The sequence below is a fragment of the Micromonospora sp. HM134 genome, from assembly GCF_007833915.1.
In the GTDB taxonomy this organism is placed as follows: Bacteria; Actinomycetota; Actinomycetes; order Mycobacteriales; family Micromonosporaceae; genus Micromonospora; species Micromonospora wenchangensis.
On sequence record NZ_CP041061.1, the window covers coordinates 7270409 to 7328079 of the forward strand.

At 69.0% G+C, this 57671-nt stretch carries 53 protein-coding genes and 1 pseudogene (1 of these 54 cut by a window edge); 25 read left to right on the top strand and 29 right to left on the bottom strand.

All coding sequences use genetic code 11. From position 1 onward, the window contains the following. Together FJK98_RS31630 and FJK98_RS31635 are read right to left on the bottom strand one after the other, a co-directional pair. A protein-coding gene (locus FJK98_RS31630; RefSeq protein ID WP_205789305.1) for a hypothetical protein crosses the window boundary here: on the bottom strand, window positions 1-1031 show its 5' portion. Its footprint begins 814 nt before the window's first position; 1031 of the gene's 1845 nt are visible here — the first part of the coding sequence; it begins with the start codon at window positions 1029-1031; its stop codon lies off the left edge, out of view. A 160-nt stretch (window positions 1032-1191) separates the two neighbouring features. After that, window positions 1192-1617: a hypothetical protein gene (locus FJK98_RS31635; RefSeq protein WP_145922275.1), complete on the bottom strand. Its 426-nt coding sequence runs from the start codon at window positions 1615-1617 to the stop codon at window positions 1192-1194. A 679-nt stretch (window positions 1618-2296) separates the two neighbouring features. Between FJK98_RS31635 and FJK98_RS31640 the strand changes: the two are divergent. Together FJK98_RS31640 and FJK98_RS31645 are read left to right on the top strand one after the other, a co-directional pair. Beyond that, a pseudogene (locus FJK98_RS31640) lies at window positions 2297-3591 on the top strand (IS701 family transposase). 102 nt (window positions 3592-3693) lie between these two features. Further along, the gene (locus tag FJK98_RS31645) at window positions 3694-4530 is read left to right on the top strand and encodes an IS5 family transposase (protein WP_145922276.1); all 837 of its coding nucleotides are present in this window, start codon (window positions 3694-3696) and stop codon (window positions 4528-4530) included. Between the two features lie 20 nt (window positions 4531-4550). On the opposite strand, the gene FJK98_RS31650 is transcribed toward FJK98_RS31645, so the two are convergent. The 3 genes from FJK98_RS31650 to FJK98_RS31660 all read right to left on the bottom strand — a co-directional run bounded on the left by FJK98_RS31650 (window position 4551) and on the right by FJK98_RS31660 (window position 7689). Then, window positions 4551-5315 (bottom strand): Eco29kI family restriction endonuclease, encoded by a 765-nt coding sequence (locus FJK98_RS31650; RefSeq protein WP_145922277.1) that lies wholly within the window; start codon window positions 5313-5315, stop codon window positions 4551-4553. A gap of 245 nt (window positions 5316-5560) precedes the next feature. Further along, the gene (locus FJK98_RS31655) at window positions 5561-5998 is read right to left on the bottom strand and encodes a very short patch repair endonuclease (RefSeq protein ID WP_240762463.1); all 438 of its coding nucleotides are present in this window, start codon (window positions 5996-5998) and stop codon (window positions 5561-5563) included. Between the two features lie 386 nt (window positions 5999-6384). Next, complete coding sequence (locus FJK98_RS31660; protein ID WP_145922278.1) at window positions 6385-7689, bottom strand: DNA cytosine methyltransferase; 1305 nt, start codon at window positions 7687-7689, stop codon at window positions 6385-6387. A 187-nt stretch (window positions 7690-7876) separates the two neighbouring features. Between FJK98_RS31660 and FJK98_RS31665 the strand changes: the two genes are divergently transcribed. The 3 genes from FJK98_RS31665 (at window position 7877) to FJK98_RS31675 (ending at window position 10486) form a co-directional block, all read left to right on the top strand. After that, window positions 7877-8296 carry a DUF4259 domain-containing protein gene (locus tag FJK98_RS31665; RefSeq protein WP_145922279.1) on the top strand — a complete coding sequence of 140 codons (420 nt, stop codon included), beginning with the start codon at window positions 7877-7879 and terminating at the stop codon, window positions 8294-8296. 243 nt (window positions 8297-8539) lie between these two features. Beyond that, window positions 8540-9403, top strand: coding sequence for an Eco29kI family restriction endonuclease (locus tag FJK98_RS31670; RefSeq protein ID WP_145922280.1), 864 nt, complete (start codon window positions 8540-8542; stop codon window positions 9401-9403). Window positions 9404-9424: 21 nt separating this feature from the next. Continuing rightward, a complete protein-coding gene (locus tag FJK98_RS31675) occupies window positions 9425-10486 on the top strand; it encodes an HNH endonuclease (RefSeq protein ID WP_145922281.1) in 1062 nt (353 codons plus the stop codon). 121 nt (window positions 10487-10607) lie between these two features. Here the strand turns inward: FJK98_RS31675 and FJK98_RS31680 are convergent, their stop codons facing one another. The 12 genes from FJK98_RS31680 to FJK98_RS31730 all read right to left on the bottom strand — a co-directional run bounded on the left by FJK98_RS31680 (window position 10608) and on the right by FJK98_RS31730 (window position 22619). Continuing rightward, a complete protein-coding gene (locus FJK98_RS31680) occupies window positions 10608-13511 on the bottom strand; it encodes a Z1 domain-containing protein (protein ID WP_205789307.1) in 2904 nt (967 codons plus the stop codon). Further along, window positions 13508-14491, bottom strand: coding sequence for a PD-(D/E)XK motif protein (locus FJK98_RS31685; RefSeq protein WP_145922282.1), 984 nt, complete (start codon window positions 14489-14491; stop codon window positions 13508-13510). The genes FJK98_RS31680 and FJK98_RS31685 overlap by 4 nt, the downstream gene beginning before the upstream one ends. Further along, a complete protein-coding gene (locus FJK98_RS31690) occupies window positions 14488-15960 on the bottom strand; it encodes an ATP-binding protein (protein ID WP_240762465.1) in 1473 nt (490 codons plus the stop codon). The genes FJK98_RS31685 and FJK98_RS31690 overlap by 4 nt, the downstream gene beginning before the upstream one ends. 46 nt (window positions 15961-16006) lie before the next feature. After that, window positions 16007-17182 carry a hypothetical protein gene (locus FJK98_RS31695; protein WP_145922284.1) on the bottom strand — a complete coding sequence of 392 codons (1176 nt, stop codon included), beginning with the start codon at window positions 17180-17182 and terminating at the stop codon, window positions 16007-16009. Between the two features lie 43 nt (window positions 17183-17225). Beyond that, the gene (locus FJK98_RS34915; RefSeq protein ID WP_370516956.1) at window positions 17226-17534 is read right to left on the bottom strand and encodes an HAD family hydrolase; all 309 of its coding nucleotides are present in this window, start codon (window positions 17532-17534) and stop codon (window positions 17226-17228) included. Next, window positions 17441-18133 (bottom strand): HAD family hydrolase, encoded by a 693-nt coding sequence (locus FJK98_RS34460; RefSeq protein ID WP_240762467.1) that lies wholly within the window; start codon window positions 18131-18133, stop codon window positions 17441-17443. Before FJK98_RS34460 ends, FJK98_RS34915 begins: the two co-directional genes overlap by 94 nt. After that, window positions 18127-19392: an acyl-CoA dehydrogenase family protein gene (locus FJK98_RS31705; RefSeq protein ID WP_145922285.1), complete on the bottom strand. Its 1266-nt coding sequence runs from the start codon at window positions 19390-19392 to the stop codon at window positions 18127-18129. Before FJK98_RS31705 ends, FJK98_RS34460 begins: the two co-directional genes overlap by 7 nt. A gap of 172 nt (window positions 19393-19564) precedes the next feature. Next, the gene (locus FJK98_RS31710; protein WP_145922286.1) at window positions 19565-20122 is read right to left on the bottom strand and encodes a GAF domain-containing protein; all 558 of its coding nucleotides are present in this window, start codon (window positions 20120-20122) and stop codon (window positions 19565-19567) included. Further along, on the bottom strand, window positions 20119-20727 hold the full coding sequence (locus tag FJK98_RS31715) for an ATP/GTP-binding protein (protein WP_145922287.1): 609 nt from the start codon (window positions 20725-20727) through the stop codon (window positions 20119-20121). The genes FJK98_RS31710 and FJK98_RS31715 overlap by 4 nt, the downstream gene beginning before the upstream one ends. Further along, window positions 20702-21073 carry a DUF742 domain-containing protein gene (locus FJK98_RS31720; RefSeq protein WP_145922288.1) on the bottom strand — a complete coding sequence of 124 codons (372 nt, stop codon included), beginning with the start codon at window positions 21071-21073 and terminating at the stop codon, window positions 20702-20704. Before FJK98_RS31720 ends, FJK98_RS31715 begins: the two co-directional genes overlap by 26 nt. After that, window positions 21073-21498 (bottom strand): roadblock/LC7 domain-containing protein, encoded by a 426-nt coding sequence (locus tag FJK98_RS31725; RefSeq protein ID WP_205789308.1) that lies wholly within the window; start codon window positions 21496-21498, stop codon window positions 21073-21075. Before FJK98_RS31725 ends, FJK98_RS31720 begins: the two co-directional genes overlap by 1 nt. Before the next feature lie 14 nt (window positions 21499-21512). Further along, window positions 21513-22619, bottom strand: coding sequence for an ATP-binding protein (locus FJK98_RS31730; protein WP_370517101.1), 1107 nt, complete (start codon window positions 22617-22619; stop codon window positions 21513-21515). Window positions 22620-23313: 694 nt separating this feature from the next. Between FJK98_RS31730 and FJK98_RS34465 the strand changes: the two genes are divergently transcribed. The 4 genes from FJK98_RS34465 to FJK98_RS31750 all read left to right on the top strand — a co-directional run bounded on the left by FJK98_RS34465 (window position 23314) and on the right by FJK98_RS31750 (window position 26507). Continuing rightward, window positions 23314-24417, top strand: a complete 1104-nt coding sequence (locus FJK98_RS34465; protein ID WP_145922290.1) for a radical SAM protein — start codon at window positions 23314-23316, stop codon at window positions 24415-24417. Window positions 24418-24421: 4 nt separating this feature from the next. Further along, window positions 24422-25030, top strand: coding sequence for a dTMP kinase (gene tmk / locus FJK98_RS31740; protein ID WP_145922291.1), 609 nt, complete (start codon window positions 24422-24424; stop codon window positions 25028-25030). A gap of 12 nt (window positions 25031-25042) precedes the next feature. Then, window positions 25043-25846 carry an endonuclease/exonuclease/phosphatase family protein gene (locus tag FJK98_RS31745; RefSeq protein WP_145922292.1) on the top strand — a complete coding sequence of 268 codons (804 nt, stop codon included), beginning with the start codon at window positions 25043-25045 and terminating at the stop codon, window positions 25844-25846. A gap of 160 nt (window positions 25847-26006) precedes the next feature. After that, window positions 26007-26507, top strand: a complete 501-nt coding sequence (locus tag FJK98_RS31750; protein WP_240762471.1) for a hypothetical protein — start codon at window positions 26007-26009, stop codon at window positions 26505-26507. A 181-nt stretch (window positions 26508-26688) separates the two neighbouring features. Here FJK98_RS31750 and cyaB read toward each other — a convergent pair whose 3' ends face one another. The 3 genes from cyaB to FJK98_RS31765 form a co-directional block, all read right to left on the bottom strand. Then, the gene (cyaB, locus tag FJK98_RS31755; RefSeq protein WP_145922293.1) at window positions 26689-27246 is read right to left on the bottom strand and encodes a class IV adenylate cyclase; all 558 of its coding nucleotides are present in this window, start codon (window positions 27244-27246) and stop codon (window positions 26689-26691) included. 301 nt (window positions 27247-27547) lie between these two features. Continuing rightward, on the bottom strand, window positions 27548-29014 hold the full coding sequence (locus tag FJK98_RS31760; RefSeq protein ID WP_145922294.1) for a tyrosine-type recombinase/integrase: 1467 nt from the start codon (window positions 29012-29014) through the stop codon (window positions 27548-27550). A gap of 90 nt (window positions 29015-29104) precedes the next feature. Further along, window positions 29105-29377, bottom strand: a complete 273-nt coding sequence (locus FJK98_RS31765; RefSeq protein ID WP_145922295.1) for a helix-turn-helix domain-containing protein — start codon at window positions 29375-29377, stop codon at window positions 29105-29107. A 98-nt stretch (window positions 29378-29475) separates the two neighbouring features. Between FJK98_RS31765 and FJK98_RS31770 the strand changes: the two genes are divergently transcribed. Continuing rightward, window positions 29476-30624, top strand: a complete 1149-nt coding sequence (locus FJK98_RS31770) for an IS3 family transposase (RefSeq protein ID WP_145919019.1) — start codon at window positions 29476-29478, stop codon at window positions 30622-30624. Window positions 30625-30752: 128 nt separating this feature from the next. Next, window positions 30753-31163, top strand: a complete 411-nt coding sequence (locus FJK98_RS31775) for a hypothetical protein (protein ID WP_240762473.1) — start codon at window positions 30753-30755, stop codon at window positions 31161-31163. A 143-nt stretch (window positions 31164-31306) separates the two neighbouring features. On the opposite strand, the gene FJK98_RS31780 is transcribed toward FJK98_RS31775, so the two are convergent. Then, window positions 31307-35143: an AAA family ATPase gene (locus tag FJK98_RS31780; RefSeq protein WP_168222592.1), complete on the bottom strand. Its 3837-nt coding sequence runs from the start codon at window positions 35141-35143 to the stop codon at window positions 31307-31309. Between the two features lie 216 nt (window positions 35144-35359). Between FJK98_RS31780 and FJK98_RS33465 the strand changes: the two genes are divergently transcribed. Beyond that, window positions 35360-35674 (top strand): hypothetical protein, encoded by a 315-nt coding sequence (locus tag FJK98_RS33465; RefSeq protein WP_168222593.1) that lies wholly within the window; start codon window positions 35360-35362, stop codon window positions 35672-35674. 67 nt (window positions 35675-35741) lie between these two features. Continuing rightward, window positions 35742-36224: a DUF2690 domain-containing protein gene (locus FJK98_RS31785; protein WP_145922297.1), complete on the top strand. Its 483-nt coding sequence runs from the start codon at window positions 35742-35744 to the stop codon at window positions 36222-36224. A gap of 105 nt (window positions 36225-36329) precedes the next feature. On the opposite strand, the gene FJK98_RS31790 is transcribed toward FJK98_RS31785, so the two are convergent. Genes FJK98_RS31790 through FJK98_RS31810 form a run of 5 tightly spaced genes read right to left on the bottom strand, consistent with a single transcriptional unit; the run spans window position 36330 to window position 40397 of the window. Then, window positions 36330-37127, bottom strand: a complete 798-nt coding sequence (locus tag FJK98_RS31790; protein WP_145922298.1) for a hypothetical protein — start codon at window positions 37125-37127, stop codon at window positions 36330-36332. Next, the gene (locus FJK98_RS31795) at window positions 37096-37653 is read right to left on the bottom strand and encodes a DNA cytosine methyltransferase (RefSeq protein ID WP_145922299.1); all 558 of its coding nucleotides are present in this window, start codon (window positions 37651-37653) and stop codon (window positions 37096-37098) included. The genes FJK98_RS31790 and FJK98_RS31795 overlap by 32 nt, the downstream gene beginning before the upstream one ends. Continuing rightward, window positions 37650-38510 carry a hypothetical protein gene (locus FJK98_RS31800; RefSeq protein WP_145922300.1) on the bottom strand — a complete coding sequence of 287 codons (861 nt, stop codon included), beginning with the start codon at window positions 38508-38510 and terminating at the stop codon, window positions 37650-37652. Before FJK98_RS31800 ends, FJK98_RS31795 begins: the two co-directional genes overlap by 4 nt. Then, on the bottom strand, window positions 38507-39478 hold the full coding sequence (locus FJK98_RS31805; protein WP_370516957.1) for a TRM11 family methyltransferase: 972 nt from the start codon (window positions 39476-39478) through the stop codon (window positions 38507-38509). Before FJK98_RS31805 ends, FJK98_RS31800 begins: the two co-directional genes overlap by 4 nt. Further along, entirely contained in the window at window positions 39471-40397 is a 927-nt protein-coding gene (locus FJK98_RS31810; protein ID WP_145922302.1) for a hypothetical protein, read from the bottom strand. The genes FJK98_RS31805 and FJK98_RS31810 overlap by 8 nt, the downstream gene beginning before the upstream one ends. Window positions 40398-41217: 820 nt before the next feature. Here FJK98_RS31810 and FJK98_RS31815 point away from each other — a divergent pair. Continuing rightward, the gene (locus tag FJK98_RS31815; RefSeq protein WP_145922303.1) at window positions 41218-42096 is read left to right on the top strand and encodes an RNA polymerase sigma factor; all 879 of its coding nucleotides are present in this window, start codon (window positions 41218-41220) and stop codon (window positions 42094-42096) included. Between the two features lie 195 nt (window positions 42097-42291). Here the strand turns inward: FJK98_RS31815 and FJK98_RS31820 are convergent, their stop codons facing one another. Then, on the bottom strand, window positions 42292-43188 hold the full coding sequence (locus tag FJK98_RS31820) for a hypothetical protein (protein WP_145922304.1): 897 nt from the start codon (window positions 43186-43188) through the stop codon (window positions 42292-42294). Window positions 43189-43920: 732 nt separating this feature from the next. Between FJK98_RS31820 and FJK98_RS31825 the strand changes: the two genes are divergently transcribed. From FJK98_RS31825 to FJK98_RS31860, 8 genes are all read left to right on the top strand, one after another. Further along, window positions 43921-44301 carry a pilin gene (locus tag FJK98_RS31825; RefSeq protein WP_145922305.1) on the top strand — a complete coding sequence of 127 codons (381 nt, stop codon included), beginning with the start codon at window positions 43921-43923 and terminating at the stop codon, window positions 44299-44301. A gap of 6 nt (window positions 44302-44307) precedes the next feature. Then, window positions 44308-45222 carry a conjugal transfer protein TrbL family protein gene (locus FJK98_RS31830; protein WP_145922306.1) on the top strand — a complete coding sequence of 305 codons (915 nt, stop codon included), beginning with the start codon at window positions 44308-44310 and terminating at the stop codon, window positions 45220-45222. A 38-nt stretch (window positions 45223-45260) separates the two neighbouring features. Then, entirely contained in the window at window positions 45261-46187 is a 927-nt protein-coding gene (locus FJK98_RS31835; protein ID WP_145923104.1) for a PrgI family protein, read from the top strand. Continuing rightward, window positions 46184-47953 carry a VirB4 family type IV secretion system protein gene (locus tag FJK98_RS31840; protein ID WP_145922307.1) on the top strand — a complete coding sequence of 590 codons (1770 nt, stop codon included), beginning with the start codon at window positions 46184-46186 and terminating at the stop codon, window positions 47951-47953. Before FJK98_RS31835 ends, FJK98_RS31840 begins: the two co-directional genes overlap by 4 nt. Before the next feature lie 435 nt (window positions 47954-48388). After that, entirely contained in the window at window positions 48389-48658 is a 270-nt protein-coding gene (locus FJK98_RS31845; RefSeq protein WP_240762478.1) for a PadR family transcriptional regulator, read from the top strand. Between the two features lie 3 nt (window positions 48659-48661). Next, complete coding sequence (locus tag FJK98_RS31850) at window positions 48662-49207, top strand: PspC domain-containing protein (protein WP_145922309.1); 546 nt, start codon at window positions 48662-48664, stop codon at window positions 49205-49207. 215 nt (window positions 49208-49422) lie between these two features. Continuing rightward, the gene (locus FJK98_RS31855; RefSeq protein ID WP_370516958.1) at window positions 49423-49767 is read left to right on the top strand and encodes a PadR family transcriptional regulator; all 345 of its coding nucleotides are present in this window, start codon (window positions 49423-49425) and stop codon (window positions 49765-49767) included. Next, window positions 49760-50845 carry a hypothetical protein gene (locus FJK98_RS31860; RefSeq protein ID WP_145922310.1) on the top strand — a complete coding sequence of 362 codons (1086 nt, stop codon included), beginning with the start codon at window positions 49760-49762 and terminating at the stop codon, window positions 50843-50845. The genes FJK98_RS31855 and FJK98_RS31860 overlap by 8 nt, the downstream gene beginning before the upstream one ends. A gap of 211 nt (window positions 50846-51056) precedes the next feature. Here the strand turns inward: FJK98_RS31860 and FJK98_RS31865 are convergent, their stop codons facing one another. After that, entirely contained in the window at window positions 51057-51395 is a 339-nt protein-coding gene (locus FJK98_RS31865; RefSeq protein WP_145922311.1) for a hypothetical protein, read from the bottom strand. A gap of 198 nt (window positions 51396-51593) precedes the next feature. Then, window positions 51594-52577 carry a hypothetical protein gene (locus FJK98_RS31870; RefSeq protein ID WP_145922312.1) on the bottom strand — a complete coding sequence of 328 codons (984 nt, stop codon included), beginning with the start codon at window positions 52575-52577 and terminating at the stop codon, window positions 51594-51596. Window positions 52578-53001: 424 nt separating this feature from the next. Between FJK98_RS31870 and FJK98_RS31875 the strand changes: the two genes are divergently transcribed. The 3 genes from FJK98_RS31875 (at window position 53002) to FJK98_RS31885 (ending at window position 57669) form a co-directional block, all read left to right on the top strand. Continuing rightward, complete coding sequence (locus tag FJK98_RS31875) at window positions 53002-55404, top strand: type IV secretory system conjugative DNA transfer family protein (RefSeq protein WP_240763097.1); 2403 nt, start codon at window positions 53002-53004, stop codon at window positions 55402-55404. A gap of 212 nt (window positions 55405-55616) precedes the next feature. Next, a complete protein-coding gene (locus FJK98_RS31880; RefSeq protein WP_145922314.1) occupies window positions 55617-56492 on the top strand; it encodes a replication-relaxation family protein in 876 nt (291 codons plus the stop codon). 475 nt (window positions 56493-56967) lie between these two features. Next, complete coding sequence (locus FJK98_RS31885; RefSeq protein WP_145922315.1) at window positions 56968-57669, top strand: hypothetical protein; 702 nt, start codon at window positions 56968-56970, stop codon at window positions 57667-57669. Window positions 57670-57671: the final 2 nt, after the last annotated feature.

Here is a 57671-nt window from a genome sequence, read left to right on the forward strand (position 1 = left end):
AGGTGCTCGGCGTTGGCGGTATCGAGCTGGTCACCGAAGTCGTCCGCGAGGATGACCGCGCCAGGCGCGCTCGCCAACATGATCGCCTCCGCGACAGCGAGCATGGACGCTGCAGTACTGCCGTGGTTCGCCAAGGCGAGTGGGCCTGCAGCGTCCAGGTTCACCGTCGGTTGCAGTGACTTCAGCAGCGCCTCAGCCGAGCCGTCATCGGCGCGGAACCCAACCTGCGCCGTGCCAACCGGCGTGTCCGCAAGGCAGGCACCCACACCGCCGCTGGCCAGCGCCACGCCCACCGCTTCTGCTACCGCGTCGTGACCAGCGAGTTCCTCCGCTGCACCGGTGACACGGGCGCGCAGCACATCGAAGGCCCCTGCCGCAGCGGTTGGGTCGAGCTCGTCGATGATTCGCCGCAGCGGGGAGCCTGCACGAAGCTGCAAGGGCCGCCCGGCGTTCAGCATCACGACCGGTAGAGCGCGCCGGGTTGACGCCGGCACCCGCGTGTACTTACCCGCCGTAGGATTGGAAGTCAGCGGGTAGTAGACGAAGTGTTCCAACGCCTCAACATCGGAGTCGTACACCAGCCGGTAAGCCAGGCGGACGCACCAGGGAGCGCCAGGCAGAGCCTGATCCTCTGCCACCGCATAACCGTCCGGGCCGCAGCGTTCCAGGAAGCCTTCGAAAAGCTGCTCCAGCTCTGGGTCTAGGTCCGTCAGCGTGACCTCGATATTTGCGTAGGGTCGCGACTCGACCGACGAGAGGCGCTGCGCTGCGCCTAGCGGCTGGCCATCTCTGCTCTCCTCGTCTTCCCCCGGCTCGGCCCTGGTGGCGGCGGCGGTGACCGTGATTTGCCACAGGTCCGACATGGTCGGGCTGGCGCGCGACGACTCGGGGAGCAGTACGCGCGCGAGCGCTGAGACGACGTCCGAGCGGCCAGCACGGGGCACGCCGGAAAGCACAACGTGACCTGGGCACGGCAACTCGAAGGACCGAAAGCCGCGGAAAGAGTCGATCATCAGCTTGCTAACGCGCACGCTGTATGGTCCCCGATCGTCGAACCCGGGCGCATCCCTAAATCCGAGAATGAGCTGTTTGATCGATGTGAATGCGGCCGAGCAGCACCCTCACTGCGTCAGCGGGGTGCTCCAGCTCGCCGGTTGGTTTTAGGCAAACTTGGGGGGATTCGGCTGGCGTCTACGCCAGACTGCTGAGGTCGAGCCGAGCGATCACCGGTACGACGGTGGCATGGTCGACCGGGGCACCGGCCAGGATGAACAACGCACCACCGAGGCGCGCTGCTCCGCATACCCGGCCGGTGAGATTGACCGGTGTCGGCGGCGTGGCCTGCCCCGTGGCAGTGTCGAGGACCGCGACGAGGACGTGACGGTCGGCACCGACGATCAGGACCCGGCGCTCGTCGAGGCGAACCAGGCCTTGCGGCCGACCGACCGGCGTGATCACCCACCAGTACTCGCCAGAGTCGACATCGATGACCGCACTGGTCCCGTCACCGAGGACGAAGAACGTGCGCTCACGGAGCCAACATGCCCCCTCACGGGTGCCCGCCGGGAGCCCAGCCGGCCGCCGCTGCTCGTCGCCGAGTCCCTCCCCGATCTGCACCAAGCTGGCCTGCTCCTTGCCGGGCCAGCCGACGGTGTAGCGGTTGAGGAGTCAGGGAGTACCCTGCGGTCCAGATACGAGCACTGGCGGACGCGCAAAACCGCCCGCGACCACCGCCAACTCGTCCTCCCGGCCACACAGCACCCCACCGCTGCGCACCACGAAGAGATCACCAACGGCGGTGGCCAACGGGCTGCCGACACAGCCGATGAGTTCCAGACACCGGCGAAACTGCGACCGGCCACCCAACGCAAAGTCCACTACACCGTCATCCACCGTGACGAAGAGCCAGCTGCCATCGCTGGCGATGCCAGCGAGCGTGGGGCTGTACGCGATGATAGTTGGATCTACGGCGTAGGGTGCCGCGACGGCCGCCGGGGCGAAACCGTCGGACTGCCCCGCAGCAGCGGTTCTGGCATCAGGCGCCGTGGGCGCAGCAGCGCCGCCAACGGCAGATACGGGTGGCCGAACACCGACAGCGATCGGTTCACCGCCCCTATCAACTCGAGCCCCGACACCGCGCCGCTGATCAATGCCTTCAGGAGGGTGCGGTCGAGCAGTCCTGTCCGTCATCGCTGGCAACCTGCAGGCAGGGCGATACGTCCATCGGCGTCAAGCTGGCTTAGTACTGCAACGGCAGTAGGCGAATCGTCTTCGGGTCGGGTTCGTTGGTCAGCTCGTGACGGACGTTGATATCGATCGGTGGCATGCGGAACTGGACCGGCTCCATGCTCGGGTCGGGGTGCGGTTTCGTCGGTCGGAGCCGCGTCGGCGGGCGCGGCAGTACCTGTGTGGGCTGGTTTCGGGTCTGGGTCGTAAGAACGGCTGGACCTTGGCGGAGCAGGCCGGGGATGTGTCGCCGGACGGGATGCAGCGGTTGTTGCGGTGGGCGGACTGGGACGTCGACGCCGTGCGGGATGACGTGCGTGACTACGTGGTCGAGTATCTCGGTGACCCGGCGGGGGTGTTGATCGTCGATGACACCGGGTTCCTGAAGAAGGGCGTCCGGTCGGCGGGGGTGCAGCGTCAATACTCCGGCACGGCTGGTCGGACGGAGAACTGCCAGGTCGGGGTGTTCCTTGCCTACCGGTCAGCGAAGGGTCACGCCTTGATCGACCGGCAGCTCTACCTTCCGACCTCGTGGACCGATGACCGGGACCGGTGCCGGGCCGCCGGGATCCCCGACGAGGTGGAGTTCGCCACGAAGGTGCAGATGGCCCGCACCATGCTCGCCCGCGCCCTGGACGCGGGGGTGCCGGTGGGGTGGGTGACGATGGACGAGGCCTACGGGCAGTCGAAGTCCCTGCGGGTGTGGCTGGAACACCGGGATGTGGCTTATGTGGTCGCTACCCGCCGCAACGACGACATGATCACCACCACCATGGGAACTGCCCGCGCCGACCAACTCATCGCCGGTCTGCCCGCTCGGGCGTGGTGCCGGCTCTCGGCCGGCGCCGGCGCGCACGGCCCACGCGAGTACTGGTGGGCTCGGGTGCCGGTACGGATCTGCTGGCGGCCGGGCCGCGGACACTGGCTCCTGGCCCGGCGCAGCATCACTACCGGCGAGATCGCCTACTACGTCTGCTACGGACCACGTCGGACCCGCCTGGTCGACCTCGCCCGTGTCGCGGGCGCGAGGTGGGCGATCGAGGAGTGCTTCCAGCAGGCCAAGAACGAAGCAGGCCTCGACGAATACCAGGTCCGTGACTGGCGGGCCTGGTACGCCCACATCACCCTCGCGATGGCCGCCCACGCCTGGCTGTCCGCAGCCAGATCCCTTGCGGCAAAAGGGGAACCAGCGCCGACGACGGCATGATGATCGGCTACACGGTACCGGAGATCCGAAGACTCCTCACCGCACTCGCAGTGCGATCAACCCACCCACCAGAGCACGTCTGGGCCTGGTCCCGATGGCGCAGACGACGCCAACACCAAGCCCGAACCTGCCACTACCGACGACACGGCTACCCCTAACCAACTGCCGTAGCAGTATTAGAGAGTGTTTGGGATGTGTGCTGGTCGGGTGTGTCGCACAGTGAGTGCGATCGATGATCCGGGCTCGATCGGTAGACGGGCATGGATCGAGTGCGGCGGTACCCGTCTGATCTGACCGATGCCGAGTGGGACCTCGTTGAGCCGATGCTGCCCTCGCCGCAGTGGATGGGCAGGCCCGAGAAGCATCCGCGTCGGGCGGTCGTCGACGGCATCCTGTACGTGGTGCGTACCGGGTGCGCGTGGCGGTATCTGCCGGTGGACTTTCCGCCCTGGCAGACGGTGTACTCCCACTTCCAACGGTGGAACCGGCGGGGTGTGACCGACCGGATCCTCACCGAACTGCGGGAGCAGGTCCGCCTGGCCCACGACCGACAGCCCGAGCCGACCGCGGGGATCATCGACTCCCAGAGCGTGCGGGCCGCCGACACCGTGCACCGCGACACCCGCGGCTACGACAGCGGGAAGAAGGTCAACGGCCGAAAACGGTTCATCGTCACCGACACCCTCGGCCTACTGGTCACCGTCTGGGTCCTGGCGGCCTCGTGGCAGGACCGTGACGGCGCGAAGGGCGCCTTGCTCGCCACGTACATGGGGACCCCGATCCGGCACGTGTTCGCCGACTCCGGGTTCGCCGGCCGTCTGGTCGACTGGGCCCGCGACATGCTGCGCACCACCCTGGAGATCATCCGCAAGCCCGCCGACCAGCAAGGGTTCGTCGTGCACCGCCGCCGCTGGGTGGTGGAGCGAACCCTTGCTAGGCTCACCACCCACCGCCGCCTGGCCCGCGACTACGAAACCCAACCGGCCACCTCGGAAGCCATCATCCGCTGGGCCGCGATCGCTGGCATGCTCGCCCGCCTCACCCGAGGCGGACCCGCCACCCGCCAACAACGCCGCACTCTCAACACACCCGACTGACATACATGCGAAACGCTCACTTAGGGGCGAGCGCTAACCGTGGGTCGGTGGTACACCCTGCGGGCGTTTTTGTATGGGGTGGGGTAATTCTTGTACATGACGACGTAGCCAGGTAGCGCTACTATCTGCCAGCCTGCGGGAAGTGCGTGAGCGACGAGAGTGAACAGCTCATCGGCCGTCAGGGGAGACCCGGCGGGAATGTCTACGGTCGAAGAATTATAGTCGGGGTGTCGAGCATACTTATCTTCGAATCGAAATGTGTAGGGAAGTTCCCGCTTTGCGGCTAAGATGAGGTCTTTTACGGTGCTGATGCCGGGCCGGATTGCCTGTAGTACGATATTGAGATTGGCTGGGAACTCGACATCAAAATGCCCTTTCTTGTAATTAGTTGCGTCTCGATATTGTCCAGTGTCATTGCCGCCGAATCCGTTTGTGTTCCAAATCGGCTCAGCCTCGAGATGCTTGATGAGTATCTGTTCGGGGCCAATGGGTATCCAGGTGCCCTCAAGATACAGTCCGGTGTATGTCATCTCGGCAAGGCTGAGGTTTTCGCGTCCCGATAGCTTTTTATGGTGGTCGAAGAGCCGCTCTTTGAGGCTGGCATCGGCCTTGCCGACGTAGACCATCCTGCCGCTTCTGTACAACTGGTAGACGCCCGGCATGTCCTCAACGGTCGCGAGGTGGGCGGGCATCAGCGGCTCGGGTGTTAGGTTGGGGAGCCGGGCGAGTAGTTGCTGGGCCAAGGCTCCAGCCAGGTCGAACGTGAAATGCTGGGTTGCCGACAAACCGATCGTGCCTCCCCCTCGCGCCACTCTGGCTCAGTCAGTCGAACGGAGCGAGCATACTGCCCCGACGCCAGCCAGTAGAGCCTGTCCCAGGACGGCTCGCAGATACATGAAAGGCGGCGATCGTGCGGCAGCACCCTCTGTCCAAGGAGGAGCTACGACTATCGACCCTTGACGCGTGGTGAAAGGACACCGGTTGGTCCTGGCAGAGCTGTCTGGCCAATGATTTGGCCTGAGATGGAAGCCTAGCCGCAGGTCCCGCGAGCCGTAGAGATCACGGTGTCGACTGACTGCTGTGTGAATACGCTGCGGACGGCCTCCGTGATCCCCTTGGCGGCTTCGATGGGATCCTCGTGTTCCCAAACCCGGATAACCGTCCATCCGGCGTCGGCGAGTTGTTGGTCGGTCTCTCGATCGCGGGCGCGATTCCGGTCGATCTTCTCCAGCCAGAACTGGTTGTTAACTCGGGCAGGACGGTAGTGGTCGGGGCATCCGTGCCAGTAGCAGCCGTCGACGAACACCGCGATTCGAGCTTTTGGAAACACCACGTCAGCCGTGCGACGCAAGGCGGGTAGTGGGCGGACGTTGACCCGGTATCGCAGGCCCGCCTTGTGGAGGAGCGAGCGGAGTCGTCGTTCGGGGCCGGTGTCGCGGGCTTTGTTGGCGCGCATGACGGCCCTCACGGCTGAGTTCTTCGCCCAGGAGGTCGCCGAAGCGTCTGGTGACTCGGTGAGGAGGTTTCGTTCCCAGGCTAGGCGCCAGCCCTCGGCTAGGTTCTCGGCTCGGGTGGGGTGTTCGACCTCGCCCAGGTAGCGGGCGGGTGAGCGCCCGTTGTCAGACCAGCGCAGGTAGGCGCGGATGCGGCGGGTACGGGGAAGTAGTTTGAGGTCGACGGACGCGCGGGCTCGGCGTCCGTCGCCGAGGTCGACCCACCGCCGGTCCGGCCCGCCAGCGGCTCGATCCTGTTCCGCCGCGGCCGCTCGCCGGCTGCGGCCTTGGCGACCTTTCCAGGCTCTGGCGTGCGGTGGCTTGTCGGCCCAGCGGTGCTCGGAGGGAGCGGTCGGCGTAGTCACCGTCGGCTCTCCGCCTCGTCCAGAGCGGTGGCGATGGCTCCGGCGAAGATCTCGCCGAGCGCGACCGGTACAGCGTTGCCGAGTTGCCGCATCTTCTCCCCGCGGGGGCCGGCGAGCTTCCAGTCGTCAGGGAAGGTCATGACTCGCGCTGTCTCGCGTACCGTCATGTATCGGTGACGGTAGGGGTAGGCCGATCCCTCGGCTGTCTTGGCCCAGAGCTCATCAGTCAGTAGGACGGATTCCCCTCCGGGGACGCCGTGGACGCCGGCCTTGACGGTCTTCGCGGGTCGGTCGAGCTCGTTGGGAGTGTGGCCCGCGTAGATGCGGGCGTCCGGCCAGCCGATGTGATCGGTGAATCCGCCGAGGTGGTACTCGCGTCGGTCGAGCAGGTCCCAGGGCACGGGGGGCAGCGGCTGTTGCCCGTCGAGCCCCTGGATGGCGTCTCGTAGGGTGCGCCACGGGAGCTTGCCGTCGTCATCGGGCGGAGTGTCCGGCAGGCGCGACATGACCCACCGGCGTACGTGATCAGGGACGGTCGGGTGACGCTCCCAGTAGGTACCGTCGAGCATCGACCGGACCAGCGCCGTCTCCGAGTACCGCGGACGTACGGCTCGCTTGAAACGCTCGATGTCGACGTCGAGGTCTGACCGGAAGGCCACGATGATGATCCTGTTGCGGACCTGCGGGACGCCATAATCGGCGGCGTTGACGGTGGTCGTGACCACCTCGTATCGCTGTTTGGGGTCCGGTGGTTCCTCCGCCAAGCGGGCCCGTAGCACCTCGTCGTGGTCGCGCCAGGTGGCGTCCTCAGCGCGTTCCTCGAACGGAAGGCGCAGTTCCCGCTCGATGTACTCGAAGTAGGGCCTGAAGGAGGGGCGTAGGAGTCCCCGGACGTTCTCGCAGATGACGGCCTTGGGCTGGATCTGACGGATCGCGCGGAACATCTCCGGGAACATGTTGCGCTTGTCCTCGTCGCCCCTGGCGACACCGCCCAGACTGAACGGCTGGCATGGGGGACCGCCAGCGAGGAGGTCCACGCGGTCCCACAGGTAGTCGAACCCCACCTGGCGCACGTCGCCCTCGACCAGAGGCCATCGCTCGCCGGGAGCGGGGATCCGCTCACTGTCCCCCCTGAGGTCCGCCGCGTTGGCCTTGAGGGTCTCGCAGGCGTACTTGACGATCTCGTTGACCAGTAGAGGGCGGAAACCCGCTCGATGGACGGCCATCGCCAGACCACCCCCACCGGCGAACAGCTCGACGGAGGTTCGGTCCCTGTTCGGGTCCAGCCGCGGCTCAAACATCGCGGAATCATACCGCGGAGTTGTGGATCTTGCGCAAGTTGACGCGTCGGCAGCCGGGTCCCGGCCCCAGGGTCCGCAGGGAAGGGAAGGCGATCCCCGCTCGGGCCCGATCAGGCCAGGGCGGGTAGCGCGCCTCGTCAAGGCGCGCCGTCGATGTGGTTGGGTTGCCTGAACACGAGGAGGAGCGATGGCGACGTGGCAGCTCGGCCCGTTCGACAACGACGACGCGGTCGAGTGGTGCGCGGCCCTGGAGAGCGCCGACCCCGGTCAACGTCTCGAGCTGGTGCGTCACACCCTCGAGACCGCCATCATCGCGGGCCCCACCCTCACGGTGGAGGGGGCCGCTCAAGCGATCGCGGCGGCCGCGACCGTCCTGCAATCGCTCACCGGCGTGCCGCCCTCAGACTCCGCCTACGCCCCGCGCTTCCTCCTCGACCGTGACGACATCCCCGCCAGCCCATCCCTGCGCGCCCTCGCCGGACAGGCGCTCGACACGACACTCGCCGAAGGGTCGACATGGCGCCTCCGGTGGGCAGACGACATCGAGGAAGAAGACGCGTTGGCCGCCGTCGAGGACCTACGGACCAAACTCAGCCGTGACCCGTAGGGCGAACGCCACCTAATGACATCCCTGGCCGGTTTCTCCGTTGGACGGGTGAGCGGACCGAGCGGGCGTAGACGACCAGCGGCCCGCTCGTCATCCCGATGGTGGGCGACCCTGGTGTCCAGGCCCCACAGGCACGCCGGACCAGGCCATCACGGGAACGCGCGTCCTCTGTGGTTTGGCGCCCGACGACCGCTCTGACAGACTCTCGACGTTCACGTCGACGCGAGCGTGCGGAGGTGGCCGATGGTCGGCGAATGGGAGGCCGAGTTCCGACTCAGCATCACCCGAGCACTGGCCGATCAACTGGCGACCACCCTCGCCGCCCTCGTACCAGCGCCCCTACGGCAAGACAACGTCTCGAGGGTCCGGGCACGCCCCGGCGTGTACGAGCTGTTCGTCCGTGGCGAACGCGTCTATGTGGGCAAGGCCGCCAACTCACTGAACGCCCGGCTGGGCCAGCACCTGCGGAAGCTGTCGGGCCGTAGCGGCATCGACCTCGCTGACGTCCGATTCGTGTGCACCTACGTCGACGAGGACCTCGACGCCGCAGCCCCAGAACGGCTGCTCATCAAGCAGTACCGCGCCAGCGAGAGCGTCCCGTGGAACACCAACGGATTCGGCAACAACGACCCGGGACGCAACCGGGACACCAGCGTCGTCAAGGCCGCCCACTTCGACGCGATCCACCCCATCGATCTCGATCACCACGTTGCGCTCGGCGCAGATGTGCGGACTATCGAAGACGTCCTCACGGCCGCCCCCACAGCGCTGCCCTATCGCATACGCTTCGACAAACGCCCTGCGGCCAAAGAGATCTACCACGACGCCACTGTCAACCTGCCCTCCCAGCCTTTGCCGGTGAGGGATCTAGCCGCCCGCCTCGTCGCGGCCCTCCCTCTCGGTTGGCAGCTGACCGCCCTGCCCGGCTACCTCATCCTCTACACGGAGACCCGCGAGTACGAGAGCGCCTTGGGGTGGTGGAGGAGCCGATCCGACCAGACCGTCGAGTACCAGCCGGGCCCGTCGCGATTCGCGGCCGGGGGCGTAGAGGCCGACGATGTGGGCTCGGATCCCGCGGAACCGGATCCGGGCGACCCGAGCCCCTGAGACACCGACCGGGACGAATCGGTGCACACCGTCAGTGACTACCTGGCGATCCGTCCGGCAGACGCCCGAGCGCAGTGGCGCTCGATCCTCGCCCGTACCCCCGTCACAAGCGGCCGGCAGGTACCGTTCACGCCCGTCGAGACGCTCGCGTGCCTCGCGGCGAGCCTCCTGGTCAACCACCGCCGATACGGTGGCTCGACCGCGCACAAGGCGGCCGAACCGGTACCCACGCTCGCGCGCCTGTTCCGTCGGCCGAACAGCAGCGTCCTGGCGAAGATGGCCAACCTCGACGGCAGTAGACGCAACGGGGCCAGGCACGAGCTCGAGGTGTCGGCGGAACTGCTAGGGACACCTGGCCGCCTCGCCGTCGTGTACCGGATCCTGCTCGTCGCCGCCCGTGACGTGGGCATGGGTCCCGAGGTTCTGCCCGACTTCCTCGACCTCGATTCAGAGGAAACCGAACTACTCCCGATGGGACAGGAGGAGCTCGCCACGGTCGACGTCGAGAACGCGGTGCGGTCATCATCACGAGATTGGCTCGACACGCGACTCGATCTCAATGACCGGATCACCGAGCGGCTACTGGTCGCGGCGGCTCGTGTGGGTCAGCATCGCTTCGCGAACGAGGTGTTACGCGCCCACGAACACCGCTGTGTGTTCTGCGGTCTCGCCGTCTCCACAGCGGGGCGACGGGCGACACGGATGCTAATCGCCAGCCACATCAAGCCCTGGCGGGTGAGCACCAACGCCGAGCGACTCGACCCACGCAACGGCCTCACCGCCTGCCCCACCCACGACGTCGCCTTCGACACCGGCCTTATCACCGTCAACGGCGGCCTACGCGTCCACGTCAAGCCCTCACTCAAGGCCGCCGCCGACACGGACCCCGCGACACGGGCGGCGTTCGGCCGACCACCACTGGCCGACCGTCTCCTCCTCCCACCCACGACCGCGCCTCCACGCGAGAGGTATCTGACCTGGCATCACCAGAACGTCTACGGCAGGAGCTCTGGCGAAGCCATCCTCGTAGGGGATTCCGCCGCCGGACGCCTACCGGCCCGCCACCGTGGTCCGATCACATAAACCGGCATACAATTATCTTGCGTGAGCCTTGTCACTGGACGCGAGTGCGGGACATCGTCATGTACCTCCCAGTCTCGAAAGGCATGGCAGCAGCTCGGACTGGGGCATAACCAATCTCGACCTAAGTTCTGTCGATGATCGCCTCGTCATCGCGGGAGCTATCGATGGTCGAGAACGTCACGAGCCGACGGTCCTCCCCGATCGCCGTGATGGGAGCGACGAGTCGAAACGCCAAGGTCACCTTGTCTGGCGGTAGCTCATCGCCAGGTTTACCGGGCACCGCTGCGGCGAGACGGTTCTTATGGCGGACGACTGTTGGGTACAACAGAATCGTACCGGTGCGAGCGCTTACAAGCGCGTTCGCCGTCTCGTCGCCAATCTCGGGGACACCTTTCTTAATGAGCTCAATCGGCATGCGGTGGGCGACCTCACTGATCGTGCTGTAGTAGTCCGCGTGCGGGCGACTACGCGCAAATACGCTGGTCGGCTCGTGGGCGAGGATTCGCCGCCGGTTCGTGTTACCAACCTGCTGCGGAAGGATCACGATCCAGCCGTCGATCTGGTCTGGTGTCAGGGAGCTAAGCCAGCGAAGATCCGGTGTGAGATAGTTCGGCACCGCTAGCCTGAGCGATCCCAGAGCCTTGAGGAGGACAGGGTGGCTAACGGAGCCGACGAACGCCCGATAGTCCCAATCCCCAGAGACACCGCGAAGGCGGACCTCCTCTCCGGCGGCGTGAAGGATGGGACCAAAGGCCTCGGTGTTGTGTCTTATGAGCGCCGGGTTGGAGGGGTAGCACCGTGGCTCGATCGGGGTTCCGGGTGAACGCCGTTCGGTCAGCACGGCGTTGTACATCTTGTTGGTGGCGGTTGGCTTCAACCAGGGGAGGTGTTGAGCGACCAGCGGCGGGATGCGCGCGGGTGTGACCTGGGGGCGTCCTCCTATTGGCATCGCGTAGCGGCGCAACTCTGCCCGGAACGACTCCTCATCGAGGCAACTCGCCTCAAATGCCTCATGCAGTGTCGGCGTGATGTATAGACGAACCAGGTCTCGGTAGCCGCCGCGAAAGCCAAACCATCGGCCCATCTGCATCAGGGTGTCCTGTTGTTTGGTCATTCGCCGGTAGTAGGAAACCGTCAGTCCTTCTACCGTGAAGCCACGGGAGAGCTTGTTACCTCCGACAAGAACCCGCCAGACGGGGCGTTTGTCGAAGTTCACCTCCTCCTTGGCGCGTTTGAGCGCGGGTTCGCTATTGACGACAAGCACGGGATCACCTGTCTCGCCGATTCGCTGGACAGCCCGCGCGAGGTATGGGGCGAGCTCCTCATATGTGTCCGGCGTAGGGAGGTCGGGTGCCACGGCACGGCTTACCGGCAGGAGATCACTCTCATAGAGAGCCCGCAGGCGACCGGCGCTGGCAGGCGAATAGTATCCGGCGGCCCGCCACAGGTCGCGCAGCACCGTGGCCTGTTCGCGATGGACGCTGCGCTTCATCGCCTCGTGGACGAGCATCGTGTGGTGCCGAAACCGGCCGACGCTGCGGTCTTCCCGGTATAGCTTAACCGCGCCCGCCAAAACGAAGGCGTCCAACGCCCTCGACAGCGTCGGATCGTCGTCATCGTCGTCCTCGGGAAGGCATCGGACGTGGGTCGCTACTCGCGATGCGGCGAAAGCGCGGTCAGTGTCAGCGTCGAAATCGTGGAAGTCCTTGGCGCCCATATAACCTGGTGGCTGGTCCAGCGCGATGATGAAGTCCTTGGGGAAAATGTCCTCGGCGTCGCTGGGGTCGATGAAGACGTTCGCGAACGGTGTCGCGGTGTAACCGACGTATTGGGCGCGGGGAAGAAGTGTAAGTAACTCCGCGATCAGACGGTTGATGCTAGTACGTTCTTTCTGGCCTTCTTCCCATTTTCGCGGGTTACTGGTGTTCGGCGATGCTTGGTCGGATTCATCATCAATGATGAGGGCGGGAATCTCACTAAGCCGCGCCGTTATTTTGCCTAGATCTTTGACCAGCTTCCGAAAGACCTGGCTGTTCTTTTTCATCACGACGAGTCGTGCCGGAGTCGGCATGAGATTGTATGGGTGGAAGTAAGGCTTGCTCCGGTCGCGCGGATCGAAGTCCAAGGCTGTGATCCCTTGGAGCAGGCTATGGTAGTCGACGTCGCGGGTCGTGAGTCGGATGATGTCTGGATGTCCCACCTCTGAAGGCTGGACTCCGTGGCGCAGGAACTTACCGGCCCGCCAATCCGGATCGTCGTGGTAGTCAAAGGACTCCGTGTCGTCCTCGCTGATGCCACGTAGGAGATTCTCACGACCGGCTAATTCCATGTCGAGGCGACGCTGTGTCTGAGCGCGAAGGAGATCGGTGCTTCCCGTCAGGACGATCACTAGTCGGTAGCCCGCGTCAATGGCCTTGGCGATCACTCCGGTGAAGTTGGCCGTTTTGCCGCTCTGGACGTAGCCCACCACGAGGCCCTTGGCCTGATGCCTCTCGGGTCGAGTCGGGTCAGCCAGGCGCTCGACCACGCTCGTCGTTGACGCCCCAAGGGCCGCGATGGCGTCGCCGTCGAAGCCTGGCTTCTCAGACAAGTAGCGGCTGTAGTGATGCCAGTAGAAGCCCTGACCGTCGCCGCTTCTTGCGGTGTACCACGGCTCCCACGGTCCGTCGATGACAGTGAAGGCGCTAGCGGCAATGGGAAACCTCTCGCCTAGGAGCAGCGCCGTCTTGTCATCAACCCGCAGCAACGAGAGGACTCGCTCGCGTCTCTTGGCCGTGTGTGGCGCCGTGCCGTCGATCCAGGGTGCGTCGTCGACGGTGTCCCACGTGGCCAGCCGTATCGCGAGCTCCCTCCGAAGCACGTCGTCTGGATCAGCCGCCGCGATGTAGGCCCGCAGCGACTCGTCGCTTGGGACGATCGGCGCGTCATCGGCGAGAAACGCAGCGGTGGTGTGCAAGGCACGAGGACCTTTGATTTCCATCGCGCGAAGCGCCTCACGATAAGCCGTCGCCAGCGGGTTACTCACGTTGTCACCTCCGCTGAGATGGCCTGGGCGAGGAGCGTCGGGGTCGGCGCGGCGGCGGGCTGGCCGGTCAGGTCGACGCGATAGCGAACGTCCGTCAAGCGTGTCAGGTCGACTCGGACGGCGTCGAGCATGTCGGGCGTGAGTCGGGGGAAGTTCTTGTCGACGGCGTACGCGATGGAGGGGAAACGTCGCCGCCACCGCGTGCGACACATGTCCGCGAACGGATCGGTCCAGCCAGCTTTACCCAACCGCCGATCGAGATCTTGACGCAGACCGGCCAGGGTGGCCTGCCGGCGGACGGCGGCGACCATGTCACCCAGTCGCCAACCATCATCAGGTCCGGCTTCGGTGAGCTGATGCGATGCAAGGAACAACGGTCGATGGCCGGTCTCTGTCAGCTGCGTGAGCGACTCAACCCAATGGATGCGCCGCTCTGCGGCGGTCGTCTTAACCTCGATGTCGAAGCCATCGATACCGAAGTCGTGCTCCTCGGCGTTCGGTCCCCGCCAGGCTGCGAGGGCCTTCTCGACCCCCACCAGGCGGCAGAACCCGATAAACAGGAGAAGCTCGCCGCAAAGTCCGAGTTCCCGCTCCCGCGTCAGTGCCTGTCCACGTTGCAGCAGTTGTTCCAAGACATGGAGAGTGTCAGACACTGCCGCGCTGAACCCCATCCGCTGCAGCTGAACCCGGTCGGCGATGGCGCACAGCACCGGGTAGGCGTCACCGAACAGCTGTGGGTTGGTTATGTGGATCTCAAGGTATCGCCCCTCGACACCATGCCCGGGCACGACACTGACATGCTCAAGTCGCACCTGTGGTAGGGCCTCGTAAAGACCCCGGGGGGCGCGCAGACCGATCATCGGCGCGCCCGGGTTGATCAATAGGGTCACCCGAGGTTCTCCGTCGACCGGATGCTCGATCATTACGCCGCTGCGCAGATACTGCTCAAAGCTAGCAGGGCTCAGGTGGCGGCCCTTCACTCCTTGTCACTCCGTGCCACTTCACATCGCGCCGCCGTGGTAAGGACCTCCTGCCACAGGGCAATGTTGTCCTTGTCCTTAGCGCCCAGGTACTCGCCCTGGAAGACGTCCTCGACTAGCAGATAGAGCAGCGCCTTGACCAACGGGGCGTCATTTAGTCCGCCACGCCGGCCACCAAGCACGGCACTCCGATACCGGTCATTGAGCCACAATGTACGTGCGACTCGGTCGATCGCGAACAGAGCCATGCCCTCGATACGGCGCCACCTGATATCGATGGGGCTCTCCCCTTCGATCAAGGGGACCTCATCGGCGATCGTTCCTCTGACGGCGGGCTCGAAGCCGCGACCGGGCGGGATCATCCGACGACGGTTGCGGCTGCGCTCCCGAGACTTCCGGTAGGCGGCCTCCGCGTCCCGCAGATAGTCGGTCATGGTCGTGCCATCCTCGGCGCGTGCCGCCTCCGCGAGGTGGGCGAACTCGGGGCCGACGATGACACGGGATTTCTCCGGGTTCATCCGAAACAGCCCGACGATCTCGTCGTCGATATCTATCGCGACCCTGGCGAGCTGCATACGTGGGTCCGGAACGGTCACGCCGTCCCAACCGCCAGCGTGCAGGAGCCGCTTTCGTCGATAAAAGTACAGGCCTTGCCGTTCCACGACACCGCCCGCGAGCTGAAACTGATGCACCTTCGAACGGCCCGGCCAAATGTGACAGTCGAAGTGGATCGGATACCCATCGGCAAACGCGGTCAGTCTCTTTGGATACGCGAGGTGGCCTGACTTGTGATATCCGAAGGGGTCGAGGGGAGTCGCGTCGAAACGGGGACCCGCCATCGCCTGGTCAGTGTCCTCTACATCGATCCCGATCCTGACCCGCCCCTCCATTAGAAGCCGATGCATGACAAGCCCGAGATGATTGAGGATCTTGGTCATTGTCGCCGTGAGGAACCCTTGCACGCGTGTCGGATCACCGGTGGCAGGAAAGCCGGTGACGTCATCCCAGCGGATCACCGTTCCCGTGCCGCTCGACTTGATGTTCCACCTGCGATCCAATTCCTCGGCGGCGAAGTCTTCAGGGACGACGTCGCATCGAAAATCCTTGCGATCCCCGATCCGCCACCGCCGCCCGACAATGGTGTCGGCGGTGCGTGAGAGTACGGTGAGGCTGCGAGCCTGGCTGAAGGAAGCTGCCTTCATGCCAAGGCCGAACTTCCCCAGGCTATCGGCGCCATACTCGGCCAGACCACCCACCGTCATCGCGGCATCCACACGGTCGGCGCGAATGCCGCGCCCGTTGTCGACGACGTATAGCCCGCATAACCTGCCACCCCGCTGCATAAATCTAATCAGAACGTCGCTGGCCTCGGCGTCGATCGAGTTGTCGACCAGGTCGGCCAACGCCGTCTCGATTGAGTGGTTGCGACCAAGGCCGTCGAGCGCGTGAGGGTCGGGCGGCAGGCTCACCGAGCCACTCGTCGGGACCTCCGCGCGCCAACGGGACACCTAGACCTCACTCCGACAAGGGCATGTCACCGCGCTTCCCGGCAAGGATGACGAGCAGGGCGGCGTCAGTCACTGAAAGTAGCTGTGCGCGACATGTTAGCGAACGGTCGCCGCAAGTGGACCGCCCAAACAGCCAGCCACGGTATCGGTCGCCGGCCCGCTCACTGCTGCTCGACCCCAACGCGGCCGGGTCGACGCCCCGCCACAGAGGCGACAAGCCGCCAGAGGGCCGAGGAACCGGACGGGCGCTGTCACCGCTCATCGCGGCGAAGCGCTGCCCTGCGCCTGGCCGCAGGGCGGGGTGTTGGCAGCCGGCCGCCGGGGTGCGGGTATCCGGGGTGCGGCGGCTGTCGACGTAGAGCCGGTAGTTGGCTGCCTCGGCGATGATCAGCGCCGGGTAATCGGGTCCCAGGCGTGGGTCCTGGGATGGGATGGGGCCGGTGATGGCGCCGCGGGCGGCGAGCAGGACGCCACTGTGCGCGTCGATGGTGAGAATGTCGCGACGCGGCACACCGGAGCGGTCGGTGTACGGGAGGATGAGGTCCATGCCGGGGCGCTGGCCGCGGTCGGTGACGCCGGCCTGCGCGAGGAGGCCGGGCTGCTGCGCGAGGAGCCGCAGGACTGCGGCCCGGACCGGACGGGTGGGCGCGTGGCGTTCGTAGAGCATCGCGACCCCGCCGACGATGTCCTGCGGACGGTCCTCCTCAGGGCGGCCCGCGATGAGCAGGTGGACGCGCAGCGCGTCGGGTTGTCTCGGCGGTGGCTGGTCGAACCGGTCCCCGGCCCGGCCAGCCCAGCTGCCGCTTCCCCCGTCGTCGGGGATGCAGCCGTGGGCGTCAAGGTGCACGCTGACCAGCCGGCCCTCGGCGCCGTCATCGGTGCGCCACAACTGGTCGACACGGACCCGTTCAGGCCACCCGGTGGGGCCGGGCGGACCGATGATCTGCTGGTACCAGGTGCGGCGCTCGACATACTGATAGGCGCCAAGGGTGGTGTCAGCGGGCGCGTCGCCGAGAGTGGCAGCCAGACGGGTCAGGACCGGTCCAGCCGGAACCGGCGGCGCGCTGCTCGGGGGCGACATCGGCGCCGGAGGGTCGGGGTTCACGTCGACGGACGGTCCGGCGCAGGCCGCGAGAAGAAGCGATACGGCGAGCAGCGTCGCGCCGGTGCGGGTTCGGGTCATCGCGTGGCCTGGGCCGTGTCGGTCGTCGGTTCCTCGTGTGGAGTCATGGTTCTTGCCTCGTCGTCGGGTATCCGGACTTGCTGGAGTGGGGTCGGTGCTGCGGAGCTGGCCGGGTCGTCTGACTAAGGCTGTGTGGCGGTGGTGCCGGGGAGAGAACCTGGAGGAGGTCGCGGAGGGCGTGGGAGACGGTGGGGTATCGAGGCACGGCTGGTGGTTGCGGCCGGGTGTCCGTCGACGGGTGGGTGATCCAGATCGGGGTCATGTCGGCGGCGAGGGCGCCTTCGACGTCGGCGTGCCAGCTGTCGCCGATGTGGAGGCACCGGCTCGGGTCGACGTTGATTGCTGGCTGCACGCGTGGAAGGGGCCGGGGTGGGGCTTGGCGAGGCCGCTGTCCGGGCCGCAGATGATGGCGGTGACGTATTCGGTGAGAGCCGCCTTGTTCAGCTTCTGTTGGATCGAGGCACAGGGGCCGTTGCTGCAGACCGCGACCGGGACCAGGTCGGTCAGTGCCCGTAGGAGAGCGCGTAGTTCCGCGTCCGGGGTGATCATGGCGAGTTGGGTGGTGACGCAGGTGTGCACCACCCGGTCCAGGTCGCTGGTGTCCAGCGTGACACCGACGCTGCGTAGAGCGGTCCACCAGACGCGGCGGCGACGGTCGTGCAGGCCGTGCGCGTCCACCGCGGCGGGATAGCGCCAGTGCGTGTCGAACGCCGCGTGGTAGGCGTCGATCAGGGTGTCGGGGTCGACGCGGGAGGTGAGGGTGGCCGCGAGTTGGGCTCCCGCCCGCACGCCGTGTGCCAGGCTGGTGCTGGTGTCGATGAGTGTGTCGTCCACGTCGAAGCTGACCGCCAGAGGCGGTCGTGGCGGGGTGCCGAGTCGTGCGCGTAGGTAGGTCTCCAGTACCGGCAGCGTGTCGGTGGGCTGGCTGACGGGGGCGTGGGTGGTCAGCATGTGAGGGAACCTGCCGTGTCCGTGCCGGCCGGTGGTGTGGGCTCCACGTTGCCGGGTGTGTTCGCAGCGGTGGGGGCGATGGGGGAGTGGAAGCGGGTTGACCAGGGTTGTCTGGTGGTGCCGAGGGCGTGTTCGGCCAGGCGGAGGAGTTGGATGTCCGAGGTGCCGGCGGGGGCGACGATGTGCAGGGCGTCGCGGAAGTAGCGTTCGATGGACGACTGGGTGGGGTGGAGGCCGTGCGCGGCGTGGATGTCCATGGCAGCACGGGCGGAGTCGATGGCGTGTTCGGCGTTGATCAGTTTGGCGTTGATGAGTTCGGCGTCGCAGGGTTGCCCGCTGTCGAGTAGGTGTACGGCGTGGTAGGCGGTCAGGCGGGCGGTCATCAGCCGGGACTGCATGGCGCCGATGCGTTGTCTGATGGTGGGTAGGTCGGCCAGGGGTTTGCCGTAGCGCTGTTGTTTGGTCGCGTAGGCGATGGTGGTGTCGAGGATGGCCTGGTGGATGCCGAGGGCGACGGCGGTGAGGTTGGGTCTGCCGTACAGGACGCTGGAGGAGTAGGCGACGTCGAGGCCGTCGCCTTCGGCGCCGAGCCGGTTCGTCGCGGGGATGCGGCAGTTGTCGAAGGTGATCTCGCCGAAGCTGAAGCCGTGCAGGCCCATGCTCGGCTGGTGTGAGGTGAGGTGCACGCCGGGCCGGTCGGCCTCGACGAGGAAGGCGGTCAGCCCGCGGGTGCCGGGGTCGGTGCGGGCCACGACGCCGTGCACGTCGGCGATGTGGCTGTTGCCGACGAAGGTCTTCCGGCCGGTGAGCAGGTAGCCGTCCCCGTCGCGTACGGCGGTGGTGGTCATGCCCAGGACATGGCTGCCGGAGCCGGGTTCGGTGACGGCGATGGTGGGCAGGCAGTCGCCGGCGGCGATGGCGGGCAGCCAGGTCCGTTTCTGCGTGTCGCTGCCGAAGTGGATGATCTTCGCGGTGCCGAGTTGGGACGCCTGGAGCATGGCGCCCATGGCCGCCGAGACCCGGGACAGCTCTTCGATGATGAGTGTCTTGGCGAGGTGGCCGAGTCCGAGGCCTCCGTAGGCGGGGTCGATCGTGACGCCGAGCCACCCTTGGCGGGCGATGTGTCGGGAGAGGTCGTGCGCCACGGTCCGGTTCGCCTCCAGTTCCGGGACGCGGGGTCGGACCTCGGCCTCGGTGAAGGCCCGGACGGTGTCGCGTAGCCGGGTGTGGCGGGGGGTGAGGTGGTAGCCGTCGACCATCTGCCGCTCTCCTGGGGAGTCGCCACGGTGCTGTCCATCGGTGGTGTGTCGCCGGGCAAGGCATGGGATGCCGCCCGGGCTGTCGCTGAGGGTGGGTTCGCCCGACGTACCGGCGGTGCCCACCGGTGTCTGCGGGTATGGCGGAGGACTGGGCGGGAGGGCCCGCGCCCGGTCACCTGCCAGGTTGCCGCTGCTGGATGCGGGTGGCCAGGTCGGCCGCCCAGGTCTTGATGGTGGTCAGCCCCTCCTGGCCCCAGCGGCGCGGTTCGGGGCCGACGACGCAGACGGTGCCCAGGGTGACGCCGGTGTCGTCGATCAGGGGGGCGCCCATGTAGGTGCGGATGCCGAGCTGGTCGACGACGGGGTTGCCGGCGAAGCGTGGGTAGGCGCAGACGTCGTCGAGGACCAGCGCGCGTCGCCGGTGGACGACGTGTGGGCAGAATCCCTGGTCCCGGGACATCCACCGGCCGGGCTCCCGGGTGCCGGCCGGTGTCGTCACGCCTGGTGGGGTGGTGCTGCCGGTGTAGAGGCCGGCGAAGAACTGGCCGCCGTCGTCGAGGAAGTTGACCATCGCCCAGGGCGTGCCGGTGGTGGCGGCGAGGTCGCGGGCGAAGTCGTCGAACTCCCGCTCCGGCCGGCCGAGGCCGAGGGCGCGGAGGCGGTGGAGTCGTTGTGGCGCCTGCGGGTCGGGTGGGGTGAGGGGTGCGGGTACGAAACCGTCGTGGGTCATGTCGGGCTGCCTGCCGGGGTGAGGTGAGGGCTGGTGGATGTCGGGGTGAGCAGGGTGCGTACCAACGTCGCCAGGACGGCGGTCGCGGACCGGGGGTGGCGGGCGTCGCAGGTCACGACCGGCACGTCGGGTCGTAGGCCCAGGGCGGTACGAACCTCTGCGGGGTCGTGGCGGTAGGCGCCGTCGAATTCGTTGACGGCGATCAGGAACCGGGTGCGGCGGGATTCGAAGAAGTCCACGGCGGCGAAGCAGTCCGGCAGGCGGCGGGTGTCGACCAGGACCACCGCGCCGAGCGCGCCGTGGCTCAGCTCGTCCCACAGGAACCAGAACCGGTCCTGTCCGGGTGTGCCGAACAGGTACAGCACGGTGTCGGGGTCGATGGTGATGCGGCCGAAGTCCAGGGCCACCGTGGTGGTCGTCTTCGTCTGTACCCCGGTGAGGTCGTCGGTGCCGACGCTGGCGGCGGTGATCAGCTCCTCGGTGCACAGCGGCGGGATCTCGCTGGTGGCGGTGATGAAGGTGGTCTTCCCGGCGCCGAACCCACCCGCGATGAGGATCTTGAACGCGTGTGGGGTGTGGTCAGAGTCGTTGTTGCAGGCCGGCAAGGAGCCTCTCCAGGATCGATCGGTCGGTCGGGTCGGCGACCGGGTGGGGTGGGCGGGTGCGGACCGCGCCGACGGCCACCAGGTCTGCCAGCACCACCTTCGTGACCGCCGCCGGTAGCCTCATCCGGGCGGCGATCTCCGCGACGGTGGTCGCCGCGCCGCACAGCCGCAGCGCCACGTCGTGGTCGGGTTCCAGCCGGGCCCGGGGTCGTACGCCAGTGGCGACGACCCACGACAGCAGGTCCATCGCCGTGGTGGGTCGGGTCCGTCCCGCGCTGACGGTGTAGGGGCGCACCAGGCGTCCCGCCGCGTCGTCGACCCACGTCTCCTGGTGCGCGCCGGACATCACGGGGCGGCGGGGGCGGGGAGGCCGACGTCGCGGACGGGTGTCGCCAGGTACGGGCGGACGCTCTTGACCATCTGGGACATCTCGTAGCCGAGGACACCGGCGTCGGCCTGCCGGTCGGCCAGGACCGCCAGCACGGCGCCGTCGCCGGCGGCGGTGACGAACAGCAGTGTCTCGTCGAGTTCGGCCACGACCTGCCGTACGCCGCCGCCCGTGTCGAACCTGTCCCCCACGCTGCGGGCGAGGGAGAACAGCCCGGAGGCGATCGCCGCAAGGTGGTCGGCGGCGTCATCGGCGAGGCCGTGGGCGGCCCGGGGCAGCCCGTCGGAGGACAGCAGCAGGGCGCTGCGGGTGTGCGGCACCCGTCGCACCAGGCCTTCCAGTAGCCAGGCCAGTTCCGGGGATGACGGCTTCGTGGTGGTCACAGACAGGCTCCTTGTCACACAGGTCGGTGGTTGACGCCCGCACCCGCCGCGGGTGGTCCGGAGGAGGCGGCGCCGTGGAGGAAGTCGGCCATGAGGGTCGGGTTGTGGGCGCCCGATGGTTGGTTCGCCGACGTCGGGCGGGCCTGCCGCAGCGGGGCCGCCAGATGTGCCTGGCGGGTGCGGCGCGGCAGCGCGGGCCGTGTCTCGCCGGCCTGCCTGGGTGTGTCGTCGCGGGTCGCCGGTGGCACATGGCGGTGCCGGCTGGGTGTCCCCGCCGGCGGCGGCGCCGACGGGGAATGACGCGGACCGGTAGACGCGGTGGGGACCCCTGTCGACGAGGGAAACGCGGCCGCGGGTGGTGGTTCGCCCCGTGCGGGTGCGCGGGCCGTGTCCACGGCCGGTGGCGGAGTGGTCTGCCGGTCGCCGAGCAGGGCCGTCGGGAGGATCACCACCGCCTGCGTCCCGCCGTACACGTTGTTCTGGATCTTGGTGGTGATGCCGTGCCGGCGGGCCAGCGCCGAGACCACCCACGCTCCGATGCGGCCGTCGCGGAGCAGGTCGCCGACCTCGACCCGGTGGGGATCGGCCAGCAGGGTGTTCACCCGGTCCTGTTCCAGGTGGGTCATGCCCAGGCCGCGGTCGTCGACCTCGACCGCGACGCCGACGGCTACCCGCCGGGCGCGTACGGTCACCTCGGTGTGTGGGGGCGCGAACGTGGTCGCGTTCTCGATCAGCTCGGCCAGCAGGTGCACCACGTCGGCGCCGGCGTGACCGCGCAGGGTTCCCTCGACCGGCGGCACCACCCGCACCCGCGCGTACTGCTCCACTTCGGCGATGGCCGAGCGCAGCACTTCCACCAGCGGCAGCGGCCGGCTCCACTGCCGCCGTGGCACCGCCCCGCCGACCACGGCGAGGTTCTCCGCGTAGCGGCGGATGCGGGTGGCGAGGTGGTCGACCTGGAACAGGCCCTTGAGCAGGTCGGGGTCCTCGACCTGCGCTTCCAGGACGTCCAGCAGTTGAATCTCGCGGTGCACGAGGCCCTGCAGCCGGCGGGCCAAGCCGACGTACACCTCCCGTTGTCCTGCGGGCGGCTGGCCGTCGGCAGGTGAGGCGGTCATCATCAGGCGGGTGAGTCGATGAACGTAGACGGCTCCGCCGGCGGTGGCCGTCGTGCTGGTCACTGCCGCTGCTCCCAGCGCCAACCAGGACATTGTTGGAATGGGACCCGGTGACAGGGCGAGCGCCCAGGCGGCCGTCCCTAGGACCAGCGCCGCCACCGCGGCGGCCAGTGCCACACACACCCACGCCAGGCGAGCGGGTGAACCAGCCCCGGGCGGGCCTGCGGCCGACGCGTCGAGTCGCACTCTGCCTCCGTGAGTCAGGAATTGAGGTGTGTCAGCGGTCCCGCCACCGGTGGGAACCCGGCCGTCGCTGTCCAGGCCGCGCCTGGCTGGGGTTCGTGGCGTAGGTGATGCTCGGTCCCGCTGCGGTCAGTCTCGATCGGCCTGGGGGTGTCGACCACCGTCGACGTGAGAAATCAACGCTGGCCTCTGGCGCGCCTGGCCGTGCGAGGACCAGCGACCACGCCTACCACCTCGCTCTTCCGCTACCCCGGCCGCCACTTTCAGTGGGGGCGCGGTGCTGCCGATCGGGGTCGTCGGCCACGAGGGGCGGCGGGACGTGTAGGCCCGTGTCGGATATCAGCGTCGAGGGTGGTCGACGCGAGCGGATGCCGGATTACTGGAGGAGGAAGTCCCGTGAGGCAGGAGGGATGTTTCGACGGCTCCTGCGAGCGGCCCGGCGCTGGGGGGACCCATGAGCAAACCGCTGGTCATCGACACCCACGCCAGCTCCTGCTACTTCCGCACATCGGTCGATGACGGCGAGCGCAAGGCGTTGGTGCAGATCACGCAGCGGTGCAACCTGCACTGCGCCCACTGCTTCGTGTCCTCTACCCAGGTCGGCGCTGATATCGCCGTCGACGACATGGTCGAGGTCGTGCTGCCCCGGTTGCGGCGGGCCCGGGTGACCCGGTTGACGTTGACCGGCGGCGAGCCGTTCGCGCACCCGCACCTGCTGCAGATCTGCGCCGCGGCGGCGCGGATGGACCTCCCCGTCAAGATCTGCACGAACGCCACCCTGACCAGCGACGAACAGATCAGCGCTCTCGCCGAGCTGGGTAACGTGCGGGTCAATGTCAGCTTCGACGGGTTCCGGCCCGCCTCGCACGGAAGGTTCCGGGGCAACCGCGACTCCTTCGCCGTCACCCGGGAGACCACGCGGCGGTTCGCCGATGCGGGCCTGCTGCATGGGATCCTGTCGACGCCGAACGTGCTCACCCGCCCGCAGGAGTTCGCCGAGCTGTGCGCGTTCGCCGCCGACTTGGGCGCGGCGTACGTGCTGATGAACCCCCTGTCGAGCTTCGGGCGGGGCGTGAAGTCCCACGGGCGGCTCGCCGCCCCGGAACAGACGATGCGGGCCATCGCCGCCGCCACCGCGCCCCTGGCCGACCGCGTCGAGCTGGTGCCGATCCGGTTCCCCAACGACACCCGGCCGTTGTCCGGCTGCGACGCCGGCACCCTGATCTACGTCTTCGCCAACGGCGCCACCGCCGTCTGCCCCTACCTCGTCTTCGCCGCCCGCACACCCCAGTCCCCGCACGCCGACCGCGAGTTCCTGATCGGCAACATCCTCGACGGGGAGATCGCCGACGCCCTCGACCGGTACCGCTTCCACGACCGCTACCAGGTCGGCGCCAACACGACCTGCGGAGCGTGCGCGGTGAACGACTCCTGCGGCAAGGGATGCCCCGCCGCGGTGATCGCCGACGGGCAGCGCATCGGCGCACCCGACACCGCGCAGTGCCCGCCCGAGGCGATCCGCCTCCCGCTGATCCCGATCACACCCACCGCATCCTGATGCCATGTTCGTCGTGATCGAGGGACCCAACGGCGTCGGCAAGACCACCGTCGCGGGACTGCTGGCCGAGCGGCTACACCACCACACCGCGCAGCCCGTGCACCTGACGACCGAACCCACCCGGACACCCCTGGGGAACCTGCTGCGTGAGGCCGAGGCCATCCTCCACGGCCGGGCACTCGCGCTCGCGCTCGCCGCCGACCGCACCACCCACATCGAGGACGAGATCATCCCCGCGCTCGACGCCGGCACCATCGTCGTCAGCGACCGGTACGTCCAGTCATCGCTGGTGCTGCAGCGCCTCGACGCGGTCGACCTGGGCGAGATCTGGAGCTACAACCGGTACGTCCTGCCGCCCGCCATCTCCCTGTACCTGGTCGACGACCCGCAGGTCATCGCCACCCGCCTCGCCGCGCGCCGCCAGCTGACCCGGCTGGAGGCCACCGGCACACCCGAACGCGAGCTGCGGCTCTACCGGGAGGCGTTCGACTTCCTCAACGGCCACCTGTGGCACCAGGCGTGGATCGACTGCCGCCGCCGCGACCCGGACCACGTCGTGGACGCCATCCTCGACACGCTGGCCCCGTTGCTCGCCCGCCGCCCTAGGGCGTGAAGACTCGACGCCGTGTTATCGATCCTGACGCTGAACATCCAGGCGACCTCCCGTCGGCGCGCCGACGCGCTGCTCGCCTGGCTCACCGGCCGCCCGGAACAGATCCTCCTGCTGACCGAGACCAGCAGCGGCGACGGCACCGCCCACCTGCTCGACTGCTTCCGCCGCGCCGGCTGCCAGGTGCACCACCCGCCCCTGCCCGGCGACCGCGGCACCGCCATGATCAGCCGAGTTCCGCTGACCGTCCGCCCCGACATCACCGCCGCACTGAGCATCCCCGGCCGGGCCGTCGCCGCCACCGTCCACACCGACCCGCCGGTCACCGTCCTCGGCGTGTACGTGCCGTCCAGCGACCGCGCCCCGGCCAAGGTCGAACGCAAGCGGGCCTTCGTCACCACCCTCGTCACGGCGATCGGTGGCCTGACCGCCAGCGAACGGGCGCACCTGGTGCTCGGCGGGGACTACAACGTCATCCCCCGCGACCACCAGCCCCCCTATCCGGGGGTGTGGCTGCCGTTCGAGTACGAGCTGTTCGACGCGCTGACCGCCGCCGAGCTCACCGACGCCCACCAGCACCTCGCCCCCGCCGTGCAGCCACACAGTTGGTTCGGCCGGTCCGGCAACGGCTACCGCTTCGACTACCTCCACGTCGGCACCGCGTTACGCGATCGACTACACGGCGGCAGCTACCTGCAGGAACCCCGCGAGCAGCGCCTCACCGACCACGCCGCCGTCAGCCTCGACCTGGACCTGGCGACCCCCACGCTCGACACACGCCCAGTGCCGTCGACGGCCGCGCCGGCGACCCTGTTCTAGCCGTGTCGCGGACGGCACGACGTGGTGGCGGCCGCGCAGCCCACGGTGAGGTGCAGGTCGAGGCCCCTCTGATCTTCGACGCTGCCAGGTCAGCCTGACGTGACCTGGGCGGTGGTCGGAGCGCTCCACCGTACTGTGGCACCCTCGCCCGGTGGATGCGGTGAAGAAGCGCTACTTGGTGTGCCATGACTACGGGATGGGTGGCCTGTGGTGGTGGGTGTGGGCCGCTTCTGCCGAGGAGATCGTGGACAACGTCGCCGAGGTCGAGGTGATCACCGACGAGGCGAGCATTCACCAGATGGGCCCCTACGCGGAGGAGGAGCTGCACCTGGACGCGCTGTCGGGGACTTCCCTGGCGGACCTGTGGGAGCAGCGTTGCGCGCACCGGTCGCTGCCCGGGTACGGGGTGCTTGCCGGGCGGGAGCGGGTGTACCTGCGCGACGACGAGGAGGGGGCCGTTTTCCTCGTGGAGGTCGGTCCCGACGGGCGTCGCCTGCGGGAGGTGGAGGTGTCCCCCGAGGGCGTGTTCCGCCTGGCCGAGGACCTGCTCAACCCACCGCGGGACCTCCGCGACCCCCGATACGTTGGGATGGAGATCAGCCGTGACGAGTTCGAAGCGGCGTGGGAGCGGTCCGTGCCCTACCCGCAGGACGAGGAGTAGGCCCCCGACAGGACCCGACCGACTCTGCCCTGGTCACCTCCCGGCCGGGCGGACGCTCCCCTCAGGACGATGCCGGCCGGACGATCAGAGCGAGTGCCCGGCAGCGTTGGCGTGGTGTTCGGCAGTAGAGGCACTGCTTCGGGCTGGCAGGGGGCGTCTGCCTGCGTCTTCGGAATGCAACCTAGATCCCGGTCCGCGCGGCGCGGATCAGCGAGTCGTAGGTGTCGGTGGCCCGTTCCAGGGACACGCCCAACGTGAGGGCGAACCGGTCGAGTTCGGCCTGGATCCGCTCACCCTCCTCACCGTGGCTGACGATCCGCTCGATCTCCAGGAACGCCCCGATGCCGTCCACCTGGTCGACACACAACGACATCAGCCCGAGCGTCGCCGTGCGGCGGGCCTTGCGGATACGCACCGTCGGGTAGAAGCCCATCTGCCGGATCGCGGCGTCCATCTGCGCTCGGTCCGCCACCTCGGTCTCATGCTCGACACACGACAACTCGTTGGCCATGGGCGTCTTGACCGTCAGCAGATGACGTCCCCGCTCGGTACGTAGGCGGGCGAACGGCATCCCGATCTTCGACTGGCCGTACTCCCACCCGACCCGCGCGTATGCCTGATCGTCCTGGACGACCGGGGCCGACAGGACAACACCACGCACAGCGAGGGCCGCTTCCACCGCGGCGAGATCACCGATCCGGTACTTGACCTCCACCTCGTACGTGGATGGCGCAGTCATACCTGTCGTCTGGATCGTGTTCATGCCCGTCACGTCGTCGCACCCTACGACCCGACCGGCCGCATCGGTGTCTCGACGCGCCCGCAACCGCGCGAGAGGTCGTCGGACCCGGAGCCATCCTTTGCCCAGCGACGACAGCGGAACGAGGGAGCCGCGACGCTGGATGATCCACACCCTGGCACACCGCCGGGTCGTCCCCAGCGTCAGCGCATCCTCCTCAGCCCAATCGTCTCCTCTCGCAAGCATCACCGCACACGGCCACGCAGAGATGTTCTGTGTGTGCGCCACCCGTCCGCGAGCTCTACGCGGCGTCTGCCCGGTTCCGTCGAGGGACGAGCCTGATCGTGGCCTGCGCGGTCGTCCTCTTCAGTTCCGCGAGCACGGAGGTGTAGATGTCCGCGGTCATCTTGTAGGACGAGTGGCCGAGGGTGTCCTGGATCTCCTTGATGCTGGCCCCGGCGGCGAGCATCAGGGTCGCGGCGATGTGCCTGAGGTCGTGGAACCGCACGGGTGGCAGGCCGCTGCGTTGGACGAGCCGGTCGAAGCGGCCGGTGACGGTCTCCGGGTGCCAGGGTTGGCCGTCGCGTTGCCGGACGAAGAAGATGCCGCTGTCGGCCCAGGCGTCGCCGGCGGCGAGCTTCCACGCCGCCCTGCGGGCGAGGTACCGGCGCAGGCTGGTGACGGTCTCGTCGCCGAGGTCGACGACCCGGTCGCCGGCTGCCGACTTCACTTCCTTCTCGATCACCTGGTAGCCGACGCTGGTGCGCTGGCCGGTGATGGTGATCGCGGCGGCCTGCAGGTCGACGTCGTAGTCGTGCAAGCCGCACAGCTCACCCCTGCGCGGGCCGCGGTGGATCGCCACGTCGAACAGGGCGTACAGCTCGGGGTCCTCGGCCTCGGCGAAGTCGAGGAACCGGCCGGCCTGGGCGGGCGTCCAGACCATGACCGGACTGGGACGCAGTCGGGTGTGACGCCACCGGTTGACCGCCGCGTCGGTCCACAGCCGGGGCCTCGGCGGCCTACCGGACGCGAGCTCGACGGACTCGGCGGGATTGTGGTCGACCAATTTATGGTGGTACAGGCGGCGGGCGTCGTTGAGGGCCTTGCGCAGGGTCGCGAGGATCCGTTGCTGGCTGGCGGCACCGACCGTGCGGACTCCCTTGACGGCGTCGCGGATCTCCTTCACGGGGCTGGCTTTCGCGGCGCGGATCTCGTCGTTGCGGGCTTCGATCGTCGCGAACACCGACTCGATGTGCGCGGCGGTCAGTTCCTGCAGCGCGACCTGCCCCAGGTGGGGCGTCCAGTACCTGGTGATGTGGTCGTGGTAGCTGCGGCGGGTCGCGGGCGCGAGCCTGACCCGGTTGGTGATCCACTCGGCGAGGTACTCACCGAGGGTGAGCCGGGTGTCGGCGGGCACGTCGGCGCGGATGCGGCGGGCGACGTGGTCGCGATCGGGCAGCGGCTGCTGGGGTTTGCACGCCTGCAGCAGGTCGGCGATGCGCCGACGCTGGATCTCGTCGCGGCCGGCGAGGTCGAGCAGCGCGCGGGCGTGGTCACGTTCGGTGGCGGCGGCCTCGCGGGTGTCGAATCCGGTGCGACGCAACTGCCGTCGGCCGTTGCCGGCGTCGAGGGGGAGTTCAAGCTGGTAGCGCCAGGTGCCGTGGTGGGGGTTCCAGCCGTTGCCGCGGCGGAGCTTGGGGCACTGGGCGCCGAGGCGTCTGCCGTCCTGTCGGCAACCGCAGCGTTTGGTGATGGATCCGTCTGCCATGACGAGTTCACTCCTCGCCGACGCCCGCTGACGGGCATCGGATTGTCGGGGTTCCGTGGGTGGTGATCACCGCTCGTCGCGGCCGGGTGATCAAGTCGCGGGCGGGGGCAGGGGCGGGGGCGGGGGGTCGCTGGGAACGCCGAGGGCGGTCAGGATCGCGGGAACGGACACGCGGTAGCGGGATCCGACCCGCAACACCGGCACCGGTAGCCGGTCGCGGCGCGCCAGCTCGTAGACGCTGCTGCGGGACATGCCGAAAATCTCGCCGACGGTCCCGACGTCGGTGACCGCTCCGAGCGCCCGGATGCGTTCGATGGTCCATACCTGCGGGTGCTCTGCGGCAGTGCTAGCCGTGCTGTCCAAGGGATTTGGTCCTTCTCTGGCAGAGAGTGTGATGTTCCCCGGGTTCGGTGGAGTCAGGTTGGTTGACTCGTCAGGCTCGTCATTCGTTGAGGAGAGACGTGCCGAGGAGATACCCACCCGAGTTTCGTCGTAAGGTCCTCGATCTACTCAAGGCTGGCCGATCGGTAGCGGAGCTGGTCCGTGACTTGGACATCAGTGATCAGACGATCTACAACTGGCGCCGCCAGGAGCTGATCGACACCGGTCAGATGCCAGGCGTGAGCTCCGCTGACCAGGCGGAGCTGGTCGCCGCTCGGCGGCGTATCGCCGAGCTGGAGACCGAGTTGGCCGTGCATCGCCGTGCGACCGAACTGCTCAAGGAGGTGGTGCCCCCAAAAGGCCGGTACGCGGTCATCCACCGGATGGCCGCTGAGGGGTTGCCTGTCGAGGTCTGCTGCCGTGTGCTCGAGGTCTCGGCTTCCGGGTACTACGCCTGGCGCAACCGGCCACCGTCGCAGCGGGCGCTGCGGCACGCGTGGCTGACCGAACAGATCCGTGCGGTGCATCTGGCCTCCAGGGGAACCTACGGTTCCCGCCGCGTGCATGCCGAACTACGGCTGGGCCGTGGACTCGTCGTGGGCTATCACGCGGTCGAGATGCTGATGCGCCGCGCCGGCATCCGCGGGCTGCCCGGTAGCCGGAGGCCGCGGCCCAAGCACCAGACCCCAACCGCGGCGGACTTGGTCAACCGCGACTTCACCCGATCGTCGCCGAACCAGTTGTGGGTCACCGACATCACCGAACACCCGACCCGGGAGGGCAAGGTCTACTGCGCAGTCGTGCTGGACACCTTCTCCCGAAAAGTCGTCGGCTGGTCCATCGACGCCACCCAGACCGCCACCCTGGTGACCAACGCCCTGAGCATGGCCATCAGCAACCGCCAACCTACCGGCACCGTGATCCACTCGGACCACGGAGTCCAGTTCACCTCATGGGCCTTCACCCGCCGGGTCCAGGAAGCCGGCCTGGCACCGTCGATGGGATCCATCGGCGACTGCTACGACAACGGCATGATCGAGTCGTTCTGGGGCCGAATGCAGACCGAACTGCTCAACCGCCGCCGCTGGCGCACCCGCATCGAACTAGCCAATGCGATCTTCGAGTACCTAGAGATCTTCCACAACCGGCAACGCCGCCACAGCTCACTGGGCATGCTCACCCCGAACGAGTATGAGAGGCTCCACCCGATCGCCCTATCCGTCGCCTGACGCCAACCAACACGGCTCCGAGAAACCCGGGGAACATCAGTGCCGCTATTGGTGAAGCGGCCGACTGGCGGCTATGTGGGCTGCTCGTCTGAGGGGAGACTCGTGCGGTGAGTTCAGGTGTTCCCCGTGTGGTCAAGGCGGTCGACACGTCAGAGTTGATCCGGCTCGACGCGGAGGCGATCGAGTGCGGGTTGAACCGCAATCACGGTGTCGGATGGCTGATGGAGTTCGCCGATCCCGGGGCGGTGCATTTTCTGCGGCCGGTGCTGGTGCACAGGGCCCCACACCGCCCGGAAGTCTCGCCGCATTGGCGGTGCATGCTGTTGCTGACGATGCGAGACGGCCAGCAGATCTTTTCCCTGCTGGATGTCCTGCCCGCCTCGTTCGAGAACCTGCCAGAGACACTGGACGCGGCCGCGCAGAGTGAAGTCATCCGCCGGCTGGAGTCGGGGGGCCTGCTGACCCAGGCGCAGTGGCCGGGGCCTGGGCCTGGCCGGGTCCTGGTAGGCGATGACGTGTCGTTGGGCCGACGTTCTTGACGGGTGATCTCTGCGGCGCCGGGCGCCCCGGTATCCGATGGCGGCGAGGTCGAAGCGACCCTGGCCGGCGTCGAGGCGGCAACCTGCACCGCTGTCGGAGGGTGGGATAAGGCCCCGGGAGGTTGGGCGAGGAGTGGTGAGCGCTATTGGTCGGGGCATGGCGGTTGGTAGGGCACGCCGGGAACGTAGGTCGCCCATTCGGTCGGGGTGATGGCGTTGCCTACGGTGGCGCAGAGCTGTTCGGGGATCACACTCAGGTTGGTGTTCCAGACCCAGACGGTGTTGCCGGTGCCTCCGCCGCTGAGGGTGTTGCCGTCGCGGTGGTAGGAGACGGTGTAGATGCCGCCGCCGGGGGTTGGCAGCACCGCGAACAGGGCGGGCCTGCTGCGGTCCTTGAGGTCCCACAGCCAGGTTCCGGCGTTGGTGACAGCAGCGGCCAGGGAAGTTCCCTCTGTGTTGAAGGCCAGCGTGTACACGTAGTTGGTGGGCCCGGTCAGTGGTACGCCGACCGGTGAGGGCTGTTCGGGATGACTGATGTCGTACAGGCTGATGGAGCTGTCGGCGCTGCCTACCGCCAGGGTTCGGCGGTCGGGGCTGAACGCGACGGTGTAGACGTAGTGGCCCGCGGTCAGCGGCTCGCCGAGTGGAACTGGCGAGTCAGGTCGGCTGGTGTCCCAGAGGCGCACCGATCGGTCAATGCTTCCGCCGGCGAGCAGGCTGCCGTCGTGGTTGAACGCGACGCTCGATACGTAGTTCCCGAAGCCGGGCAGCGTGGCCAGGGGTGTCGGTGTCGTCGGGTGGGTAATGTCCCAGAGGCGGATGGTGTGGTCACGGCTGCCGGTGGCGAGGGTTCGTCCGTTGGGGCTGATGGCGACGGCTTCCACCAGTTGGTCGTGTGCTTGGAGTGCGGGACCGTGGCGCGCTGGTCGGGTGGGGTCGGAGATGTCCCACAGCTGGACCGTGCCGGAGCGGGCGGAGACGGCCAATGTGTTGTTGTCGGGGGTGAAGGCGAGCGCGCCGGAGAAGCCGTCGGGGTTGGGCAGGGCGGGGCCGGCGGGTGTGGGTCGGTCGGGGTGTTCGACGTTCCACACTTGGGTTGAGGTGCTGCCGACGGCGAGGGTCCTGCCGTCGGGGCTGAACAGGGTCGCGCTGACCACGCCTGGTGTGGCGAGCACTGGGCCGGGTAGCGGCCAGAGTCGGGCCGTACCGTCGTTGGAGCTGGTGACTATGGCGCTGCCGTCGGGGCTGAACTGCAGGGCGGTCACTGGTGCGGGGTGGGGCAGTGTGGCGGTGATCCGTTGAGTGGCCAGGTCGTGGATCTGCACCCCGATGGCCGGGTCGGAGCTGCCGACGGCGAGCAGGGTGCTGTCTGGGTGGAACGCGACGGCGTTGACGAAGCTCTTCGGCCCGGTCAGCGCAGGCCCGAGGGGCGTCGGACGCGCGGGTTTGCTGACGTTCCAGAGGTGGGTGGTGAAGTCTCTGCTTCCGGCGGCCAGTGTTCGCCCGTCGGGACTGAAGGTGACCTGGCCAACCTCGGTGGAGGGCCCGGCGGGCCGGCTGAGCCGGTGGGGTCGTTGTGGGCGTGTGATGTCCCAGAGACGGATCGTTCCGTCGATGTCGCCGACGGCCAGGATGTGGCCGGAGGGGTGGAAGGTCAGCGATTTCGCGCCCGAGGGCGAGGACAGGCCGACACCGATCGGGGTGGGGTGGTGGCGGTCGGTGGTGTCGTACAGGCGGGTTGTCCCGTCAGCGCTGGCCGCGGCCAGCAGTCGCCCGTCTGGGCGGTAGGCCACCGAGTAGACGGTGTTCCCGGCGTCGGCCAGTGGCGGTAACCGGACCGGGCTGGCCGGGGTGGTCATGTCCCAGCGGTGCAGCCGGTGGTCGCCGCTACCGACGGCCAGGGTGCGGCCGTCCGGGCTGAAGGTGACCGAGTAACCGGGACTGGTGAGGCCGGTGAGCGGGTCTCCCAGGGGCACGAGTCGGGGGCCGCTGGCCACGTCCCAGAGTCGGATGGTGGTGTCGACGGCTGCGGCGAGCAGTCGCCCGTCCGGGCTGAACGCGACGGCGTACATGGTCTGGTTCTTGCCAGTGAGCATTCTGATCGCTGGTTGGGTAGCCGTTGAGCCGATCAGGCTCGACCGGGCCTCGGTGGTTGGCGCGATCCGGTAGGCGGCCAGGGCCAGTTGCCGAGAGAGTGAGACGTCCTTGTCGCGAAGCTGGTCGGCTCGAGCTGCGACCAGGCGGGAGCGAGCCTCGTCCCGTTGGTGGGCGACTTGTTGGTGCAGGGTCTGCGCCTCGCCCGTACGGCGGACCGCGATCACGCCGGTGAGGGTGCTGACAAGGGTGAGGACTGTCAGTGCCGCGACGGTCTGGTAGAGCCGGCGGAGTTGGCGGCGGGCGTGCCGGGTGCTGGCTCGCACGAACCGTGCCGGTAGGGCTGGCGGCGCCGGGTGCCCGGCCAGCCACTGTTGGCCCGCGATCAGTCGGCTACCGCGTAGAAGCAGGGCCGGATCTCGGCTCTCAGTGATCCAGGTTTCCGCTGCGTCGGTGACCTGCTGGCCGATGAGCAGGGCGGCTCGGTCGGTGGTGAGCCAGCCGCGCAGTTGGGGCCAGGCGGTCAGTAGCGCCTCGTGGCTGATCTCGACGGTGTCGTCGTCGACGGTCAGCAAGCGCCTGTCTACGAAGCGGTCGATCACCTCGTCGATGTCGTCGCTCGTCGTGCCCGTGGGGGCGCCCTGCAGGAGGTAGGTGCGGCGGAGCCGTCGGCGGGTGTCGGCGGCGCCCTGGCCGAGGTGCACGAGGCGGAGGAACAGTGTTCGGGCGAGTTCCTGGTGGCGTGGGTGCAGGGTGGTGTAGACGGCGTTGGCGGTCGTGGCGACCGCGCCGTCGATACCACCTGTCGCGCGGTAACGCTCGGTGGTGAGTTGGCCCGAGCCGGCCTCCCAGGTCGCCAGTAGGGCGTGCGACAGCAGCGGCAGCGCACCGGGATCGTGGGCCGCCGTCAGATGGCCGGATCGGGGCGCGATCTCTTTCAGGAGCAGGTCGACGAGGCCGTCTTCGACGTCGACGCCGGCTCTGCGGGCCGGTTCGGTGATCGCCTTGCGGAGTTCGGCGGCGGTCATCGGCCCGACGGTGAACTGGTGTTCCTGGGCGACTCCCGCCAGGCTCGGGATGCGGAGCAGGTCGGTGTAGAAGTCGGCCCGCAGTCCCAGCACGACGACGGGGCCCGGCCGTATGGTCGGTTTCGTTGCTGTGGGTGGCTCGGTGGGCCGCTGCGTCGCGGTGACGAGAGCCGCGACGAAGGCGTCCGCTTCCGTGGGGTCGACCTCCGGTGCGAACACCTCCTCGAACTGGTCGACGACGATCACCGGAGCGGCCGCTGGGTTCTGGTCGGAGAGTTGTTCCTGCCATGCCCGCAACGGACGGGACCCGGGCGTCAGGACGGCGGTGTCGATCAGTGGGCTGTTGTCGTTGTGCTCGCGGATCGCCGCGAGCAGCCCGGCTCGGAGCAGGGACGATTTCCCGATCCCGGATGCTCCGGTGACCAGCAGGATGCCGCCGCCGGCCTGCCGTAGGGTGCGCACCCGCTCGACGAGCCGGGTGGTCAGCTGCTCCCGGCCGAAGAACCAGCCGGCGTGCTCGGTGTCGAACCGGTTCAATCCGCGGTACGGCTCTTGGGTGGCGCGGGACGTCCGGGCCCGGCGGACCCGCCGTAGCGCGGCCAACCATCGTGCGACGTCGTCGTCGGTGGCCGCGCAGGCACGGAGCACTTGCTCGAAGAGGGCGTGGGAGGACGGCTGGGGCAGGCCGCGTCCGGCGAACCAGTCGCTGATCGTCCCGTGCCGTCGCGACTGCCGGGGGATGGCGGCCACGACGTCGCGTACCGAGAGGCCGGCTCGCTCCCGCAGGTGGGTCAGTTCCCGGGCGAAGTCCTGGCGGGTGCGGATCTGATCGGTAACGGGCGGGGACGGTTCGGTCACCGAGACCTCCCTGCTCAGACACGTCGCCGGTCGGCCACAGGTCCGGCGGTCGGCACCAGACCTGAGCTGAGCAGGGTGTACGGCCTCGTACGGAATCCCACCCGGGGCTTCTCCGCCCTGGTCCGGCGGGCCAATTCTGGTGTCTGACCAACGGTTGTCCGGCTGAGAAGACGGGATCCGGACACGCGAATTCCGACTGGGAAGGAAGTCCCCGAGATGAGAACACGCATCGTCCGAGGCGCTGTGGCGGCGGCCCTGAGTACCGCCGCCGTGGCCGCCACCATCACGCTGTCCGCCGCTCCGGCCGTCGCCTACCCCGGCAACTGCGGCTCGGCCCTGCGGTCCGACGGGGTGGTTTCCGCCTGGTGCGCGACCGGCACCGGCAGTGTCAGCGCGGTGGCCGGCTGCGAGTGGTTCGGCTGGTGGACCACCGCTCAGGGCCCCTGGGTCAACGTCGCCACCGGGTCGTCCCACGTCAGTTGCCCTTGGCCGTACTCCCCCCGATGGACCGGGTTCTACCTGCGGGATTGACCACGGGAGTGACCCACCGACCGAGCGCCAAGCATCCACAACCAAAGATTCGGCAAGGGAGAGAACCATGCGGGCACTGAATATCGCGGCGATCCTGGCACTCACCGTCGGGCTGGTACTGGGCACCGCCGGACCCACCCAGGCCGCGCCGCCCGGCAGCGGCTACGACTACACCGACCCGGCACAGACCGGCTGTTCCGCCACCGGGATCACAATCTGGTCCAAGGAGCTGCGCCACCCGGCCACCGGAACGGTCAACGGTGTCATGGAGCTGCGCTACTCCACCGCGTGCGAGACCAACTGGGTACGGGTGAACAACTACATCCCGGGCGCAGCCGCCACCAAGATCATCACGCGGCCACGGGTGCACGCACCGGCGGGCGGATCGCTGGAGTACGCCACGGACAGCACCACCGACGTCTACTACGGCTGGAGCTACGGACTGCAGTTCTACGCCCCCTCCTGGGTCTGCGTGGACGTCGGCGCCGTCCTCACCCTCAACAACGCCGTGATCGGATCCAACGGACAGGCGCTCGACCGGGTCTGCTGAACAACCCGTCAGGAAGACCGGACGTGGGGGCGGGGCGGCAGCCGCCCCCACGTCCTTATGTCCGCGCCACTCGACACCAGGGCCGAACCGGTGATGCTTGGTCGATCAGGCATCCCGGTGGACGGTCATGCACGCTGGCACCCTGCACCGGTTGGGGCACAGCAGCAGCCGTAACGCTGCGGCTGCCTGTTGCGGGACGACGCCGTTGCCGAGGACCCGCAGCGCAGCGGTGCGCGGCAGTTCGAGCGCCGGGTCGGTGACCCAGTGCTGGTCGAGGCCCATGAGCCATTCCACGAACGGCGGCGCCAGGACCGGTTTGCCGTGCCGCCCGGGTTGGGTCGGCTCCGGCACGGGCCGGCCGAGCAGCAGCTCCCACCGGGCTACCGCCTCGGCGTAGACGCCCCACCGGACGGCGTCCGCCTGGCCCAACCCGCCGATGGTGGTGCGCAGGTCCGCACCGCCGTTGCCGTGTCGGCCGGGTCCCCGCGCGTCGGAGGCGCGCGGGGTGGGCAGGGTCCGGGCCGAAAAGCGCACCGCCGCCGACGGCAGAGTGAGGTCCCCGTGCGAGCCGCGTTGTCCTGGGCAGCCCTTGGTGCCGTCGGTTGCCTTCGGGGTGGGTAGCAGCACCTGTGACAGTGGTGGTCGCCATCCGGCGCCGGCGCGCCGGCCGGGGGTGCCGGTGTCGCTGGCGCGCGGGGTGGGCAGCAACTGTCCGGCGATGCCGGAGAGGCCGGGTCGACGGGTCGCCCCGGCTGAGGGGGACTTGTTCGACCCGTATGTCGCCGCGGTGGGGGTGGGCAGCAGGTGGTGGCGGGTTCCGGTGGGCTCGATCAGGTCGGGTAGTCCGTGCTGGTGGCCGGGGCCCTTGCCGTCACGGGCGCAGGGTGTCGGCAACGTCCGCACCCCCCTCTCCTCCCAGGCAGGGGGTGGGGGTGGCGAGCAGGAACAGCCTGTCCCGTTGGTGGGCGGCGCCGATGTCGGATGCGCGTAGGCATAGCCAGCTCGTGTCGTACCCGATCTCGGCCAGGTCGGCGTGGACGACGTCGAGTCCTCTGCGTAGGAGGGCGGCGACGTTCTCCACGAACAGCAGGTGCGGTCGTAGGACGCGAACGGCTGTGGCGACGTGGTTCCAGACGCTGGAGTGCGCGCCGGTGATGCCGGCGCGTTTGCCGGCGTTGCTGATGTCCTGGCAGGGGAACCCGGCGGTGAGGATGTCGACGGGTTCGACCCTGCTCCAGTCGACGGCGGCGATGTCGCCGAGGTTGGGGATGCCGGGCCAGTGGTGGGCGAGGAGGGTGGCGGCGTGACGGTCGGTTTCGGCGTACCAGGCGAGTCGGCCGCCGAGCACCAGCTCGACGGCCAGGTCGAGGCCTCCGTAGCCGGTGCAGACCGACCCGACTCGTGGTACGGCGGCCTGTGCACGGTTCACGCCACCTCCCCATGCCCGGCGGCGGGTGCCATGTCGTGCGGGCAGGTCCACGGCCCGCAGGCGGGGGCATCGGCCGGTCGTGGACGTGGGCGCAGGACAACCTCGTCGAGCGGCACTCGGGTCCGGTGGAGGAAGAACTGCCCGCGTAGTGGGTGCCCGTCGGCGTTGGCCTTCGCGGAGCCGTTGCGGATCGCGTGGTCGAAGGCGACGGCGTCGGCCCACTCCGTCGGGCAGTTCGCTCGCAGGTCGGCCCAGAAGCCGTCGTCGTGAAACGGGCAGCCCACGCAGGACGACCTCGGGGTGTCGCCGAGGCCGTGGTCGGCCAGGTACCGGAGACAGTCGGTTCGCCGCCAACCCATGTCGAGCAACGGGAAGATGTTGCGGGTGTAGGCGACGTCGGAGTCGCGGGCGCGGCCGATCTCGTCCAGGCTGATCCCGATCGCCATCTGCGCCCGCAGCCCGGCCGGTACCCGTGTCGGGTGCGGGTAGCCCAGGCGGCGCCGTACCTCCGCCTTGATGGGTTTGATCTTGTACTCGGACGTGCACTGCCGGCGGGCCATGCCCCGCTCACCGTTCGGGCCGAGCGTGAACAGGGGCATGGACGCGAAACGGTGCTGCGGGTCGAGGGCGTCGGCCCGGATGTCTCCGGCACCGACGCGCACCACGTCGATGCCGGCGGTCTGGGCGATGCCGGTCAGACGGTCCAGGTGACGGTAGACCGCCGTCGGTTCCCAGCCGGTGTCGGCGAAGATCGCCGCGTCGAACCCGGGGATCGTGCCCTGGGCGGCGAGCAGCAGCAGCGTGGTGCTCTGCACGCCCGCGCCCAGCGACAGGTAGCGGTGGGCCGGTGCGCTCACGCGACCACCCCGGGGTCGTCCTGCGACGGCTGCTTGGTGAAGATCAGGACGTCCTCGTGCGCGATGAGGTGCATGGGTGTCCCGGCGGCCCTGGCCTTGCGGACCTGTTGGAGTTGGAAGAACGACGGTCGGGCGACGAGGTGGTCGTCGCGGACGGCGGCGAGGAGGGCGACGCACCGTTCGGTCGGGACGAGGCCGGCGCGTCGGCCGGCGGCGATGACCAGGCTGGGCAGGTCGATCAGCTCGCCCTGTTTGCGCCAGGGGCGGGCGGTGACCACGACGGCGCCGCCGGGGCGTAGCAGGGTGGCGCAGCCGGCCAGGATCTGGGCGAATCCGTCGGCGAGGCCGGTCAGGTCGCGGTAGGCGAGGTTGCCCTTGTCCTCGCCGTACCGGTCGTCGTGCTTGACGATCCCGCCCTCGCCGGGGCGGACGAGGCCGTGGACCGTGGGCCCGTACGGGGGCGAGGTGACCACGAGCGCCACCTGTCCGGCGAGGGCTGTCGGGACGAGGGACATGAGGCGGGTCGCGTCGCCGCGGATGACCGACGCGCGTCCGGTGGCGCCCTGGTCATGGGCGTGGCGGATGTTGGCGTCGGCGATGTTCGACCACTGCGGCTCGTACTCGATGCCGAAGGCGTCGCGGCCGGCGTGAACGGCCTCGACCAGGGTGGTGCCGATGCCGCACATCGGGTCCAGGACCAGGTCCCCGGGCCGGGTGTAGGCGGTGATGGCGTGGGCGGCGATCGCCGGGAGCATCCGGGCGGGATGCTTCACCGACTCGGGCATGTACCGGCCGCGGCGCTGGACGGGTCCGGTGGACTGCGCGGTGGCCCACACGGACAGGCCGTCGGGGTCCGCGCGGTGGTGGCCTTCGTACTCGTGGTGCCGCCCCTGGTAGTCCCCGTCGGCGGGGGTGGGGGTGTTCGGCTGTGGTTCGGGCTGTGCGGGGACGGGAGTGGGTTCAGGCACGGCGGTCACCCCCGTCGCGGGTGCCGCGTCGCCGCGGTCCGGCATCGGGGGTGGGCTGTCGTGGGGTGAAGACCAGGAGGTCGGCGTGCACCCGCAGGTGCGCGACCGTCCACTGCTCGGCGGTGGTGTGGGCGAGGGTGAGCAGTTCCTCGTCGGTGACGACGTGGTAGAGGAACTGGTCGCCGTCGGTGTCGGCCTCGACGGCGACGATGTGCTGCAGGTAGCCGAGTCCGACCCGGGAGGCGGCGGCCACGAGGGGGCCGAAGTCCTCGGGCGTGGGCTGCGTGCCGGCGGGCACGCCGACGACGAGGACGAGGCAGCCGCCGGGGCGCAGCAGCCGAGCGCAGGCGGCGAGGAGCCAGGCGAGCCGGACCCGGGCGGTCGTGTCCGTGTCGTGCAGCGGCCAGGACGCGACCACCAGGCTGGTGTTCGCGTCCACGGGTCCGTCGCCGGCTGGCCGGACGACAGGGGTGTCGGTGCCGGGGAGGTCGGGGTCGGTGAGGTCGTCGCCGAACCACTCGACCAGCTCGGGTGCGTCGTCTCCGCCGTCGCCCCGCAGGGTCGGGGGAAGCGGGCTGTTGTCGTCCGACAGGGTCGTGGTGGCCGGGCCGATGATCAGGCCGGAGCTGCTGTCGGTGAACCAGGCACGGTGGTGCCGCCGGTTACCTCTGGCGCAGGTCGCGGTCAGGGCGTGGTCGCGGGTGAGGTCGACGACCGCCTCCCCGGGCCGGCTATAGGCGGCGACGAGGCGGTAGGCCAGACGGGCGGGCAGGCTGGTGTGGTGCTCGGCGTCGGTGCGGGCCGTGCGCCAGACCGTGATCGGGACCGGCGGGTCACCGGCGATCAGGTCGAAGAGTGCGGGGTCGACCGGTGCGGTGTGGCCGGCCTGGGTGTTGTGGTGCGGCGTGTGCTCGCTCATGTGCTGTCGGCTCCGCGCCGCGCCGTGAAGCGCTGACACCCCCAAACCGGGGTTTGTGAGCCCTGACGAACACTTGCCGCACTCACCTCCACTCACAGGTGGTAGTCCGCTTTCGTGCGGACGTCTCTCTCCGCCCCGCCCGTGCGGCGAGCAGAGACAGCTGCCGGTCGGCCACGAAGGACTCCGGATCCGACCCGTTCTGTCAGTTACGGTGCGTCACTGACAGAACAGGGCGGGAGGGCCGCTTCCGGCGTGCGGGTGCGACTCGATGTGGGCGTGGATCGCGGCTTCGACCAGCACTGTGAGAGCCGGTGTGAGTGGTACCCCCGCGGCAACCCGGCACCGGCACGGTGGCCCTGTCACAGGTTGGTGTCTTCACGGTGGCGGTGCCTGCGCCGCTGTCAGAGGCGCTGTCGGCGAGCTGGCGCGGGTCTGTCAAGGTGGCCGGTGACAGCGGCACGGGAGCGGGGTCGGACTGTCACAGGCTGTCGTGTGAGCGTGGCGAGTGCCGTCGGCGTCCTGTCATCAGGTTGCGGGTGAGCGGGTGCCGCCGTCACCGCGAGGGTGTTCCGGCGGGTTCTGTCAGCCTGTCACAGGGCAGGTCAACCGGCCTTCGCCGGAGCTTCTGTCAGCGGGTCACAGGCGATGCGGGCCGGTGGCGGTGCGGCGGTGACAGACGCCGAGAGACGGGCGCGGTCGGAGGTCTGGGCAGCGCTGTCAGAGGCTTGTGAGGGTCGTGTGGCGGAATCGATGCCACCGTCCGCCGCGATGACACCGGCGGCGGTCATCCGATCCCCCGCACTGTCACAGGAGTTTTGACATGAGCGTGTCCGACGCTACGGACTGGCCCACCTCCGCCCTCGACGCGGCGGCGACCGCCTTCACCGCGCTGACGTGCGAACCCGCGCCGCTGGTGCTCGACTGCGCGGCGTTCGGCCCCGACACCGGTCTCCCACGGCAGGTGATGCCGCTGCCGGCGCTGCGGGACTGGCTGCTGCGCCACCCCCACGCCTACACGGTCCGTGACGAGGTGTGGCGGGAGTTGATCCGCCGCGCCCGGCTCGACGGGCCGCACTGGGTCATCGCCGCGGTCGGTATGGCGCTGCCGGCGCTGCGGCGGTACGCGGCCCGGCTCTGCGAGGGCTACGACGGAGACCCGGCGGACGTGGACGCCGAGATCCTGACCGGCTTCCTGACCGCGCTGCGCGACCAGGCCGACCTGACCAGACCCGCGCCGTACGCGGGCCTGTGCCGGGCGGCGTGGCGGGCCGGACGGGACCTGCGCCTGCAACGGCAGGAGTACCTGCTGGTCGAGGACATCGAGCACGCCGCCGCCGGACCCAGGACCCCGAAGACGCCCTACGGTCACCCCGACCTGCTGGTCCGCCGTGCGGTGATCCTCGGGATCCTCGACCCCGAGGACGAGCAGGCCTACATCGACGTGCGGCTCGGACACCGGGCGATCGAACCCATCGCCGCCGCGATCGGCATCAGCGTCGACGCGCTGCGGATGCGGTTGTCGCGCATCGACCGCCGCATCGCCGAGGCTCTCGCCGACGGGCTGCTGACCGGGGTCGCGTCGCCGCAGACCCGGGCACGCTTACACGCGCAGGCGCAGCAGCGCGGCCAGCGGCGAGCCGGGCGTGCCGCGGCCGCCCACCGCGACATCACCACGCTGCCAGCGACGGCAGCTGCCTGACGGCGTACAACCCGCTAGTGGTGGCCCGACGCGAGGCGTCGGGCCACCACTATGTCGGTGTCCGTCATCCCTGACGGAGCGCCGACGGGCAAGCATCGGTGGTACTGGCAGGGCCCCAGCGACGGCTGTCGAGCGGACCAGGCTGGCGGTGCGACCGGGCAGTCGGCGACAGCAGTGGTCGAGGGCTCGTCCTGCCTATCCGGTGGGGGCGTCCGGTGCCTGCCCATGCCGGTACGGGTCGGCGGCGTTCCAGACGCTGGTGAACTGCTCGTAGAAGTAGTCGAACCACTCGCCGTCGCGTCTGCGGATCATCCGGAAGGTGGGTCGTAGTTCGTGGCGGCCCCCGAAGGAGCCGAGGCGGAACTCCATCGAACCGTCGTCCAGACCGGGGTCATAGGCGTAGAGCGTATACGGGGGCAGGTAGTCGATCAGGCGAACCTCCAGGCCGTCGCCCTGCCCGATGCGTCGTTCGAGCAGCCCGAGGTTGATGGCCAGTCGTTCCTCCAGTCTCTGCCGGCCCCACGTGGGCCCGGCCCGGAAGGCCAGCATGGACATCGCGGCCCCGCCGGGATTGATCAGGAGGACCTTGACCCGGACGTCACGGGCCAGTGCCTGACCGAGGTAGGTATCGATGTAGGGGATGTGCATCGCCAGGGTCGTCCCCCACAGCCACACCTCGTCCTGAGCCTGCTGGATCAGATGGGAGATCTCGCTGACGTCGTCCAGTTCGGCGAAGAACCGGTAGGCGGACACGGGCTGGGTCAGGTCACGGAGAAGCCGTTGGCGGGTCTGGATCGACTTCGACTTGTGGACGCGGTCGAGCGCGTCAAGCCACGCGGAGACCTCTCGGTCGTCGTGCACCTCGCAGGCGGCGAGGAGGTTGAGCAGGAGCTGGCGGCTGGGCGGCCGGGCTCCGGAGCGCGCGTCACCAAGGGAGGTCCGCGGCATCGGCCGGTTGTGCGCGATCCCCCACGACTCCAGTTCCCGCAGGGACAGGTTCCCGCAGTGCGACAGGAGGTTACGGATGCACCGTGCCAGCCCCTCCACCGTCTGCACCGACGAGAGTTCAGGTGCCATGCTGCGCTCGGACATTGTTCCTCCCCGATGAGATTCGATGCGGCGAGTATCGATGGCGGCCGGTCTGTCCGGCACCTGACGGTGCGTCCGGCCGGACACACCCCGGACGGTCTGCCGTCCGGCAGCGCACGGGGGATCGCCGGACGGCACCGTCGTCCTCCGACGGCGGATGATCTTGCTGGACGGGTGGTCGCAGGCGCCTGCTGGTGACATGCCCTCCGACATGCCTCCCTCGCCGCGTACCTGCCGACCCGACGCACACCCTGAGGTCGACAGCGATCACACCCGTAGCCTGCGGGCCAGGATCATCCCGATGGTGACCGCCGGTATCGCCTCCGGGATCGCCCGCGCGGTCACCGCGTGGTTTCTCGACCAGATCAGTCTCTAGCCCGCCGCCTCCCACTGGTGAGCGTGCTGTGAGCGCGGCGAGTGTTCGCCACGGCTCACAAGACCCGGTTTGGGGGTGCGGGACTTCTCCGAGCGGCGCCGCTGCCCCGGTGGTTCCGTCCGCCGCCGGGCGACAGGAGGAGCGCGTTCCGCGTGCCTCGGGTGCCGCGCCACGTTGATGCGCTGACACCACATTGATGACCGCAACCCACCCCTGAGGGAGGACGAGCTCCTCCCGGGGCTCGCGGTTCGTTGTTCTCCCCTGTGCGCCCGGCGGCGGCCCCTTGGACCGCTTCGAGTCATCGCCGCGCCCCGGTCACGCCCTCGGCACCCCGGGAGTGCGGCGGGAGGTGAACCGCAATGTCCCGCATTCCCGCTCCCACCCGTCGCAGCCGCCGTATCAGTCGGGTCGTGCTGCGCGCGGCCGTGTCGCTGGTCGCTGTCGGCCTGCCCCTGACCGTCCCGGCCGCCGCGTACGCCGACCCCGGCGGGGCCCTTCACGTGGCGGCGAACTCGCTGCCGGTGGTGATCGCCAACCTGCAGTCCTGGGTCATGGGCATCCTCGCCGCGATCGCCACCCTCTTCCTCGTCCTGGCCGGTGTGTACTGGGCCACCGCCGGTGGTGACCCGTCCCAGGTGGAGAAGGCCAAACTCGCCCTGCGCAACGCGCTGCTCGGCTACGGCCTGGCCGTCCTCGCGCCGATCCTGCTGCAGGTCGTCCAGGGCATCGTCGGCGGCTGAGTCGTCATGGGATGGTTCCTCGACCAGGCCCTCGACTGGCTCACCACGGCGATCCTGGCCTGCCTCACCGCGATCTTCGACCTGATCACCGGCATCCTGCTCACCACCCCGAAGGTCACCGCGCTGCCGCAGGTGCAGGCCCTCACCGGCCGGTCGGTCTGGATCGTCGACACCGTCTTCGTCCTGGCGTTCGTCGCCGCCGGCGTGCTCGTCATGGTCGCCGGCGGCGGCGAACAGTCCCGATACACGGTCAGGGACCTCCTCCCTCGGTTGGTCGTCGGGTTCACCGCCGCGCACTTCTCGCAGCTCGCCTGCGCCCAGCTCATCGACGTGGCCAACGCCCTGACCGCAGCGATCAGCGAGGCAGGCCCCGACGACACAGGGGCGTTCACCGCAGTCCGCACCCACCTCACGGCGGCGCAGGACCACATGGTCCCGCTGTTGTTCCTGGTCCTGGTCCTCATCATCGCCGTGCTGGTCGTGACGACCGCGTTCCAGGTGATCGGCCGGTTCGTGGCGTTACTGGTGATGACCGCCGTCGCGCCGCTGGCGCTGGCCTGCCATGCCCTGCCACAGACCGACCCGTTCGCCCGCCTGTGGTGGCGCTCCTACATCGGATGCCTGGCGATCCCCGTCGCCCAGGCATTCTTCCTCACCGCGGGCGAACAGACCCTCCTCGACCCGCAGGCCATGCTGCCGGTGTTCGGCCTGCCCGTCGACCCCGGCGGCACCCTCAACCTCCTGGTCGTCGTGGTCCTGCTCTGGACCACCGTCAAGATCCCCACCCTGATGGCCCGCTGGGCGGGCCAGAGCGGACGCGGCACGACGAACATGCTCGGCGCGGTCGTCCGCGTCGTCGTGGTCCAGCAACTCTCCCGCGCCGTCCCCGGCCTCAACACGCTACGGAGGACCCTCCGATGACCCCACCCGACTCCGACGGTGACCTCACCCGGGCGCGGATGCCCGCCAACGTCGACGCCCCCGACAAGGTCGCCTACGGCCTGACGTTCCACCAACTGGCGATCGTCGCCGCCGGCACCCTGCTCCTCTACGCCGCGTGGCGCACCCTGCACGCGGTCGTGCCCGCACCGGTCCTCATCGGCGCGGGAGTGCTGCTCGGCGGGCTGGTCATCGGCCTGGCCCTCGGCCGCCGAGACGGCCTGGCCATGGACGTGTGGCTGCTGCACGCGATCCGCCACACCCGCGCTCCCCGCTCGCTGTCCAGCACCAGCATCGCGGCGGACACTCGGATGCCGGAGTGGGTCGAGACGCCCCGGAGCGGGCGGGTGCCGCTGCCGGCGCCGCTGCGGCTGCCCGCTGACGCGATCGACGACGACGGGGAAATCACCCTTGCCGGTACCCGGGCGGCGATCGTCGGCACCACCACGGTGAACCTCGCCCTACGCACCCCCACCGAGCAGGCGGCCCTGATCGACGGGTGGGGCAGGTGGCTCAACAGCCTGTCGACGCCCACGCAGATTGTCGTGTCCGCGCAACCGGTCGACCTGGCCTCCCACGGCCGTGCCCTCGCCGCCGCCGCGGACGCCCAACCGCACCCCCAGCTACGGGCGGCGTGCGCCGACCACGCCGCGTTCCTCGCCGACCTCGCCACCCGGAGAGACCCGCTGCGCCGGCAGGTCCTGATCGTCCACCGCACGGCAGCCGACGACCGGACCTCCCACGCGGGCCTGCGCCGCGCCGACGACACCGCACGGACGCTGTCCGGCCTCGGCGTCAGCCCACAGGTCCTCAACGGCCCGGCGGTCACCGCCGCACTGGCATCCGCCGCCGACCCCTACCGGCCACCGCGCCCAGGCGGCCTGGCCGCGCCCGACGCCGTCATCACCGCCACCACCCCTGCGGGCACGAACAGGAAGACACCATGATCGGGAAGAGAGGAACCACGGGCGGCGATGAGCAGCCGCGGCTGGCGTCGACGGTCACGCCGGCCACGGTCGAGGTCACCCCACGATGGCTGCGCGTCGGCGACGGATACGCCGCCACCCTCGTGGTGACCGGATACCCCGCCGAGGTCGGCGGCGCGTGGCTGGAACCACTGCTGTCCTGGCCTGGGCGTCTCGACCTCGCCCTACACATCGAGCCGCTACCGGCGCCGATCGCCGCCGCCCGCCTGCGCACCCAACGGGCACGCCTGGAGTCATCTCGTCGGGCGGACTCCGACCGGGGCAGGCTGGCCGACCCCTACGTCGACGCCGCCGCCGAGGACGCCGGTGACCTGGCCGAACGACTCGCCCGCGGCGCGGCGAAACTGTTCCGCGTCGGCCTGTACCTGACCGTCCACGCCCGCTCCGAGGCCGAACTGGCGCAGGCGTGCGCGCAGGTGCGGGCCGCCGCCGCGTCCACGCTCCTGGACGTGCAACCGGCGACCTGGCGGCAACTGGCCGGCTGGACCACCACCCTGCCGCTGGCCACCGACGGGCTGCGGATGCTGCGGACCATGGACACCCAGGCTCTGGCCGCCGCGTTCCCCCTGGCCAGCCCGGACCTGCCCGCACCGCTGCCCGGTGACCCGCCGACCACGGGTGGTGTCCTGTACGGGATCAACCCGGCCAGCGCCGGCATCGTCTGGTGGGACCGGTGGACGCAGGAGAACCACAACTCGATCGTCCTGGCCCGCTCCGGGGCCGGGAAGTCGTACTTCGTGAAGCTGGAGATCCTGCGCAACCTCTACCACGGTGTGCAGATCGCGGTCGTGGACCCCGAAGACGAGTACCTGCGGCTGGCCGACGCAGTCGGCGGCAGTGTCGTCCGGTTGGGCCTGCCCGGCGTGAAGATCAACCCCCTCGACCTGCCCGCCGACGACCGACGCCCCGACACCCTGACCCGCCGCGGGCTGTTCCTGCACACCCTGATCAGCGTCCTGCTCGGCCATCAACCGGCACCGGCGGAACGGGCCGCCCTGGACCGGGCCATCCTCACCGTCTACCGGCAAGCGGGCATCACCGCCGACCCCGCCACCCACCACCGGCCGGCACCCCTGCTCCGCGACCTCGCGCAGACACTGCGCGCCGACGACGACCCGGCCGCCGCGACGTTGGCCGCCCGGCTCGCGCCGTGGGTGCAGGGCAGCTTCGCCGACCTGTTCAACGGGCCCACCACCCAGGCACCGACCGGGCACCTGGTCGTGTGGTCGCTGCGGCACCTACCCGATGAGCTGCGCACCGTCGGCACCCTCCTCGCGCTGGACTCGATCTGGCGCACCGTCGACGCACCGCAATCTCCGTCGCGGCGGCGACTGGTTGTGGTTGACGAGGCGTGGCTGCTGATGCGCGACGGTGAGGGCGCCCGCTTCCTGTTCCGCATGTCTAAGGCGTCACGCAAGCGCAACGCGGGGCTGACTGTCGTTACTCAGGACGCCGCCGACGTACTCGGCACCGACCTCGGCCGGGCGGTGGTGTCCAACGCCGCCACCCAGGTGCTGCTACGACAGGCCCCACAGGCCATCGACGCCGTTGGGGCAGCGTTCGGACTCACCGGCGGCGAACGACGCCTGCTGCTGTCAGCCCGCCGAGGCCACGGCCTGTTGATCTCCGGCGTGAACAGGACAAGCTTCGAGTCGATCTCCTCGGACGCGGAGCACGCGCTGTGCACCACTTCCCCGGAGTTCGCTGATTCTGAGGGCGATACCTAACAAGCCCATGGGCCAGCTCGAGCTTGTGAGCATGGAGCGGCCCCAGGTTCTCCCCTTCCACCGAAGGTCGGGGCAGGGACCTACGCGGCGAACCGCCCAGATTCCACTCCCAGCCGATGTGAGTGCGCTCGGTAATCTGAAGAGCGACCTCGCCTGGAAGTCCAGGGCACCCACAGGTATTGACACGCCGTAGCTGCCGATGTTGCTCCGGTGGATGTGAGGGTCGGGCGTGGCCGGCCGTCGGCCTGCCCGGTCCAGTCGGTTGGGTCGGTCTCGTGGTGGCTGCCAGCCCCTGGTAGTGCTCAACCCTATACAGCGCGGACCAGAGCCCCGCACCCGCACGGCATTGCCATAGCTACCTTGCCCTGACAAGGTAGCAGCATGCGGACCGATCCCAAGCTCGTGGCGTTGCGGCGCGGCCTTCTCGAGCCACTCGTGCTGACTGCCGTCGAGTCCCGGCAGCGGTACGCGGCGGAGATCCTCTCCGCCCTGCAGGAGGCGAACTTCCCCGCCCAGGAGGGCACGCTCTATCCGCTGCTGAGCAAACTCCGGCGAGACGGACTCGTGCACCACGAGTGGCGTGAGTCGCCATTAGGGCCGCCCCGGAAGTACTTCTCCCTCACCGATGCCGGCAGAGACCAACTCGCCGCGTTCCGCGACTACTGGAACGAACTGACCCGCATGATCAACACGATGGGACGATGACCCGTGAACGAGCCGACAGCCATCCGCCTCACCGGGCATGTCGCGGCCTTCCCCGCCACCCGCGAAGCACACGACGCTCTGCGGCAGTACCTCGATGATGCGCGTCGCGCGCTGCGCTCCGACCCGAACGCCGACGCCGACGCCGACGCCGACGAAATCATCCGGGATCTCGAGTCCGCGATCGGCGACCGGTTGAGCACCCTCACGGGCTCAGGCGACGACCCGGTGACCGGCGCCCAGATGGCAGCGATCCTGACTGAGCTCGGGCCGGTGAGCACCGCACGCCCCGCGCCGCCTTTCGCCGCAGGGAGGTCGCGTGGCCGGTTCTGGTGCCGGATCAACGAGGGCAACTGGTTCGGCGGCGTCTGCCTCGGCATCGCGGCGTACGGCGAGTTCCGCGTCGACTGGGTACGAACCGTCGTGCTGCTGCTGACCCTGTTCACCGGTGGACTACTCGCCGTGCCGTACCTGGTCCTGCTGCTCGTACTCCCCGTCGTCCCGACGGTCACCGACTACGAGCGCCAACGGGACGCACCGCGATACGCATGAACCGAAAGCGCACGGCGAAGAGACACCTTGTCCTGCCACCCTGCCTGCTGGCGTCACGCACCGTGGCCAGACTTCGGTGCAGCCGACTCCTCCGAACCGAGCAGCGGATACGCCGCCACCTGCCGAAGCCTCGTGTGGTGCAGCAAAGGGTGGACGATGCCGACACCCGATGATATGCAGGTCGCCTGCATATACAGATGGTCTATCATCTCAGCATGGCCATGCAGGAACCGACGTTCTTCATCCTGACCGCGCTGGTGCGCGCCACTCCGCTACATGGTTACGGGATCATCCAGGTTGTTGAGCAGCTGTCCGGCGGGCAGGTCAAGCTCAAGGCCGGGACGCTGTACGCGGCGTTGGACCGGCTCAGCGCGGAGGGCCTGGTCGTCGTCGATCGGGAAGAGGCCGTGGGTGGCCGACTGCGCCGCTACTACGTGCTGTCCGACGACGGCCGGGCAGCCCTGGAAGCCGCGGTGGAGCGCCTCCAATCGAATGCCGAGGTAGCCGCCTCCCGACTACGTGCGGCGTTCGGCTTCATCGGGGGAGTTACACATGCCTGACCTGGAACGTTCCTACCGGCGTCTGCTCCGGGCGTACCCCCGCTGGTACCGCCGCCACCGTGGGCTGGAGATCCTTACTACCCTGCTCGAGGCGGCCGAGCCGGGGCAGGTCCGGCCATCGCGCGCAGAGGCGGCCTATCTGCTGGTGAACGGCCTGCGGTACCGGTTCGTGCCGCCCACACGGGTCGGCAGAATCGCGGCCGGCCTCGTGTCTATCTGGGTGGCTATGGTGCTCAGCGGGGTCGGCGCTCTGTCCATCTGGATGATCGCCAATCCGCAAGAACCTGATCTTGCCGCCTTCAGCGACGAGTTGGCCGGCCGGCCGGCCTCGTCCGTCTCTCAGCTTCCGGGCGACGACCTCCTCGACATGGCCTACGCCTACCGGACATCCGGCGAGTTCCAGAGTTTCACCGAGGAGGGCTGGGGGGCAGGACGGCCGGCACCGATAGGCCAGCGCCGGGTCTACGAGCAACTTAGCGGGACACCGACCGTTCTTACCGATGCCTATCAGCGCCTGACCAGAACGGGTTGGCGTACCGGCCCCCTGAGCCGAGGCGGCGCCGACAGCGAAGCCGACGCGTCCAGCCCGAACAGAGTGTTCTGGGCACACAAGGACGGGATACTGCTGCGCGTGTCCGCGCACGACAACCAGACCGTCCGGACGGTCAGCGCCTATCCGATCGAGCCGAACGGTGTTCCCGTCGGCGCTGCCGCCGGGTTCGTCATCGGGCTGATCGCGGTGTGGCAGGCAACGACCTGGATGGCCCAGCGGGCCGCTCGGACACCGCCGTCGACCCGGCGACTCATCCTGCTCCTCGCGCTACCGGCTCTCATCGCCAGTGGAGTGAACACCCTGGACAACGTGCTGAGCATGGTCCCGAACCCCAGTACCCCCTGGAGGCCGTTCGCCGTCGAGTACATCTATCCGCTAGCCAACCAGACCGCCAACCCACTGACGGTCACCGTCATCACACTCACGCTGATCGGCAGCCTAAGCCTGATCGCCGGGTCCACCCGGATCAGCCGAACTGCCCCCGTCAGCACGGCAACGCCGACCGGTGACGTCGCCGAAAGCTGAGCTGGACCATCTGGGCCCCCGCCGCTGGGATGCACAGCCAACCTCCAGCCTAAATCATCAGGCACCAAACCCGACAGAGTCGCGTTCAGCCGGCCGACGACCAGATCAGCCGATCCTCAATCAAGACGCGTGCCCGCACGTGGTAACCCGGTTGGATGGGTTTGATGTGGGGTGTCAGGAGCCCTCCAGAACGGACCGCGTGAACCCTTCGTCAGCCTTCGGTGATTCCGGCTTCGGTCAGCCAGCGGTGGTCGTAGTTCAGGTGGTCCCAGCGGGATCGCAGCCATCGGCGCTTGGTCGTGCTCGCCGTGAGCCACAGGGATCGCAGCCCGTCGGCGAGTTGATCGCGGCGCTGTGGCGCAAGGAGCCCTGGAAGCTGGTGGCAGATGTCAGCGATCAAGTTGGCTCGCTCGCGACGTCGGGCCACTGCGTTTATCGGGTGCGTTTCGGGTAGCGGCGCAGTGAGGAATCTGATCTCCAGGAAGCCCAGATGGAGCAGGTCCGCCGTCGCCGCTTCCATCGCAGCTCGGGACGGAAGGTTCGACTCCATCGTCACACCCTCCGCCAGAAGGCAAGCGGTGACGTCACAGGCAGCCCGCTGCTGCCGCTGCGCAGGTATGTCGATGGGGTCTGCACGCGGTGGCATGGATGCTGCCGTCACCTGCTGGCGCCAAGTGCGCCAGCCTGACGAGGCCGATGGCGGCCGAGTCGACGTCGATCATAGGCGGCCGGTTCCCGGCCTCCGCATTCAGTTGGCCCACTTCCAGACGGTGTGGAAGCCCTCGGTCTGCCGCATCCAGAAGTAGCCGTACGCGGTGGTGCTTCCGAGGTAGGGCCCGATCTGCGCGAGGAGAGCCTTGGTGCCCTGCCGGTCATGATCGGCCAGGTAGTTGGCCAGTGCCAGCCAGTGTCGAAGCATGATTCCCCGGCTGATCAGGCGGGGCTCGCCGGCGCCGCACCACTTGGCTGCACACGCGTCGATCTCTCGGATCACCTCGGGCTGGCGGAAGTAGCTCGCTTTCGCGGTCAGCGACTCCGCCCGGGTGTCGAAGCCGTACTCGCGCAGTGCGTACTCGAAGTGGGCGAGTAGCGGCAGCATCGTCACCGATGAGCCTGCGGGCGCGGCGGCGGCGGGCTCGCGGGCTGCGGCGAACATCGCTTCGTGCGAGCCGTACCACTTCTCGCAGAGGAAGGTCACCGCCATGAGGTGGGTTTCGAAGTTGTACGGGTCGCGCGTGACCGACTCGCCCATCGCGGCGAGGAACTCGTCGCGTTGCCGGTGGCCGTCGGCGAGCGTCGAGGCAATGCGGGTCACCCATGGGTAGGGGTCGTCGGGGTTGAGTTCCACCGCGCGTTGGCTGGCCCGGGCCGCGAGGTTGGAAAGCCGGTCGAACTCCTGGAACTGCTCCCGGCTGGTGTTGCGCGCGGACGCGCCGCCCCGAGCCTCGCCAGCCTGGTCCATCAGAGCCTCAGCTCGCAGGATGGAGACCGTCGGGTCGTGCGGCACAGCGGCTTCCCAAGCGTCCAGCCAGTCCGGGGAGTGTCCGGCAGCGATGCCCAGCACCGAGAGCCGCCGGCCGCGTAGTTCCCAGTCTCGACCGGTGGCGTCGATCAGGTTCTGGGCTGCCGCCCAGTCACCGTCGAGCGCCCGGTCACGCGCGGTGCGCAACTCCAGGTCGGCCTGGCCGTAGTCCGTATCTGGCTTGGGTGGCTTCCGGAAGAGCCCGAACATCCGACGATCATAAAGATCGACACCACTACGCCGTCCACCAGACCGGACCCACTCGGCTTCCGTAACCGCGCCCGTGCGGTTGGGGTCGGTGGACGAGAGCGGACACCCGTTCCTCATGCCGGCCCCATCACCGGTTGGCGCCTCGCTGGGCCTGTGCTTGCGGCACGAGGTGCTCGCCGCTACGCCCTGACATGCCGTCGACAGCGCCATCCGCTGGGCGGCCGATCACTGGGCGAATCAAGAAACGCCGGGAAGGTCTGTCAACGAACCCGGTCGAGCTGACCGATGGTGCTGAGGAGGACAACCTGTGACATCACCCATCGACGCCGCGGGATCCGTGCTCGTGTCACCGCTACCGGTGCCCAGCCCCACATCCGGGCCGGGCAGCGGTGCCGTTCCGCCTCCTACGGGAGTCGGGGCCGCCCTGGTCGACGTCGCCGTGTGGGCCACACAGCGGCCGTGGTTGGCGGCTGTCGCCGCCGGGCTGCTGGTCGCCTGGGTCGCAGCCTGGAACATGGTGGAGATCAGGCGGCACCGCCACCACGCCCGGGGTGCGCGTCTGGTGACGATCGCGCCGCCGCCCGAGGTCGACCCGCGCAGCGCGGGCGCCTTGTGGGCCAACCTCGCCGGCGTGCTCACCCCGTCACGGTGGCGGCGTCTGCTCTACGGAGTCCCCCACGTCGTCTGGCAGTACACCTGGTCGGGCCGGCAGCTACTCATCTCGATCTGGGTGCCCGGCACCGTCCCGCCTGGGGCGGTCGAGGCGGCGGTACGGGCGGCGTGGCCCAGCTCGGCCACCACCACCGACACCAACCCGCCCCCGCCGATCCCCTTAGAGGCGCACCCAGCCACCGGTGGACACCTGCTGCCGATGTTCGCGGAGTGGCTACCGTTCGCCGTCGATCACGACGCGGACCCGCTGCGACCGCTGATGTCGGCCGGCGCGCAACTGAAACCCGGCGAGTACGCATGCGTGCAGGTCCTCGCCCGCCCGGCCGCACCCCGTCGGGCGACCCGAGCCCGCCGCGCCGCCGGACGGCTACGCGCCGGCAGGACCGCCCTACCGGCGATCAACCCGGCCGCGCCGCTGCTGTGGCTGCTCGACGCGTTCCTACCCGGAAATGGCGGCGGTGGCCGGGTCACCGCGCCCGCCGCCCGTCGGGATCCCACCGTGGAGCGGGACGTGCGGGCGATCTTGGACAAGACGGCGCACCCGCTGTGGCAGACCGGCATCCGGTACGCCGTCGCCACCAGCAACCAGCGGTCCGGCGCGGACCCCGGTGGTCGGCTGCGGGGTATCGCCGACACGCTCGCCGCAGCGTTCGCCATCCACACCGGCCGCAACCGGCTCACCCACCGGGCCCGGATGCCGGCCCCGGTGGCCGTCCTCGCTGCCCGCCGCCTCGGCACCGGATTCCTCACCTCCACCCCGGAACTCGCCGCCCTCGCCGCCCTGCCGCAGGATCTCGCCGTGCCCGGCCTCGACCGGGCCCGGGCGGCGTCCATGCCGGTGCCGGTCGCCGTTCCCGGTGGCGGGCGTGGTGTGAAAATGCTCGGTGATGCCGAGATCGGTGGCCACAGCGTCGGGTTGTCGGTGGCGGATGCGAGGTATCACCTGCATGTGATCGGTGCGACGGGCTCCGGGAAGACCACCCTGCTGGTCAACATGGCCCTCGACGACATCAGGGCCGGCCGGGGCACCGTCGTCATCGACCCGCACGGCGACCTGGTCCTGGACATCCTCGACCGGCTCCCCGCCAGCGTCGCCGACCGTGTCGTGCTCTTCGACCCCGACCAGGAGAATCCGCCGACGCTGAATCCCCTCGAAGGCGACGACCCGGACCTGGTCGTCGACAACCTCGTGTCGATCTTCGGGAACATCTTCGCCAAGGCGTGGGGGCCGCGGATGGACGATGTCATGCGGGTGGCGTGCCTGACCCTGCTACGCCACAACAACGTGACCCTGCAGCACATCCCGCCGCTGCTCAACAGCCCTCAGTTCCGGTCGGCGATGACCGTGGACCTGGACGACCCGGCCGGGCTGAGCGGCTTCTGGCAGTGGTACGACAGCCTCAACGACAGCCTCCGATCGCAGGTCATCGGACCCGTCCTGGCCCGGCTGCGCTCGTTTCTGCTGCGTGACTTCGTCAGACGCACCATGCGCTACCCCCAGTCGAGCTTCGACATGGGCAAGGTCCTCGACGGCGGGGTGCTGCTCGTCCGGATCCCCAAGGGTGTTCTCGGCGAGGACACCAGCCGGCTCCTCGGCTCTCTGATCCTCGCGCAGGTGTGGCAGGCCGCCACCGCCCGCGCCGCCACCTCATCCGAGCGGCGACGCGACGCGACGCTGATTATCGATGAGGCGCAGAACTTCCTGACCCTGGCCAACAGCCTGGACACGATGCTCGCCGAGGCCCGCAAGTACCGGCTGTCCCTCGTCCTCGCCCACCAGGACCTCGCCCAGTTTCCCAGGGACCTGCTCGCCGCCGCGTCGGCGAACGCCCGCAACAAGGTGTACTTCACGGTCGCGCCGGAGGACGCGAAGGTCCTCGCCCGGCACACGATGCCCGAACTCGGCGAGCACGACCTCGCCCACCTCGACGCCTACACCGCCGCCGCCCGCCTCGTCGTCGACGGCCGCCAGACCCCGGCGTTCACGATGAAGACCCGCCCACCGAAGCCGATCGTCGGCGAGGCGACCGCCATCCGCCAAGCCGCCGCGTCGGCGGTACCCGTGCAGGACACCAGCGCCATCGACGACCTCGTCGAACGACTCAGCCGCAAACCCGACGACCGGCGGACCCGCCCGAAGAGCGACCGCACCTGACCGCCCTCTGCCGGTCCGGAGGCGTCGACCGGGTCACGCACCGGCTCGTCACCGGGTTCGCCACCCGTGACCGCCCTCCACCTGCCGCATCCTCCTGACCTGGGCTGTCAGTGCCGCACACACCCCCTGACAGACCCCCGATGCGGTCCCCTCCCGTGCCAGACACCCCTCCCGATCGGGAGGGAACCCTCATCCTGCCCAAGGAGCGATCCGTGTACTCCCGTGTCCCGCCCCTGTCCAGCAAACCCGACCCCCTCGCGGTGTTCGGTCGCATCGTCCCCCGCGACCACGCTCTCCTCCGGCTGTTGGCCGAGCACTACCTGCTGTCCACCGACCAGATCACCCACGCGTTCTTCGACAACCGCCGCACCGCCCAGCGGCGGCTGACGATCCTGCACCGCCTCGACGTGCTGCACCGCTTCGGCCGCAGCGGCGCCCACGGCCGCTACGGATCCCTGCTCTACACCCTCGGCCCCATCGGCCTGCAACTGCACCCGACGAGGTACCACGACCCGAACGGCAACGGCGGCAAGGCACCCCGCAGTTCCCTGGAACGGGCCAAACGGATCGCCGCCAGCGGCCAGGTCAACCACCTGCTCGGGGTCAACCAGTTCTTCACCGACCTCCTGGCCACCGCCCGCCGCGCCGACGCCGTCCGGCTGTCACGCTGGTGGTCCGAGCAGCACGCCACCACCGTCTACGCCCAGGCCGGCATCCGCCCCGACGGCCACGGCGTGTGGACCGTCGGCGACACCTCGACCGGGTTCTTCCTGGAACACGACAACGACACCGAGAACCTCGCCCGGGTCGTGGCCAAGCTGCGCGGCTACGAACGCCTCACCACCTTCGGCCCCCGCTACCCCGTCCTGTTCTGGGTGCCCAGCCGACGCCGCGAGACCAGCCTCCTGGGCGTGCTCGCCGGACTACGCACCACCAGCCCCATCGCGACCGCCGTGCACAGTCCCGACCCGGCCGGCCGGGTGTGGACCCTCGTCTCGGACCCCACCCACCGCCGCTACCTGCACGAGCTGCCCTGCGACCACGGACCCGACACCGTCACCAACCCGCAGCGCTTCGACGACCTGTAGGACTCACACCGCAGGTCAGCGGCACCGCCCGCTCGCACCGCGGGTTTCCGGGCAGGTCGCCCACGCGCTGTGTCTGTCACTGACCACGATCGCCTGTGAGTGGTCCGGAGTCTCACAGCGTCGAGGCCGACGACGGCTCACCGCAGGCCGGAACGTCTCACAGCGCAGGTCAACCCCATTGTTCGGCGGCTACGTCGCCGCAGCGGCCTGACAGAACAGGCCGCTACCTTTCACGGCACCAACAGCACCCACATATATCCCCACCCGGTTCGGTCCCACCTCGGAACCACCGCCGCACCCACCGGTGCGCCACGCCCACCCGCCCCACCCAGGGCCGGTCGGCACCGCGCCGCGCGGCGACCCCAGGTCGCACCGCACCACCCCGCACCACACCTCTCCCTTGCGACCGACCCACGTACCCGGTGGGCCGGTCATCTCCGCGCGCCCTGACGCGCCCACACCCCAGGAGGACCCCATGGCCAAGGACCCGGCCCGCAAGGCCACCCCGCCGACGGCGACGGTCGGCACCATGATCGTCTGCGTCCCGGACGACCTGCCCCGGGAAGCCCTCACCGCACACCAGCTCGACCGCACCTTCGGTGTGCGGGGCACCCTGTCGCCCCGGTTCTGGGCCACCGCCATGTACCCGTGGCAGCGCGGCCAGATGTTCGGACTGCGCAAGGGCCGCCCCGCCTACTGCGCGGGCGGACCGGTACGGCTGCTCGACCTGCACGGCATGCGTCAGGCCGCCGGCATGGGCGCGGGTATCCGCCACCAACTGTTCAGCCAGATCGTGCACGGCACCAGGCCGGCCACCCCGTGGCACGTCTACCAGGCCCGCCACCTCGCGGACCCCACCAAGTACCCGTACGACACGGCAGCGGCGGACTTCCACCACCAGCCCCGGGTCAACGCGATCCGGATGTACAACGCCGCCACCTACGGTGCCGGGCGGATCGCCGTCGGAGAGCTGGAGATGTACCAGGCCGGCTCCATGGCCTACCAGCACCACAGCGCGCTGACCGCGATCGTCGGCGACGCGCTGATCACCGCCGACGGCGCGAAGGTCGTCCCGGTCAGCGACGCCATGGCCGACCGGGTCACCTACCTCGAACAGGCCCACCGCCTGCTCGCCACCATCGATCCGGACCAGCGGCTGCTCGCCGTCGCGCTCTGAAC

Coding starts and splice junctions, on each gene's coding strand:
- FJK98_RS31840 (WP_145922307.1), top strand. CDS start 46,184: ATGATCGGGAAGAGAGGAACCACGGGCGGCGATGAGCAGCCGCGGCTG.
- tmk (WP_145922291.1), top strand. CDS start 24,422: ATGTTCGTCGTGATCGAGGGACCCAACGGCGTCGGCAAGACCACCGTC.
- FJK98_RS31835 (WP_145923104.1), top strand. CDS start 45,261: ATGCCCGCCAACGTCGACGCCCCCGACAAGGTCGCCTACGGCCTGACG.
- FJK98_RS31705 (WP_145922285.1), bottom strand. CDS start 19,392: ATGGTCGACGGCTACCACCTCACCCCCCGCCACACCCGGCTACGCGAC.
- FJK98_RS31815 (WP_145922303.1), top strand. CDS start 41,218: ATGAGCGTGTCCGACGCTACGGACTGGCCCACCTCCGCCCTCGACGCG.
- FJK98_RS31760 (WP_145922294.1), bottom strand. CDS start 29,014: ATGGCAGACGGATCCATCACCAAACGCTGCGGTTGCCGACAGGACGGC.
- FJK98_RS31860 (WP_145922310.1), top strand. CDS start 49,760: ATGCCTGACCTGGAACGTTCCTACCGGCGTCTGCTCCGGGCGTACCCC.
- FJK98_RS31810 (WP_145922302.1), bottom strand. CDS start 40,397: ATGAGCGAGCACACGCCGCACCACAACACCCAGGCCGGCCACACCGCA.
- FJK98_RS31710 (WP_145922286.1), bottom strand. CDS start 20,122: ATGACCCACGACGGTTTCGTACCCGCACCCCTCACCCCACCCGACCCG.
- FJK98_RS31855 (WP_370516958.1), top strand. CDS start 49,423: ATGGCCATGCAGGAACCGACGTTCTTCATCCTGACCGCGCTGGTGCGC.
- FJK98_RS34465 (WP_145922290.1), top strand. CDS start 23,314: ATGAGCAAACCGCTGGTCATCGACACCCACGCCAGCTCCTGCTACTTC.
- FJK98_RS31720 (WP_145922288.1), bottom strand. CDS start 21,073: ATGTCCGGCGCGCACCAGGAGACGTGGGTCGACGACGCGGCGGGACGC.
- FJK98_RS31730 (WP_370517101.1), bottom strand. CDS start 22,619: ATGATGACCGCCTCACCTGCCGACGGCCAGCCGCCCGCAGGACAACGG.
- FJK98_RS31865 (WP_145922311.1), bottom strand. CDS start 51,395: ATGGAGTCGAACCTTCCGTCCCGAGCTGCGATGGAAGCGGCGACGGCG.
- FJK98_RS31885 (WP_145922315.1), top strand. CDS start 56,968: ATGGCCAAGGACCCGGCCCGCAAGGCCACCCCGCCGACGGCGACGGTC.
- FJK98_RS31820 (WP_145922304.1), bottom strand. CDS start 43,188: ATGTCCGAGCGCAGCATGGCACCTGAACTCTCGTCGGTGCAGACGGTG.
- FJK98_RS31670 (WP_145922280.1), top strand. CDS start 8,540: ATGGTCGGCGAATGGGAGGCCGAGTTCCGACTCAGCATCACCCGAGCA.
- FJK98_RS31660 (WP_145922278.1), bottom strand. CDS start 7,689: ATGTTTGAGCCGCGGCTGGACCCGAACAGGGACCGAACCTCCGTCGAG.
- FJK98_RS31665 (WP_145922279.1), top strand. CDS start 7,877: ATGGCGACGTGGCAGCTCGGCCCGTTCGACAACGACGACGCGGTCGAG.
- FJK98_RS31695 (WP_145922284.1), bottom strand. CDS start 17,182: ATGACCCGAACCCGCACCGGCGCGACGCTGCTCGCCGTATCGCTTCTT.
- FJK98_RS31785 (WP_145922297.1), top strand. CDS start 35,742: ATGCGGGCACTGAATATCGCGGCGATCCTGGCACTCACCGTCGGGCTG.
- FJK98_RS34460 (WP_240762467.1), bottom strand. CDS start 18,133: ATGCTGACCACCCACGCCCCCGTCAGCCAGCCCACCGACACGCTGCCG.
- FJK98_RS31870 (WP_145922312.1), bottom strand. CDS start 52,577: ATGTTCGGGCTCTTCCGGAAGCCACCCAAGCCAGATACGGACTACGGC.
- FJK98_RS31825 (WP_145922305.1), top strand. CDS start 43,921: ATGTCCCGCATTCCCGCTCCCACCCGTCGCAGCCGCCGTATCAGTCGG.
- FJK98_RS31645 (WP_145922276.1), top strand. CDS start 3,694: ATGGATCGAGTGCGGCGGTACCCGTCTGATCTGACCGATGCCGAGTGG.
- cyaB (WP_145922293.1), bottom strand. CDS start 27,246: ATGACTGCGCCATCCACGTACGAGGTGGAGGTCAAGTACCGGATCGGT.
- FJK98_RS31830 (WP_145922306.1), top strand. CDS start 44,308: ATGGGATGGTTCCTCGACCAGGCCCTCGACTGGCTCACCACGGCGATC.
- FJK98_RS33465 (WP_168222593.1), top strand. CDS start 35,360: ATGAGAACACGCATCGTCCGAGGCGCTGTGGCGGCGGCCCTGAGTACC.